Source organism: Pandoraea communis, assembly GCF_902459745.1.
GTDB classification, from domain to species: Bacteria; Pseudomonadota; Gammaproteobacteria; order Burkholderiales; family Burkholderiaceae; genus Pandoraea; species Pandoraea communis.
Genome location: NZ_CABPSJ010000005.1, coordinates 225,184 through 282,854, shown reverse-complemented (window position 1 = coordinate 282,854; position 57,671 = coordinate 225,184). Strand labels below are relative to the sequence as shown.

Genomic DNA, 57,671 nt, shown 5'->3' with positions numbered 1-57,671 from the left:
AACCATGCGCCTTCCCTACCGCAATGCACCCGACACCACCAACGCCTATGCTCGGCTCAACCCCCGCCCTGTCTCCCGTAGCAAGTACCTCCGAGCGCCTCTCGCCCTCCCCCTCCGGGGCGGACCTGGGTCGCCGCGCCTACCGCACGCACCCCCCACCTTTGGACGCGATGTCGCTGCCCCAATTGCTCGACGCCCAGAGTTCCCGCCGCTATCGCCCGCAAGATATCTGGCATGCACTGGTCAATGCGCAGACCTATGCCAGCCGCGAGCTGCGAGCGATCTGCGAGCGCGCCTCGCCAAACGGGCCGCTGTTCGGTGAAATGGTGACGCTGCTCACGACAAGGGAAGAAGATCGTTCGTTGGACCGGTTGGCCGATGCCGGCATCTTTCTGGCCTCAACGCGCGCCCATCCGTTGCCCGCCGAAGACGCCGCGCTATTGCGAAGCAACGAAGGGCTGAAACTCTGGCTAGAGTACGCGGCAGCACCCGCGAGCTATCTGAACGTGTTCGACGGATCGGATGTGTTCAGCGAAACCGTCGCGGAAGACCGTTCACGCATCGACAGAATCCTCCGCGTGCTGGTCGCGTGCGGCCGCGACCGAACGGACGCGCCACCATTGCATCCCAGCGACACGATGCCCCGAAATCCATTGGCGCATCTGTGCAGTCAGATCGCACCGCAATGGCTGCGCCGATTGCTCGAACTCGGCGCCAAACCGGAGCAGATCAATAGCCGCGGCATGCCATTGACGGTCGTCGCCATGAGAGCGCAAGCGCTTCGCCTTTACATAGCCGGTCACGATCCGCTGGCCCCGCACGACTCGCTGCGTCAGCTCGCGCAACTGCTCAAGCGGCGAGGCGCAGACCTGATGCAACCGGACCGAGAAGGCATGCCGTCCATCACCTTGCTCACGCTTCACGGTCTTTGTGGCGCGGCCGAAGCCCTGCTGGCGACAGGGGCCGACCCGAACACGCCCGATCGGGGCGGCAACACACTCATGCACCATCTCGCCTACATCGTGCATTTGCGCAACGACCCGGCAAAGGCCGATTGCGCCCACCTCGCGTACCTCGCCCATTACGTTCTCATCATTGCTTCACGCTATGGCGGCGACGTGACCCGGGTCAACCATGCAGGGCAATCCCCTCGCGCATGGCTGCCAAAGCCCTTCACCCTGGCCCCGCAAATCGGTCAGGCGTTCCTCGACACGGTTCGCAAGACGGCACTTCGGCGAATTCGATCACTCGTGTGACGGCAAGGTTGCATGGCACACGCCACCGGCCGGTGGGGCGCATACCGCTCGCTATCGCTCGATATGACCCGACAGCGATCATACCGTCCGCCTGCGCCATTTCACACGCACACGTGAATTTCCCTTTCTCGCTTCCCCATGCTCCCGTCCCCTATCACTGCACAACCCGCGCGCTCAAGCGCCGCCTCCCCGGTCCACTCCGGGCCGGAGATCCCTCCCCACGCGTCTGCCGCCAGTCTGCCCCCTCTGTCCGACATGACGATCAGCCAGTTGCTCCTGGCAAAACGAGACGGGCAATGCGCTTCGAAAGACGTCTGGGAAATGCTGATAAGCCTGAACACAACGGCAGGCCGCGAGCTACTCGACAGTTGCCGGATGGCGGCCGAAACCCATCACGAAGCCATGGCGTTTACCATGGCCACCCTGTTCTGCTCACCGGCGCAAGAGAGAACCCTCGCCGGACTGGACGAGGCAGGCATCTTCATCGACCCGGCGCGAAGGGAACATCTGCGCCCGTCAGACGCCGCCCTCCTCATGAGCGACGAAGGATTGCTGCTTTGGCTTCGCTTCGCGGCCTCACCGTCGGCCTATCCCAGCGTCTTTGTCGACTCGATTCTGAACGAGACGTCTTCCGCGGAACCGGAAGACTCGCTCGCGTCAGCCCTCAAGGTGCTGGTCATCAGCGGCCGCGACAAGACCAACGATGTGGCCGTATCGGAAATCCCGGGGAATTTTCATCTCCCGCTTTCTCATTTGTGCTGTCGGGTCGCGCCACAATGGCTGCCTTCACTGCTCGAATTCGGCACTGACCCCAACCAACTCACCGCAAACGGTGTTCCGCTGGTGGCAACCGCAATGGCCGCACAAGCCGAACGTCTGCGTTTGACCGGCCACGATTTGCTGACCCCGCACGCGTCGCTCTATCAACTCGCCTCAATGCTCCGATCGCATGGCGCCCGCCTCTCACTACGCAGTCGCACAGGGGCACCGCCGGTCACGTTACTCGCGCTCAATGGCTATTGTGCGGCGGCAGAAGCGCTTCTCTCGGCCGGTGCCGACTGTAATGCCACGGCAGACAACGTGAATGGCAACACACTCATGCACTCTCTCGCCGCAGCGACGCATCTCGGGCATCACTCCTTCTCCGCGTTCTTCCTGCTCACGCTGGCGCTGCGCTACGGCGGCGATTTCGACCAGCCGAACCACGATGGTGTCGCGGCACGCGCACTGGTCTCCGAAAGTCTCGCGCAGTACCTACGGGTCAGCCAAACGATGGTCGCGTCGACGCGCGAACGGGCGCGATGCTGCATATCCACCGCGCCGGCACGCCATTCACGCAACGCCGGCAGCCACGTCCCCTCTTTCATCACCACCTTTGCAGCGGAAGCCAGCCGGCTGTGCGCGCGCGGCCACGACCCGCTGCTTCCCCACGAATCGCTGTTTCGATTGGGGATATCGCTCCAGCGCAACGGTGCGGATCTCGGGCAACGGCATGCAGACGGCACGCCTCCGGTGTTGTGGCTGACCCGACGCGGATATTGCGGGGCCGCTGAGGTCCTGCTGGCGCTATGTCCGAATGCCAATGTCCCCGGACGAGAAGGCCATACGCTGATGCACGCGCTTGCCGCCGCGACGCGCGCGCCGGACGGTGCCACGCTCGCCGACTACATGCTGACAACCGCACTACGTTACGGCGGCGACCCAACTCTGACCAATCGGTCCGGGATAACCGCCCTGTCGTTCTTGTCCGCCGATCAAAGCCGCTTTGTGCGTGCGGGCTTCGCCCTGATCACCGCCACCCGCAAAAGCGCGCACGAAACCGTCTCCCGCCGCCCCCCGCCCATCGTCCAGCCAGCCGACGAACCCATGCGACATTCCGCCGCATCCCTATAATATGTATTTAATTTACATCTTATAATCACCTCGCCGGTTCCCCGAAGTTGTAGTCGTGTTGTGAGCCCCATGGGGAACCGGCGACCGAATGCCACACCGCGAACCTCCGTACACGGAGATCACGCGGTGTCCACGAAATACCCAACAAGTGCGCCCAAAAAGATGCATTTAATTTGCATCTTATAAATTCAGGAGTCTTGCCATGCTTTCCGCCGCTTCCCGCCCCTACATCGACGCGAGCGTTCCTGTTCTGCGCGAACACGGTCTTGCGATCACGCGTCACTTCTACGCGAGCATGTTCGAAGCGCATCCTGAGTTGCGCAATCTCTTCAATATGGGGAACCAGGCCAGCGGTGCCCAGCAACAATCGCTCGCTTCGGCCGTGTTCGCGTATGCCGCGAACATCGACAACGCTGCGGCGCTCGGGCCGGTGCTCGAGCGTATCGTGCACAAGCACGTCTCGGTCGGCATCACGCCGTCGCACTATCCGATCGTCGGCCGCCATCTGTTGCGCGCCATCAAGGACGTGCTGGGCGACGCCGCCACGCCTGAACTGATCGCGGCATGGGATGAAGCGTATTGGTTGCTCGCCGGCGAACTGATTGCCGCAGAAGCGCGTCTGTCCGAACGCACGCACGCGCCGCTGGGGTCGCTGCGTGAACTGATCGTGGCCGACGTCGACCGCGAAACCGAGCACATCGTCTCGTACTACCTGCGCACGCCCGAGGGCGGGTCGCCCGGTGAATTCGCGCCCGGACAATACGTGAGCGTGTCGGTCACGCTGCCCGACGGTCTGGAACAACGCCGTCAATACAGCTTGTCCGACGCGCCCGACGCACCGCACTGGCGCATTACGGTCAAGCGTGAAGACGCGGCCGATGCCAAGCCCGCCGGTCAGATCTCGAACTGGCTGCATGCCAACCTGAAGGCCGGCGATCGCATTCTCGTGAGCCCGCCCTACGGTGAGTTCACGACCACGCTCGATGCAGCACGCCCACTCGTGCTGCTTAGCGCAGGCGTCGGCATCACACCGATGATGTCGATGCTCGCCGCGCTGGCCGCCAAGGGCTCGCGCCGCGAGATCCTGTTCGCGCACGCTGCCCGCGACGGCTCACACGTCGCGCTACGCCGCCATCTGGCTCATGCCACCACGCAGTTGCCGCACCTGCGTGTGGCGACATTCCTCGAAACGCCGAAAGGCACCGAACGCGAAGGCACCGGCGACACGTTTGCCGGCCGGATGGATATTTCGCGTCTGACACTGCCTGCCGACGCCGATTACCTGCTGTGCGGCCCCGTGCCGTTCATGCAGACCCAATGGCGTGCCCTGCGCGACGCCGGTGTGCCCGCCGAGCGCCTGCACCGTGAAGTCTTCGGCCCGGACGCGCTCGATCACCTGCTCTAATCTGCCGCCCGAGCGGTAAACAACACGAGGCCCCCAATTGGGGGCCTCGTCGCTTCTCGATGTCTGGATGTCTTGATGCGGCACCAGCGCCGCAACACGAACGCCTCAGTCGATCAAGGTGCCCGCAGCGTCATAGAACGGGTGAGCGCCACCTGCATCGTCCACGAACGCGAGATGCGAGACGAGGCCTGTCTTCGGCGTGAACCGGTGCAGTTGAAACGACGGCGGATCGAGCACCCATGCCGACGGTCCGCCCTCACGCAAATCCAGGGCCACCTGATGCGCCGGTGACGGACACACGCTCGCGACAGTACCGGCAAAGCGCGTATGAATGGGCCGGTGCACATGCCCGCAAATCACTCGCTCGATGTTCTCGAAACGACGCACGACGGCCGCGAGCTTCGCAGCATCGTTGGCGTCGAGCGCCTGAATGTCCATGTGCTCGATACCGCAGGCAAACGGCGGATGATGCATGGCGATGACGGTCGGCGTCGCAGTATCGCTCGCGAGCGTCGCCTCCAGCCATTCGAGACGTTCGTCGCACAGCTTGCCGCCGCCATTGGGCGGGTCTTGCGTATCGAGCGCCACGAGCCGCAGCGCGCCGAACATTGCCGTGTACTGCACGAATCCGCCCGGTTTGCCGAGATACGTGTGCTCCGGAAACACGTCGCGCAGTGCATCGCGCCCGTCGTGATTGCCGATCACGAGGTAGTACGGCATTTGCAGCGGCGTGAGCAACCGGCGCAGGTGTTCATATTCCTCGCGTGCGCCGAAGTCGACGAGATCGCCCGTCAGGACAACGAAGTCGGGACGCGGCACCAGCGTATTCAGACGCGCCACGCAGCGCTCGAGATAGGCGGCGGTATCCACGCGCCGATAGGCCAGCTTGCCGGGCCGTTTGATGTGAAGGTCGCTGATTTGCGCGAACAGCATGAGCGAATTATCCGTGAAGCGAAAAGATATGGGCGGCGGGCAGCGACAGACCCACCTGATCGCCGACGCGACACTCGCGACGGCTGGAGACTTCGACCAGCACCGGGCCTGCGACGGACACGCCGCTGAGCGTCAGGCGCGTGCGGTCGCCGAGAAACTGCACTTCGTCGACACGGCCGACGAGCGGCGCGTCGCCTGCGGGCACCACGATGGCATCTTCCGGGCGGAAGTACAGCTCTTGCACGTCGGCACGCACCTCCGGGCAGGCAACGCGACCGCCCTCGAGATGGAAATGACCGTCGCGCCACACGCCTGCCAGGCGATTGAGCGTGCCGACGAAATTCGCTACATGGCGCGAAGCCGGTTGGTAGTAGATGTCGCGCGGCGCACCGATCTGCTCGATGCGGCCCGCGCTCATCACCACGATGCGGTCGCCCAGTGCCATCGCTTCGTCCTGATCGTGGGTGACGTACACCGTCGTCACCCCGAGCCCGCGCAGCAGACGATCCATATCTGCGCGCACCGTCTCGCGCAGCTTGGCGTCGAGCGCGGTGAGCGGCTCGTCGAGCAACAACACACGCGGCTCCGGCGCGAGCGCGCGGGCCAATGCCACGCGCTGCTTCTGACCGCCCGAGAGTTGTGCAATGGCACGATCGGCGAAAGGCGTGAGTTGCACGAGATCGAGCAGTTCGTTCACGCGCTTGTCGATCTGCGCCGATGGCAGTCCACGCAGCTTCAGGCCGTACGCGACGTTGCCGCGCACGGTGAAGTTCGGAAACAGGGCGTAGTTCTGGAACACCATGCCCACACGGCGCTTTTCGATGGGCAGGCGCGTGACGTCCTCGTCGCCGAAGTGCACACGCCCCCCCGCGTCGGGGCGTTCGAGGCCTGCGATCATGCGCAGGGTTGTGGTTTTGCCGCAACCGGACGGGCCGAGCAGCACTAGCGTCTCGCCCGCACCGATCGTCAGATCGAGCGGTTGCAGTACGGTGTTGCCGTGAAACGTCTTGGCACAGCGTTCGAGATGAATCGGGATGGAAGTCAGTTTCATCGTCATATCCTTGGCATTCGGTAGGCGTGCAATGCAGCCACTTGATCAGGTACGGCCTTTGGCATTGCGCACCTTCGCCCGCTGGGCCGTCATCTGCATGACGATGAGCAGCGGCACGATCAACACGAAAAACACCGCCGTGTACGCGCTGCCGATCTCCAGACGCAGCGACGCGTAGGCGTCCGCCAGCCCCACGGGCAGCGTCTTGGTATCGGGCGTGTGCAACATCCACGTCAGGTTGAATTCGCCGAGCGAGAGCGTTACCACGATGAGCGCGGCCGCCACGATCTCGCTGCGGATGTTGGGCAGCACCACGGTCGTGAAGCGTCGCAGGAAGCTCGCGCCGAGGCTCGCAGCGCCCTCTTCCATCAGCTTGATACGCGAGTCGGCGCACGCGGCCGCGACGGCACGCACCATGAACGGCAGCGTGAAAATCACATGCCCGACCACGATGAACGCCAGGCTTTCGCGAAAGCCGCGCATGCCCCCGTACACGCTGATCAGCGCGAGCGCACTCGCCAGCCCCGGCAGCGCGATGGGCAACGTCAGCAGCTCTTCGATCCAGCGCGCCATGCGGCTCTGCCAGCGCGCGAGCACGTAACCGGCCGGCACGCCGAGCAGCGTGACCACCACCAGCGTGGCACCGCCGACATACAGCGAATTCAGAATGGCGTCGTGATAGTCCTGCCAGACCTGAATCACCCACTTGAAGGTGAGGCCGGCCGACGGACCACGGAAATAGTTCACCGACAACCCCGCGAGAACCGACATGCCCACGGGGATCAGCAGGAACGCACACATCAGCAGCGTAAGCAGCAGTTGCAGCGTGAATAGGGTTTTCTTGAGCATGCGAATCAACCTCCGGCAGCGACGCCCTGCCCCGTGAAATTGCGGGCGAGCATGAGCACCGCCCACGTCACGATGCCGAGAATCACCGAGAGGGCCGCCGCCGTCGCCACATTGGCGTTGAGCGTGAACTCGGTGTAGATGGTCATCGGCAAAACATCGATGTCGGTAGCCAGCGTGAAGGCCGTGCCGAACGCACCGACCGAGGTCGCGAAACACATCGCGCCCGAAGCGATCAGCGCGGGAGCCAGCGCCGGCAACGTCACGTCACGGGCAATGGCGAACGGCCCCGCGCCGAGCGACGCCGCCGCTTCCGTGAGCGAATGATCGAGCGATTCCGCTGCCGCCATCACGGCGAGGATCACACGCGGAATCGAGAAATACAGGTAGCCGAGGAACAGGCCCGCGAGCGAATACGCGAACACGAGCTTGTGGCCAATGAGCTTGGTCGACAAGTCGCCAATCAGGCCCTGACGTCCCGCGAGCATGATGACCATGAAACCGACCACCACGCCGGGGAACGCCAGCGGCAGGGTAAGCATCGACACGAGGATCGATTTACCCGGAAAGTCGTGACGGGTGAGGAAGAGGCCCGCCACAAGCGACAACGCCAGGGTGGCAAGGGTGACCAGCGCCGAGAGCACGACGGTCTGCCACAGGCTATCGAGATAACGTGCATTGGTGAGAATGGCGCGATAGGTCTCGAACGCGTGACCGTCGCCGCTCACTTGCACAAGGGCGGCCATCGGCAATAGCCAGAACGCCAGAAAAACCGCCAGCGCCGGTAGCAGAAGTGCCACGCGCCAGCCGCGCGGCAGGGTCAGGTCACGCATCGCTTGCTTTGCTCCTCTTCCTCGTTGGACATGACCGTGCTTAGCGCACGTTCTTCAGATACTGCTGACCGAACGCGTCCTGCTGTGCGGCCAGCTTCTGCAGATCGACCGGCTTCACACGGGCATAGTCGGACGCGGGCAGGAATTTGGCTGCCACGTCGGCCGGCATCGTGCTCGCACGCACCGGACGCAGGAAGGCTTGCGCCCAATGCGCCTGGCCCTTGTCGGACAGCGTGTAGTCGATCACCTTCTTGCCGTTGTCGGCGTGCGGCGCGTTCTTCACGAGCGCGATCACGTACGGCAGCGACACCGAGCCTTCCATCGGGATCACGAACTGCACGTTTGCGCGGTCCTTGTAGATGGCGCGGTACGCATTGAAGTCGAAGTCGATCAGGATGGGAATCTCACCCGAGAGCACGCGGGCATACGCCGTTTGCTTGGGCACGATCGGCGCGTTGGCCTTGAGCTTCTGGAAGTAGCCGATGGCCGGGCCGAAGTTGTCCATCGAACCGCCGAGGGCCTGATTGGCGGCAATCGCGGCGGCATAGCCGGCGAACGCGCTGCTCGGGTCCAGATACCCCACCATGCCGCGGTATTCCGGCTTGAGCAGATCGGCCCACGAACGCGGCACCGGCTTGCCTTCCAGGGCGTCGCGGTTCACGAAGAAGCCGACCGTGCCCGAGTGGATCGTCGTCCACATGCCGTTCGGATCCTTCATGGTGGCCGGCACCTGGTCCCAGTTCGCCGGTTTGTACGGGGCGAGCAGGCCCTTCTTGGCGGCTTCGATGGCCGAGGTAATGCCGAGATACACGATGTCGGCCACCGGCGCCTTCTGTTCCGCGATCATCTGCGCGACAGCCTGGCCGGAGTTCTTGTTATCGAGCGGCACGCGAATGCCGGTGTCCTGTGCAATGGCCTTGACCTGACCGGCCCAGTCCGCCCATTCCGGCGGGCAGTTGTAACAGATGGCGGTCTGCTGGGCGTGCGCGGCGCCAGCGCCGAGCAAGGTGAAAAGCGCCAGCGTGCGGGCGGCGCGGGTGATCCAAAGCTTCATTTCTGTGGGCTCCTGAATGTCTGAGCATTGGCGGCACGATGTGCTGCCGGATAAGTGCGGGCCTCGCGCCCGGATGCCTGATTGCCTCGGCCGGCGCTGCACTCTCTTTTTCGGAGCCAGTCGTCAGCCAGTTTCCTTGCTATTGCTATTGCTTTTCCTTCAAATTCGTTTCGATACCGCGTCAATGCCGATCTTTCTTTCGCGGCGGTGCCGCCACCGTGCCACCGCGACGAATCTCGTGCGGCAGGATCAAGGCATGGCCGAGCGATGCGTCGGCCGGCGCGGTCGCCGCACCGGAACGCCCATCGCGACCATCGATCTGTGCAAGCAGACGCTGCGCCGCGTGCCGGCCGATCTCCACGCTAGGCTGTACGACAGTGGCGAGCGTCGGCGAGAGCAACTCGCCCACGGCCAGCCCGTCGAAGCCGAGCACCGACATGTCGTCCGGCACGCGCAAACCGGCTTCGCGCAGCGCGCGCATCACGCCAAGGGCCAGCAGATCGTTGGAGCAGAACAGAGCCGTGGGACGTGCGCCGTCGCGCTCGCGCTGCGCCAGCCATTCACGCACTCGCTCGCCGCGTGCCCCGCTGTTGAAGTCGATTTCGAAAGCCGGCAGTGGCGTCAGGCCGGCAGCCTGCATGGCGTCGCAATAGCCGAGATAGCGGCGCTTGGCGCGGTCGGACGCGTGTAGCGCCCCGGTCACCATGACGATGTCCCGGTGCCCCGCCTCGATCAGCATCGCCACGCCCTGCGCGGCGGCAGCCCGGTTGTCCACCGACACGCAGGGACGCTGCGGCGCATCGTTATAGACAAGCTGGCACGCCACTCCCTCGGCCGCGAGATCGTCGACGAGCGCACTGTGCTCGGCGTCAGCCAGTGTCAGCAGCAGGCCGTCCACACGCTGTTGCAGCAAGGTCTCGATGGCGTTGCGCTCACGCTCCGGGTCGTACTGTGTGGTGACAAGCAGCAGGCGGCGTCCCGTGCCGTCGATGGCGGCTTCGATCCCCTCGAGACAATCGGCAAAGACCGGGTTGCCCAGCGTCGGCAGCATCACGCCGATCAGACCCGTGCGCTCTCCGCGCAACTGACGGCCCAGCGCATTGGGACGGAATTTCAGCTCGGCGGCGGCCGCCTGCACGCGAGCAAGCGTCTCGGGGCGCACCAGTTGCGGCGAATTGAGTGCGCGCGACACCGTCGCAATCGAGCACCCCGCGCGCTGTGCCACGTCCCGTATGTCTGCCACGCCCCTCTCCTTGTTATGAGCCGTCAAAATTCGAAGTTGACGGATTTTACGCAAATGTAAACGTTTACGAAAACGTTTTCACTCCGGGATTCTATGGAGGCATTGTGATGAATTCATGACAGCGCAGAAAGTCCGGCCAATTCGCTATCCGATTCATCGGCAGCGTTAGCGAAAGTCGCCACACCGTGCCCAGGTGTTCGGTGAGCGCCGAAGGCCGGTATGCCGCCTATACTGGAATTCCCCCTCGCGCCGGGGCATGACGGCACCCCTTCCTCGACTACCGACAACCGGGATCGGCCATGAACGAATATCACTTCCTCACCTTGTGGCGGCTCACTGCACCGCTGGACGAAGTCTGGGACACGATTCGCGACGTCGACCATTGGGCACGCTGGTGGCCATGCGTGCGCAACGTGCGCACTCTGGAACCGGGCAACGCCGATGGCGTGGGCACCGTGCGCGAACTGACCTGGCATGGTGCGTTGCCCTACTCGCTCACGTTCGAGACGCGCATCACGCACATCGATCCGATGCGTGAGGTGCGCGGCGTGGCGACGGGCGAGGTGGAGGGCACCGGCGTTTGGTGCTTCGACACGGAAGGCTCGATCACCGTCGTGCGCTACGCCTGGGATGTGCACATGAAGCGCGGCTGGATGAACAAACTCTCCCCCATCGCTGAACCGCTGTTCCGCTGGAATCACAACTACGTCATGCGACGCGGCGGCGAAGGCCTGGCGGCAGTGCTCAACGCCCATCTGGTCGAGTGCCTCGATACCGACCTGCCGCCAGCAGCCATCGGTGAGGAGCGCAATCCGCGCGACCTGCGCGAAGCCCGCTCGCGCATGAGTCACCACTCCCATCACTGACCGCCCCAGCTATTCCATTCGGGAATAGATAACCCAATAAATTTCATTATTTTTTATGAAGCCGGATGCCTAGACTCGAAGGCATCCGGTGGTAGACCCGTGGCTTTCCAACGACCGCCGCCACCCCGCAGAACATACTGCTCCAGGAGACCCTCTTGAGCCTTGCGACTCCGCCGCTGTTGCGGCACTACGTGGACGGTGCATTCGTCGCCACCGATCGCCAGTTCGATAACGTGAGCCCCGTCGACGGACGGCTTGTCGCAAAAGTCTGCGAAGCCGACGCGGCGACGGTCGACCGGGCGGTGAGCGCCGCCCGTCGCGCCCTGCGCGATGGCCCGTGGGGCAAGACCACGCCCGCCGAGCGCGCTGCGGTGTTGCACCGCATTGCCGATGGCATTCAGGCGCGCTTCGACGAGTTCGTCGCCGCCGAAGTCGCCGACACCGGTCGTCCCACCGAGCAGGCCCGCACGCTGGACATTGCGCGCGGCATCGCCAACTTCCGCATGTTCGCCGACCTCATCAAGACGGCGGGCAGCGAAATGTACGAAATGCGCGCGGCCGACGGCGGCGACGTGATGAACTACGTGACGCGCAAACCCCTCGGGGTGATCGGCATCATCTCGCCGTGGAACCTGCCGTTGCTGTTGTTCACGTGGAAGGTGGCGCCCGCGCTGGCCATGGGCAACTGCGTGGTCGCCAAGCCATCGGAAGAAACGCCCTCGTCCGCGACGCTGCTCGCCGACGTGATGGACGCCGCCGGCGTGCCGCCCGGCGTCTTCAACCTGATACACGGCTTCGGCCCCGACTCGGCGGGGGAATTCCTGACGAAGCATCCTGACGTGGCCGCGGTCACCTTTACGGGCGAGTCGCGCACCGGCAGCGCCATCATGAAAGCCGTGGCCGACGGCGTGAAGGAAATCTCGTTCGAACTTGGCGGCAAGAATGCCGCCGTGGTGTTCGCCGACGCCGACTTCGACAAGGCGCTCGACGGCGTGGTGCGCTCGTCGTTCACCAACGCCGGTCAAGTGTGCCTGTGCTCGGAGCGTGTCTACGTCGAGCGGCCGATTTTCGAGCGCTTCGTCGCCGCACTGGCCGAACGCGCCGCCGCGCTGCGCATCGACGCCCCCGACGCTCCCGGCGTACAGATGGGTCCGCTCGTGTCGCGCAAGCATCGCGAGAAGGTGCTCTCGTACTATCGGCTGGCGGTCGAAGAAGGCGCGACGGTTGTCACCGGCGGTGGTGTGCCCGCCTTCGGCGACGCGCGTGACGATGGGGCCTTCGTGCAACCGACGGTCTGGACCGGCCTGCCCGACACGGCACGCTGCGTGCGCGAGGAAATCTTCGGCCCGGTGTGTCACGTCGCCCCGTTCGACGGCGAAGACGAAGTGATCCGCCGCGTGAACGATAGCGACTATGGCCTCGCCGGCTGTGTCTGGACGACGAACCTGTCGCGCGCGCATCGCGTCGCACGTCAGTTCCAGACCGGGCTCGTATGGGTGAACACCTGGTTCCTGAGAGACCTGCGCACACCGTTCGGCGGCGTGAAACTCTCCGGGCTGGGCCGCGAAGGCGGACGCCATTCGCTCGACTTCTATTCCGAAATCACCAACATCTGCATCAAACTGTGAGGCAGCGGTGCGGCGATATCGATGGGGGTCGAGACGGCCGCACCCGTGCGCCATCCCATCAAAATAACAACGGAGACTGACGACACATGAGCGCATCGCAAGACACGCAGGCCCGCGTGGTGGCCGGCAAGGCCAAACCGCGCGGCAAGTTCCCGCACATCAAACGCGCCGGCGACTTCCTGTTCGTCTCGGGCACCAGTTCGCGCCGTCCGGACAACACCTACGCGGGTGCGCAAGCCGATGCGCTGGGCGTGACGCAACTCGACATCCGCGAACAGACGCGCGCCGTCATCGAGAATATCCGCGACATTCTCGCGAGCGAGGGCGCCACGCTGGCCGACTTGGTCGAAGTCGGCACGTTCCTCGTGAACATGAACGACTTCGGCGGCTACAACGAGGTGTACGGCGAGTACTTCGACGAGAACGGTCCGACACGCACGACGGTGGCAGTGCACCAGTTGCCGCATCCGCTGTTGCTTATCGAAATCAAGTGTGTGGCCTACGCGCCGCGTTCGCGCTGAAGACCGAGACCTCACCTGACGCGGCTGACGCTGCATGCCCCGGGAGACAGCATGTTGACATATGGCAAGCCTTTCAATTTCCAGCGCTGGACCGACGATCACGCGCATCTGCTCAAGCCGCCTGTCGGCAACCAGCAGATCTGGCAGGACAGCGATTTCATCGTGACGGTCGTGGGCGGACCGAACCACCGCACCGACTATCACGACGATCCGCTCGAGGAGTTTTTCTATCAGTTCAAGGGCAACGCGTGGATCAATCTCTGGATCGACGGCCGCGCCGAGCGCATCGACCTCAGGGAAGGCGACATCTTTCTGCTGCCGCCCCACGTACGTCACTCGCCGCAGCGGCCCGAAGCCGGGAGCCTGTGTCTCGTCGTCGAACGCCAGCGCCCGCCCGGTCTGCTCGACGGCTTCGAGTGGTATTGCCTCAAATGCGGCTCGCAGGTGCACCGCGTGGAAGTGCAACTCAAGAGCATCGTGACGGACCTGCCGCCGCTGTTCGAGGCGTTTTACGGTGCCGAATCGCTGCGCCGGTGTCCGAGTTGCGGCGAGATCCACCCGGGCCGCGCGGCGCAAGTCAAGACCACCGCATCGGCGTCTGCCTGACCCGCGACACCGCCCCCAGAACATCACACGTCACGCCATGAAGAAAATCGACATGCACGCCCACTTCTTCCCGCGCATCTCGCAGGAGGAAGCGGCCCGTCTCGACCCCGCCACCGCGCCGTGGCTGCGCATCGACGCAGGCGGCGAGACCGGCAACATCATGCTCGACAACCGCGCTTTCCGTCCCGTCTACCGCGCGCTGTGGGACCCCGCGCTGCGCGTCGAAGAACTCGACCGTCATGGCATCGATCTGCAAGTGGTTTGCGCCACGCCGATCATGTTCGGCTACCGCTACGACGGGCATGCGGTCATGGACTGGGTCCGGCGCATGAACGATCTGGCACTGGCGCATTGCGCCTACGCCCCGACCCGGCTCAAGCCCATGGCGCAGGTACCGCTGCAGGACCTCGATCTGGCCTGCGCGGAAGCGTCGCGCGCCAGGGCCAGCGGTCATATCGGCGTGCAGATCGGCAATCACCTCGGCGACAAGGATCTGGACGACGAACAGCTCGTGGCGTTTTTGCGGCACTGCGGCAACGAACATATCCCCGTGCTCGTGCATCCGTGGGACATGATGACCGACGGCCGCATGAAGAAGTGGATGATGCCGTGGCTCGTGGCCATGCCCGCCGAGACGCAGCTCTCGATTCTCTCGCTGATCCTCTCGGGCGCATTCGAGCGTCTGCCCCGCTCGCTCAAGCTGTGCTTCGCGCACGGCGGCGGCGCCTTTCCATATCTGCTGGGCCGCGCCGAGAACGCGTGGCATTGCCGCGACATCGTACGCGCCGATAGCCCGCACCCGCCGTCCCATTATCTGGACCGTTTCTACGTGGACAGCGCCGTGTTCGACCCGCGCGCCTTGCGCCTGCTGGTCGACACCATGGGCGTAGAGCGCGTCATGCTCGGCTCGGACCACCCGTTCCCGCTCGGCGAGCAGGACATCGGCCGTCTGGTGGCCGAACAACCGGAGCTGGACGACGCCGCCCGGCACCGCATTCTGGCCGCGAACGCCCTCACGTTCTTCGGCCTCTGACTGGTGCTTTCCCGAGGTGTTTTTGAAATTGCTTGCCTACGCAAAAGGCGTCGTTTAGGCTGGGCACTGAAATATTTGACGCTTAAACAATTTGACTAGCCTGACGCGTCTGGCCTGCCTTTGCTGCCTGCGGACGACTTGAAAAAAAGGTCAAGTATTCCGGCGCGAGTCCTTCGGCTGACAACGCTTACCAGTACCGCCAACCTAGTTTGGAGACCATGATGACGGGAACGAAGACCATGCAACGTAAAGCCATCGCTGTGCTGGGCGCCGTCGCTGCGGCGGCGGCGATGTTCGCATCGGGCGGTGCGCACGCCCAGGTGAAGATCGGCTTCATCGGCACACTCTCTGGCCCCGGCGGCGCGCTCGGCCAGGACCAGTACGACGCCTTCATGCTCGCCATCGAGCAAAAGGGCGGCAAGCTGGGCGGCGTGCCCGTGCAGGTCATCAAGGAGGACGATCAGCTCAAGCCCGACGTGGGTGTGCAGGCTGCCCAAAAGCTGGTGGAGCGCGACAAGGTGTCGCTCATCACCGGCGTGACGTTCTCGAACGTGATGATGGCCATCCACAAGAACGTGACCAACGCCGGGGTGGTGATGGTCGGCTCGAACGCCGGTCCGACCCCGATTGCCGGGGCGCAGTGCTCGCCGAACTTCTTCTCCACTTCGTGGGATAACGACGAACTGCACGAAGCCGGCGGTCAGCTCTCGACCGATCTGGGCTACAAGAAGATGTATGTCATGGCCCCGAACTATCAGGCTGGGCGCGACGCCGTGAACGGTTTCAAGCGCGACTACAAAGGCCAGATCGTCGACGAGGTCTACACGCAGGTCAACCAGCCCGATTACTCGGCTGAAATCGCCCAGTTGCAGGCCGCCAAACCCGATGCCGTCTACGTCTTCTATCCGGGCGGCATGGGCGTGAACTTCGTCAAGCAATACCGTCAGGCCGGGCTGCTCGGCAAGATTCCGCTGATCTCCGTGTCGACCATCGACGGCTCGACCCTGCCCGCGCTCAAGGAGTTGGCCGTCGGCGCCATCACCAGCGCGCCGTACTCGCCGGATCTCGACAACGCACAGAACAAGCAATTCGTCGCGGCCTTCCAGAAGAAATACAACCGTATGCCGTCGATGTATGCCGCCCAGTCGTACGACGCCGCCAACCTGATCGACTCGGCGCTCACGAAGACCAAGGGCAGCGTGGCGGATCGTGAAGCCCTGCGCGCCGCCCTCAAGGCCGCCGACTTCTCGTCCGTGCGCGGGCCGTTCAAGTTCGCCAGCAACCAGTTCCCCGTGGCGCAGTTCTATCGCGTGGATGTCGTGAAAGACGCCAACGGCGCGGCGTTCGCGACCAAGGGGAAAATTCAGATCAAGACGCGTGCCGATCTGGCCGCGCAGTGCAAGATCAAGTCGTAACCTGACGCGCATTACGCCCATAACGCCCGTAAAGCCCGTAATTCGCGTAATGCATGTCATGCCCCGGCATCGCGGCGCTCCCGCGATGCCGATGGACCGATTTGCTGCACGCCGCACACGCGCGCGAGGTCTCGCGTGTGCGCTGCCCGCTGTTGCTGACGTGCGCCGGTGTCCCGCACCGGCGACACTGCCATTGCACGACCCGAGCCGTACCTGAGCACTATCGAGGGTTTATGAAGCGCTACCGCAATTTCGACGAAGCCGAGCTGGACGTTCAGTACAACGCTCGCGCCACCACACCCAATGTTCTCGACATCCTGACGCAGTACGCCGCCGAGAGCGCGCACGCTCGCGCGACCACGCCCTGTGTGCTCGATGTCGCCTACGGGGACCACCCCGACGAAACACTGGACATCTTCCCCGCCGCCGCGCCCGGCGCGCCCGTTTTCTTCTTCGTGCACGGCGGCTACTGGCGTGCGCTCAGCAAGAACGATTCGAGCAACATGGCGCCCGCCTTCACGCGCGCGGGCGCCACGGTCGTCACTATTAACTATTCGCTCGCGCCCGGCGCCTCGCTCGATACCATCGTCGATCAGACACGCCGCGCGCTGGCCTGGGTGCATCGCCACATCGGCGAGCACCAGGGCGACGCGCGCCGCATTCATGTGTGCGGAAGCTCCGCCGGCGGCCACCTCGTGGGCATGCTGCTGGCGCAGGGCTGGCACGCCCGATACGGTGTGCCGGAAGACGTCGTCGCCGGCGCCGCGCCGCTCTCCGGCCTGTTCGATCTCACGCCGATTCCATTCACACACATCAACGAATGGATGAAACTGTCCGAGGACGACGCGCGCCGCAACAGTCCTCAATTCCATCTGCCCGCGCGCGGCTGCCCGATCGTGGCGTCGTACGGCGAGACCGAGACGGCCGAGTTCAAGCGGCAGACCGACGACTACCTCGCCGCGTGGCGCGCGCGGGGCTTCGCGGGTGAGTACGTGCCGATGCCCGGCACCAATCACTTCGACATCGTGCTCACGCTCAACGACGCCACCAGCCCGCTCACGCAAGCCATCTTCCGCCAGATGGGTCTGGCCCGGGAGGCCGCATGAGCCTGACGCTCTTCATCATGCAGTGCCTGAACGGGCTGCAACTCGGGGTGCTGTTGTTCCTGATGGCGGCCGGCCTCACGCTGGTGTTCGGCATCATGAACTTCGTCAACCTCGCCCACGGCTCGCTCTACATGATGGGGGCGTTCATCGCCGCCACCGTGTACAACCACACGGGATCGTTCGCCCTCGCGGCGATTGCCATCGTTCCCGCGATGCTGCTGCTCGGTCTGATCGTCGAGTTCGTCGCGCTCAAGACGCTCTACGACCGCGACCACCTCGATCAGGTACTGGCGACCTTCGGTTTGATCCTGTTCTTCAACGAACTGGCGCGCATGATCTGGGGGCCCTCGCCGTACTACATGGAAGTCCCCGAGTGGCTTTCCGGCACAGTGGACCTGTTCGGGCTGGCGTACCCCGCCTATCGCTTCCTCATCATCGTGGTGGGGCTCGCGGTGGCGCTAGGCTGCTACCTGCTCATCCACCGCACGCGCATCGGCATGTTGATTCGCGCCGGGGCGACACACCGTCAGATGGTCGGCGCGCTCGGCGTGAATATCGTGCTGCTCAACTCGCTGCTGTTCGGTCTCGGCGCGATTCTCGCGGGGATTGCCGGGCTCATGGCCGGCCCCATCCTCTCGGTGCAGCCGGGCATGGGGGAACCGATCCTGATTCTGACGATGGTCGTGATCGTGATCGGCGGTATCGGCTCGGTGCGCGGCGCATTTCTCGCCGCACTGATCGTCGGTGTGGTCGACACGGTGGGACGCACCGCGTTGCCCACGCTGCTGCGCAGTCTGCTCGAGCGCAGCACCGCCGACACCGCCGGGCCCGCCCTCGCGTCGATGCTTATCTACCTTGTCATGGCCGCAGTGCTTGCTGTGCGCCCGCAAGGCCTCTTCCCGGTCAAACACGGTTGACGATGGAAATGAAACTCAATCTTCGCACCGCCGTGCCGTTGCTGGTGCTGGCCGCGCTGGCTCTGGTGCCCCTTTACGCGACGTTTGCCCAGCAACCGTTCTATCTCACCCTGTTCGGACGCATCGTGGTGTTCTCCATCGCGGCCGTCTCGCTCGATCTGATTCTCGGCTACGGCGGCATGGTCAGCTTCGGCCACGCGCTGTATCTGGGTCTCGGCGCGTATGTCGTCGGCATTCTCAGCTATCACGGCGTGGATAACGGCTTCGTGCATCTGGGCGCGACACTGCTGCTGTGCGCCATCGTCGGCGCCGTCACCGGCCTGCTCTCGCTGCGCACGACAGGTATCGCCTTCATCATGATTACGCTGGCGTTCGCCCAGATGTTCTACTTCCTCGCCGTCAGCCTGAAGCAATACGGCGGCGACGACGGCCTGCCCGTGTCTGCCGGCAGCCGCTTCGGCAGCGTAACGCTCGACGACCCGGCCGTGCTGTACTACGCGGCGTTCGCAGTGCTGTGCCTGTGCGTATGGGCAGGCCGCCGGCTGGTCGACGCCCGCTTCGGCATGGTGATTCGCGGCGCGCGTCAGAACGACCGCCGCATGCGCGCGCTCGGCTACCCGACACTGCGCTACAAGCTCGTGGCCTACATCATCAGCGCCATGACCTGCGGCGTAGCGGGCATGCTCTATGCCAATCTCACGCACTTCGTCTCTCCGGCGTATATGGCGTGGACGGCTTCGGGCGAACTGATCGTGATGGTCGTGCTCGGCGGGCTGGGATCGTTCTTCGGCCCGGTGCTGGGCAGCGCCGCCATGCTGCTGATCGAGGAATGGCTCAAGGGCATGACTGAGCACTGGATGATCATCTTCGGGCCGCTCGTCGTCGTTGCGGTTCTCGTCTCGCGCCGCGGCCTGTACGGCCTGCTCGGCGACCTGCAAGTGCGGCTCTCCCGCCGCGCCCGCACCGCGGAGGGCAAAGCATGAGCCTGCTCCTGGTCGACCAACTGGTCAAACGCTATGGCGGCCTGACCGCCACCGATCACTTCTGTCTCGATGTCGCGCCCGGCGAGCTGCATGCCATCATCGGCCCGAACGGCGCGGGCAAGAGCACGCTCATCGGTCAACTGGCAGGCGAGCTGCGCGCCGACGAGGGCAGCATTCATTTCGACGGCCGCGACATCACGGCCGTACCGATCGAACAGCGCGCCCGCGCAGGGCTCGCACGCTCTTACCAGATCACGTCCGTATTCCGCGAATTCACCGCGCTGGAAAACGTGCTCGTGGCCGTGCAGGCGATGCAGGGGCATAGCTTCGGCTTCTGGCGGCCGGCCATTCGCGAGGCGGCGCTGGTCGAACCGGCACGCGAAATTCTGGCACGCACCGGTCTGGCCGCACGCATGAACGTGCCCGCCAGCGCCCTCGCCCACGGCGAACACCGTCAGCTCGAACTGGCCATGGCGCTCGCGGGCCGTCCGAAGCTGCTGCTGCTCGACGAACCGATGGCCGGCATGTCGCAAGCCGAGTCCGAACAAATGACGCATCTGCTCGCCGACCTCAAGGGCGACTACGCCATCGTGCTCGTGGAACATGACATGGACGCCGTCTTTGCACTCGCCGACCGCATTACCGTGTTGGTCTATGGGCGCGCCATCGCCTGTGGCGACGCCGACACCATCCGAAACGACGCGGGGGTGCGCGAAGCCTATCTCGGGGACGAAACCCGCAACGAAATGCTGGGAGCCACCGCATGAGCCCCTTGTTGTCTTTGTCTGGTGTCGAGTCGTACTACGGCGCGAGCCAGGCGCTGTTCGGGATGCAGCTGGAGATCGAGCGCGGTGCGTTCGTCACGCTGCTCGGCCGCAACGGCATGGGCAAGTCGACCACCGTCAAGTCGATGACCGGTCTCATGCACCCGGCGCGCGGTGAGATCGTGTTCGACGGACAACCGGTGCATGCCAGTCCGTCACATCGCATTGCGCGCGCCGGCATGGGACTTGTTCCCGAGGGACGTCAGATATTTCCCACACTGACGGTGCGCGAGAACCTCGTGGCCACCGCAAGCAACCGTCATGGCGCCCGTTCGCCGTGGACGCTCGAGCGCATCTACGAACTGTTTCCGCGTCTGCGTGAACGGGAGAAAAATCTCGGAAGTCAACTCTCCGGCGGCGAACAACAGATGCTTGCGATCGGCCGCGCACTGATGACGAATCCGAAATTACTCATTCTTGACGAAGCGACCGAGGGGTTGGCGCCACTCATTCGCGGTGAAATCTGGCGGTGCCTGAAGCAACTCAAAGGCAGCAGTTTATCGATCCTCTGCATCGATAAGAACCTGGCCCCGATGCTCGAACTCGGCGACCGTCACTACATCGTCGATAAAGGCCGTGTGGCTTGGCAGGGCGACTCGCCGAGCCTGCGCCGGGCGCTGCCGGAATTGCAGACTTATCTGGGCGTTTAAGGCGTACGGCACACTGCGTACCTCACGTTGCTGCGTACACTCTACGGCACCTCTGACCATGAGGTGCGTAGTACTCGATAGGTGTCAGACGCGAAAATCCGGTGTGTTTTGTGAAAGCGCCCAGTGGAACTATGTGGTGCAATCGATTCCGCTTGATCGACTTCGCAAGCGCCTTCTTCTCACCACTTATCGACACCCGGGTAGGACTATGGCTTACTCCAATACGCCTTCGAATCCCTTCCGCTGGCTGCTATCGCAGGACACCGGTGCGCCGCAGCCCACCGAGCCGGCACACGTCAAGAACGGCCTTCCCGCGGATCTTCCGCTCAACATCAAGGAGCTACCTCGCACGCCGCTCCCCAAACTGGAAATATTTCCTGATGAGTTGCTGGCGTTGCGCAAGCATCTGGGCATGTCGCGCAATGTCTTTGCGCATTACCTTCGTACCAATCCGCGTACGCTCGAGAACTGGGAACAGGGACGCGCGCGTCCCAACGCTCAGGCTGCCTGCCTGATTCGGCTCGTGCAACAGAACCCAGGGCTCGTCTCATCACTCGCCCGCCTCTGAAACCCACAGCAAAGGGCGGCTTGCCAATACATCGGCATGCCGCCCTGATTGCATTCCGGATCGCGTGAAAGCGTGGATAGCGGGTTACGGCTTGAGGCCGCAGACCTCGCGAAGACAGGCAACGAAACGCCCACACGCCGGACTCGGTTGCTTGTCGGTACGCAGTGAATACCCAACGTCGCCAAAGCTGCCCGGCATGGTATCGGCCAACACTCGCAGCAGTCCTGCCTCCACAAACGGCGTAGCAGCGACACGCGGCATCAGCGCGACACGCGGCGTTTCCAGCATCAGCCCGATATTGGTGAGTACGGAGAGCGATTCGACCACGTCTTCGGGCAACGCGAGCCCCGCATCGTGGAACAGACGCTCGGCAGCCAGCCGCGACGGCGACTCGGGCACCGGCAGAATCCATGCCCCCTCACGTAACTCCGCCAGCGGCACGCGCTCGGGGAGCTGCGTCCAGTGACGCTTGCCGCCGACCACGCACAGCGATTCGTTGAAGAGAATTTCGTGAGTCAGCGCAAAGGCCTTGGCGACTGGCAGCGCACGCTCGGGCAAACGGCCCACGACGATATCCAGGTCTCCGCTGGCCAGCGCCGGAAAGAGTTGTGCAGTGGTCGCTTCTCGCACCGTGACAAGCACACCAGGGGCTTGTGTCTTCAGCAAGGCAATCGTGCGAGGCAGCAGATCGGCCGCAGCCGAAATGAGCGTGCCCACAATCACGTGTCCGCTGGCGCCTGCGCTGAACGCATTCACTTCGTCCGTCAGATAACGCAACTCCGCCATCAGCGATTTCACGCGATGGCCAAGCAGTTCGCCCAGCTCCGTGGGCTGCACACCGCGATTGCTGCGCACGAAGAGCGGCCCTTCAAAGCAGGCTTCCATCTCATGCACGATCTTGCTCACGGCCGGCTGCGTGAGGCCGGTCTCGTTGGCGGCGCGCACGAGCGAACCCGTCTCGAGCACGCGATCAAACACCTGAAGCTGATGGAACTTGAGCTTTCGCCCGAGATTGAGGGCTGTCCAGGGAAGTGAGCGCATCGGCGTCCTGTTCAGGCCGCCGCCGCAGAGCCGGACGGTATGGCCGGCTCCGCTCCCTGCGGCATGACTGCCGAGTCCGCCGGTTCCCCCGAGAGGAAGGCCGCAACGAATTCTTCGAGCATGGCGACATCCGGCAGCGACGCCGGATTGACATGGTGATTGACGAGGCACCCGTCGAACGTCAGCACGAGGATGTCCACCAGACGCGCGCGCCGCACGCCGTCACGCGCGAGGCTGGGCGCACAGGCCGCCAGCATGCTCGAGAGGCGTTCGCGAAACCACAGCAGCAGTGACGAATCGTAAGGATCGCCAGGGGCAACGGTGGCCAGCGCCTGCACCAGATTGTGCGAAAAGCCGTTGTCGAGTCTCGGCGTCTGAACCAAAAGACCGCCAAGCAGCGTGCGCATGCGCTCATGCGCACCATGGGCTGCCATCACCTCGGATTCCAGCGCCGTAATGCGCGCCTTGAACCACTTCTCGTAGACGCAAAAGAAGACCTGCAGCTTCGCGGTGAAGTAGCTGTAGATGTTCGCGTGCGAAATACCTGCGCGCTTGGCGATCTGCACCATCGTCGTGTCGACGTAGCCCTTTTCCAGAAACAGGGCGTGCGACGCTTCGAGGATGGCCAGACGAATGTCTTCTTTCTTAACTTGTGGCATGTGTAAGCCTGCGCGGATAGGCCGAGCACCTCAATCGAATTTTCTCAACGTCCGCTGAATCCAATACCGAACATCAGCGGGCACAGTATGCCAGCGCAAACGCAGCTTGCGGCGAAAACTAAGCGCAAACACTCCCCCGGACTTTCCCGATATTTCAACGCATTCAACGTGGATTGCGATGACAGACATCGCGTAATGCGCCGCGTTATCGCGCAATAGGCGCACAAGCCTCCGAACGATGTGACGCCGTGCCTGACGCGCCGGATATTTCAAAAATGAACAATTTCGATGTCATGTTTTCAAGGCGTGAGATGCGACAGGCGTTGCAGATGAAGTCATATATGAAAGCGAATACGAGAACGCATACGAATGCCGTCAGGAGATGACGCATTTTGCGTACACAGTGTCGGCGCATTCCTACATTGTTTTGGACTACGTTATATGCGTATTCATTGATGTGCACCGCTGATGTGCGCAGCAATAGCCACGTGAGATCCCCACCAGCACGCGCTGCCTTGGCGGATTACAAAGTCTTACAAGATCCGGCGATCCAATTCCCGCAATTTGAGTCAAACCTAAGTCGAGCCATGACGACGAGCGGGGTAAACACCGCTCTCACAAGGAGGTCATGTTGAGAACGAATGCTACGAACCGTACATCGGCAAGTCTCGTGAAGGCGCGCACCGCCAGGGCTGCCGCTGCAACCGGTCTGGCCGCCGCGCTGCTGACGCTGGCCGGATGTGCCTATGAGGCGCCGCCGCAACCGCGTCTGCCGTACCGAGGCGACGAAACGACGAATCCAGCCTATCAGCCGAACTGCGGGCCGCCGCCCTATGCGGCCGGTACGCCATGCAGTCCGTACGCGGCGCCGCCGTCTCCGGCACCGGCGACAGATGCCTATGGGCGCCCCTACCCGCCAACTGACGGCTACGGGCGGCCGTACCCGTCCGACGCGCAGGGCCGGCCGTATCCGCCTGCGCCGCTTCCTCCGGCGTATCAGGAGACGTATCCGGCCAATGGAACTGGTGCACCGACACCAGGCTCCGAAACCGCCCATTAGTGCGTATGCATCGCGCCTTGCCCCCGAACCGGCGGCACCGCGCGCCAGTCCCGAAAGCCGCTGCTTTTGTCGAATAGCAGGCTGAGCCTCGATGCCCGGCCTGCGCATCCCTTGGGGCTTAACGCCCCCCGTTGAAGGAGCCATACGTCATGAAAAGCACACAACGATGGATCTCGCCCATCTCACATCTCCCACGTTCGGTCGCCCCGATTCTCGTAGGCGCGGCGCTGATCGGCACGCTGGCGGGCTGCGGCGGCATGACGCCCCGCGAATCGCGTAATACGGCAGTCGGCGCCGGTGTCGGCGCGCTCGGCGGTGCCCTCATCTCCGGTGGCGACCTCGGCGCGACCGTTGGCGGCGCCGTTGTCGGCGGCGTGATCGGTAACGTCATTACCGACGACCGCGGCCGCCGCCGCTGATCGCGGCGAATCGCCCCCGTCGTCCTCAGTATCGTTTTCGGGCGGCATGCGCCTCGCGTGGCATTGCGCACTCGGAACACGTGCCGCCGTCATTGCTCAAGGAATAAGGAGAAGCGCGATATGACACCCCAAGACACACTCCGCAAACGGACGCTTCGAACCCTCACGACACGACGCCTCGGACGCCAGGCTCTCGCCGCCGCCGCACTTTGTGCCGGTGCGGCTGTGTTGTCGCTCGTCGCCGCCACCGGCCATGCGCAGGGCAACCCGGCAAATGACGCCATGCGCTCCACGCCGACAGCCCCAGCATCGTCGGCAGGTCCCGACTACGGCGACGCCGCCGACCAGAACGCAGCGCTGGGCCTCTATCTGCAGCGCTCGTTCGATGCCATCGACACCAATCACGACGGCAAGATCGACCGTGACGAATGGGCGGCCTATCAGCGCAGCCAGTTGCAGGCGCGCCGTGCAACGTTCGAGCGCCATTTCAAGGCGGCCGACAAGGATGACGACGGCTATCTGAGCCGCGACGAAGTGGCCGCCGCCGAGCCGTTCCTCTATCAGCATTTCGACGAGATCGACGTCAATCACGACGGCAAGCTCTCACCGGCCGAAATTCGCGCCTACTTCCGTCGCTACCATCAGGAACGCGCACGGGCCGACACTGCGGCCACCAAGCCCTGATTGACGGATTCGGCCGCACAAACAAATACGCCACGGCATGCCGTGGCGTATTTGTTTCCCGAGCCAGCGCGCCGCGTGTCACCGCCACGCGCACCGGGCACGCATTACACGTGGAAGAACTCGGCGATGATCGCGGCACCGAGGAACGTACCGGCGTTCGCGAGGAACGACACGATCACAATGCGCCAGCCGAGGCGGCGGAAGGCAGGCACGTCCTTGGCGACCGACAGACCCGCGTAGGTCAGCATCGGCGTGACCAGCGCGAGGAAGTTGATCTTGCCCGTGAACTGCTCGACGACCGGTGCGAACGGGAAGGCCGGCGACGTCAGGAACATGGCGATCAGCGATACCCAGCACACCGCCGGCACCTTGCGACGCGTGACGAAGTACAGCGCTTCGCCGACGAGCACGGCGCCGATGATGATGAGCATGCCCGGTACACCGTCGAGGAACGGCGTCTTGAAGGCCAGGCTGTTACCGATAAGCGCCAACGTACCCGAGAACACCCAGGCGAACAGACGCGCGCCGAAATTCATTTCGACCGTGTGCGCTTTGCTGGCTTGCTTCAGTTCCTTGGCAGCTTCGGCATCGGCCACGGCAGCGGCTTCCGCGTTGGCACGGCCGCGGCGGCTCATGCGGCCGAGCACCGGCTCCATCACGCGATAGCCCCACACGGCGAGCGGCAGCGAGATGAACAGCGTGAAGTACGTGCCGATAGTCGTCGTGATCAGGTTCGATGCCGCCGCGAACGTGGCGACTTCCTTGGCGACTTCCGGCGTTTGCTGTGCCGCGATGGCGCCTGCTGCCGCGGCCATCATCGAGCCCGAGCCCACGCCGGCGCCCATGGCGAGCGAATGCGGATGGAACAGGTTAAGGCTGGCGACGAAACCGGCAAACAGCGAAATGAACACCGCACCGAAGATCGTGCCCGTCAGGTACTCGGCAAGCACGCCGCGGCCTTCCGGCGAGTCGAAGCCGTACTTTTCGCCGATGATGGCGAGGCTCGGCTCACGGCCGACCGAGAAGGTCGCGCCGATGGCTTCGCGCTTGATGCCGAGCATCAGCGCTACCGGCAGACCCAGGATGATCGTGCCCACGAAGTGGCCGAATTCCTGGAACACGAGCGCCCAACCCGCAGCGACGAGCTTGGGCAGCGAGCCGCCCACGAGCAGGCCCAGCTTTGCCACGAAGAGCAGCAGCGCCGGTTGCAGAATGGCGGCAGCGCGGTGCTGCATCGGCAGGTCGATCTGCGCGAAACGCGGCAAACGCGACTGCGACAAGCCCAGCGCCGCGCCGAGCAGCAACGCCCAGACCATCGGCAACAACACGATCTTGCCGTGACCGGCCTTGATGCTGATCGCCCCGATCAGCTCCGCGATCACGAGAATCACGATCGCCCAAACATACAGGCGCACGCCATCACTGAAGGCGCCCCCTTGCGGCTTGGCCGCGTTTTGTTCCATGACTGCCATCTGGGTCTCCACTGCACTTGCTATTGAACCGGTCCGGTGCCCTCCGGTGACCCGGAAAAGACGCGAACATTTCGGTGGTTAAGGAAATTCGGCGCGTTGTCCACCCGGTCGCAAAACCCGCGGACTCCTCTCCTCGTGACGCCCGAACGAGCACCACGTTGACACGCCTCGGTGACAGCAACAGCTTTGCGCGCCGAACCACCCGAGGGCGGCATTATACGCGGTCAAAATTGCCGTTCCGGCCCCAGGTCTCGCAGGCTGGAACGGTTGCCTGCCGGACGGGGTCTCACGACCTTCGTCCGGCACACAATTCACACGATTACGTCACGTTCCCGACAACAGAACGCTCGATGGCAGCACATTCGCGCGGATGGCTTCGTCCGCCTCGCCGCGCGATCAGACGTAGCCGAACGGCGTGGCCGGATTCGCTGCGGTCTCGACCCACACACTCTTCGTCTGCGTGTACTCGTAGAGCGCTTCCACGCCGCTGGAGCGGCCGTAACCGCTGTGGTTGTATCCCCCGAACGGCGACGCCACGTTAATCGTCTTGTAACCGTTGATCCAGAACGTTCCGGCGTTGACCTGCGCGGCCACACGGTGAGCGCGCGCGACATCCTGCGTCCACACGGCGCCCGCCAGACCGAATTCGCTGTCGTTGGCGATCGCCAGCGCTTCCTCTTCCGTGTCGAAGGGAATTGCCACGACGACCGGGCCGAAGATTTCGGTGCGAGCCACGCCCATCGTGTTGTTCGCGTCGGCCAGCACGGTCGGACGCACGAAGAAGCCGCCGTCGCTGCGCTGCTGCGTGCCGGCCGCCAGACGCGCGCCGCCTTGCACACCTGCGTCGATCATGTTCATCACGTGCTGATACTGCGTGCGGTTGCAGATCGGGCCGACTTCGGTGGTGTCGTCCAGCGGCGCGCCCACGCGAATCTTCTCCGCGCCGCGTGCCAGCATCTCGATCATCTGATCGTACACGCCGCGCTGAACCAGCAGACGCGAGCCCGCCACGCAGCTTTGGCCTGCGCTCGAGAAGATGGCGGCCTGGGCGCCAAGGCAGGCGCGCTTCAGATCGGCATCATTGAACACGATATTGGCGGACTTGCCGCCCAATTCGAGCACGCTCGGCAGCAGACGCTGTGCGGCGGCCGTGGCGATCTTGCTGCCCGTGGCCGGCGAGCCGACGAACACCACCTTCTTGATGACCGGATGCGAGATCGCTGCCTGACCGGTGGTGTGACCGAAGCCGGCGAGCACGTTGATGAGACCGCGCGGCACGCCCGCCTGCTCGGCAAGCGCGGCCACCACGAGCGAGCTGGCCGGCGTGAGTTCCGACGGCTTGAGCAGCACGCCGTTACCCATCGCGATGGCCGGGGCGAGTTGCCAGCCGCAGGTGAACACCGGGGCGTTCCAGGGCGTGATCTGCAACACCACGCCCATCGCTTCGCGACGCGTGTAATTCAGGTGCGTGCTCGGCACCGGGATCACGTCGCCGAAGAACTTGTCGGTCCAGCCGGCGTAGTACTCGAACATTTCCGCCACCTTGCCGACTTCACCACGGCAATCGCGGATCGGTTTGCCTGCGCCGATCGATTCGAGTTGCGCGAGCGCTTCGGCATTTTCACGGATCTTGCTGCCAACGGCCTGCATCACCCGGCCGCGCGCCGCGTGGGTCAGCGCCCACCAGGTTTTCTGCGCCGCTTGCGCGGCTTCGGCGGCCTGCGCCACGACGGCGGCACCCGCATCGCGGTAAGTCAGCACCGTCTGGCCAGTGGCCGGATTGACGATATCGATGGTCGCCTCACCCGCGCCTTCGACCAGTTCGCCATTCACGAACGAGCCGATCGTGGTGGCGTTGGGGAAGAACTTTGCGAATGCGCCGAGCAAGGCGGCGGCTTGTTGATCTGCCATGAGAAAACTCCGTGCGATGCGCCGTCCGGGGCACATCCTGTCGTCAAACAAAAAAGAAATATCGAACGCGAACGCGTGGGGCCAGCGGCCGCCCGGCAACGATTACGCGCGGCCCGGTTCGATGAACTGCACGATGCGGTTGAAATCCTCGTCGTCGCCCACCGTTGCGGCGCTCGCCGCCCACAGACGGCCAACTTCGGCCGAGAGCGGTCCCGTGGCCAGCGTGCCGGTCTGCTCCGCGAGCGCCATCGCCAGGCGCACGTCCTTGCGCATGAGCTTCATCGTGAAGCCCGAGTCGAACGCGTCGTTCAGAATCCATGTCGGGTAATTGGTCTGCGTCACGCCACTGCGGCCCGAACCGGCATTCAGGCCCTCGAGCACTTGCTCGGGCGCCACACCGGCGGCTTTCGCCAGACGCATCGCTTCGCCCGCCACGACCAGATGGGCCGCGCACATCAGGTTGTTGATGAGCTTGGTCACGTGACCCGCGCCCACGTCGCCGATGTGCACGCGCTTGGCCGACATGGCAGCAAGCACCGGCTCGACACGGGCGATGTCGTCTGCGGAACCGCCCAGCACCATCGTGAGTGCACCGTTCAGTGCACCTTTCGGGCCGCCGGAGACCGGTGCGTCGACCAGTGCGATGCCTTTCTCGCGCAGCGTGGCTGCGAGGGCGCGCGTGCTTTCCGGGTCGGCCGTCGACGTGTCGACGACGATCAACCCCTCGCGGCCGTTCGCGGCAATGCCGTCGGCGCCGTTCACCACGGCCTCGACCACTTGCGACGTCGGCAGCGACAGCACCAGGGCGTCGGCTTCGCGGGCGAGTTCGGCGACCGAAGCCCGCAGGCCGATGCCGGCCTCGGCCAGGGCGCTACCGGCAGCCGGCGACGGATCGAACCCAAGCACTGTGAAACCGCCGCGCTGCAACGACAGCGCCATGCCGCGTCCCATATTGCCCAGTCCGACCACTCCGATGATTTTCATGTTGACTCCAGATTGACTGCGAGGATGACGCCGCCGCCACGAGCGACGCCGCGTTGCTCCGCCGGCCGGATCGTCCGGCCGCCGTTTGGAAAATTCAGGGGCACGTCAGTGCGGGTAGTTGACGAACTCCAGCACGACGTTGCCCGCAAACTCGGGCTCCACCACCAGCCCGTGCTCGTTGTAGCCGTAGGGCACGCCGTGTTCGCGCCACAGCGCCTCGACGTGAGCCAGATCCGGGGCCAGCAGCGTGATCGCCACGGCATGCGTACGCGCGGCATGCGCCATCGGCAAACCGACCGCCGCATAACGCGCTTCGGCACGCTGCGGCGAGAGCGCCCACAAGTGGCCGCAGCCGGTGTCGGCCACGGCTCCGCCGTCATAGTGATCGACGTGACGCTCGCCATATATCTGCTGCCAGCGCGTGGCGAGCGTGCGCAGGGAAAGGGGATCCGGCGTCACGTAAGTCACGCCGATGATGTTGCTCACGCCGTTCGCATGCGTCTGCCACTCGGGCACCCAGATCAGCTCGGGCCGATGTTGCTGGCAGATGAAATTCGACGCATCGCCCAACGAGTCGTCGATGAACAGGCCGAGCGAGACGACGGCCTGGTCGGGCGAGCCGTCCGGTTTGCGCATCGTCCGGCGAAAATCGATGATGCCTTGTGTCTCGAGGCCGGCCTGCACGAGGCGGGCGTGATCGGCGCGTGCGTCCTTGCTGTGAAGGGCAATCAGCGAAACGCCTTCTTCGCGCGCCAGAAAACTGCCGAGATAACGTCCGAAACAAAAGTCTCCGATCGCATGCGTGCCGAACTTGCGGGCGTCGTCCACGCCGATCAATTCGATGAAGTTGTCGCCGAACATCATGAGCGCGGTGACCGTGCCCCACGGGTGATACGACACCGGCGACGGGGAAAAGCCCATGCGCTCGTAGTGCGTCAGGCGCCGCGGGTGGTCATGCACCGTGACCAGCGGATGATCGACGCCAAATCGCGTGTTGCGCGGAGGAATCATCTGGTGTCTCCGATGTGACCCGGCGCCGATCCTGGCGGCCCGAGGACGCTCGCCCCCGTTATCCCTGTGCGGGCCGGCGGCTCTGAAACTGGCGCGGAATCGGACCACCTCCACCAGGCCTCGCCTGGGTTCGTTGCCCAGCAGAGGGGCCGATCCGCATGTTTCGCAGTGTGAATTGAAAAAAAACGACGCTCAATGACAACGCTTGAAGATTTTTGTTCTAAAAATTAGTCTTTAGGGTATGACACCTGCCATCACCGAAAGCCGTCTGGCGTATCTGTTCGAAGCCGTCCAATGCGGCACCGTGCGCGCCGCCGCCGACAGGCTCGACATCGCCCCCTCTGCCGTCAGCCGCCAGATCGCATTACTGGAAGCCGAACTGGCGCTGCCGCTCATCGAACGCCACAAGCGCGGCGTCCACCTGACGCAGGCCGGACGGCTGCTCATGGAGTACTACCGGGAGCAGCGCGCGCACCAGGAGGACTTGCTTGCCAAGTTGCAGGAAGTCCGCGGGCTGCGGCGCGGCCACATCCGGCTGGCTGTCGGCGAGGGATTCGTCAGCGACCTGATGGGTGCACCGTTGCAGTACTTCTGCAAGCGCTATCCCGACATCACACTAACGCTCGATCTGGCGGGCACCAACGAGGTCATGCGACTCGTGGCCGAGGACGATGCGGACATCGGGCTCGTCTACAACCCGCCGGCCGAACCCAAGATCGTGTCGCGCGCACAGATGCGTCAGCCGGTGCACGCCATCGTCGCGCCCGACTCCCCGCTGATCGCGCGAATGGACGAGACGGGAGCGCTTCGGCTCGATGCGCTCTACGACGTGCCACTCGCCCTCATGCACGGGGCTTACGGCACGCGCCAACTGATGGAACTGGCCGAGCAGTCGGAAAAGCATCGGCTCACGCCCGCGGTCACGACCAACTCGATTTCCGTCCTCAAGCATTTCGTGCGTGCGGGACTGGGCGCGACATTTCTCCCCGCGTTTGCCGTGTCGCAGGAGATCGAGGCCGGCGTGTTGCGCGCGCTGCCGGTCGATCACCCGATTCTCAATAAGGCGGAGGCGCACCTCGTCACCCGCGCCGGCCGGCGGCTGTCAGGTGCCGCCAACCGGTTGCTGACGCACCTGGCGAGCAAGATGGAAGCCTTCGGCGCACCGGACTGAAACAGCCGGCTGAAGCGGGTCGACTCGAACTTGTCTCGCCGTGCGCGCCATTTCGGTTGCGGTTAAGCAACAATCGGGCGACTAAGCCTTTCCCCGATGTTGCGTGCCGGGGAAATCGGATATAACAGAAGCCATCCGGGTGATGGGTGCCCGTTGCGTCGCACTACGACCTATGCGACGCTGCGCCGGCCCCTCACCAACCGCTCCCGGCCGCACGGCCGCGCGCAAGACAATCCGAGCTTGCGCCACGCTGTCGCAGGTCCTACGCCAGTGGACTGCCATGACAACGATCTCTGACGACCAGAGCGTGACGGCATCACTCGCAACCGCCCGCACCTCCTCATGCGGCGCCCGTTGCCCAGGCGTTCCCGCTTGCCTATTTCTCGTCACTCGTAACGAAATTTCAGGCTTTCCCGCCGACCTTTCGCATCGCCCTCGCTCGGGCGCCGCGCGACGACGACGGACATAACCACGCAAGGAAGGTGCGGGGCAAAACGCAACCTGGGGAACAGACCATGAAAAAGAAGCTCATTGCAGCAAGCCTGCTTTGCGGTATCGGCACGTTTGCGCACGCGCAATCGAGTGTGCAGCTTTATGGCCGCGTGGATGGCGGCTTTCAATTCATGAACAACCTGCAGGACGGTAAGGGCGGCACCGCATCGCGCTGGAGTGCGCAAGGTGGCGACTACGGCACCAGCCTGTTCGGCCTGCGCGGCTACGAAGACCTCGGACAGGGATTGCATGCCGTATTCAATCTGGAAGGCGGATTCCAGTTGATGAACGGCTTCAACAACAACGGCTCGGGATCGATCTTCGACCGGCGCGCACTGGTCGGTCTGAACTCCCGCTCGTGGGGGCAATTGACGCTCGGCCGCAATCTGTTCATCAGCAACGGCGTCTGGGACTTCGATCCGTTCCAACAGCAGGCGTTTTCCTCGGCGTCGCTCGTGCGAGGACGTAACTGGCCGCAGGCGAGCAATACCGTCAACTATCAAAGCCCGAACTGGTACGGCTTCGATGTCGCGGGTCAGTACGCGTTCTCCAACATCGCCGGGCAGTTCAATAACGGCCGGGGCATGGGGGCACAGTTGACGTACACGCATGACCGGTTCCAGTTGCGGGCGTTGTACGACGAAATTCGCGACACCAACGGACGCTTCACCGATGTCTTCGCCACGTCGCGCGAGTACTTCGCAGGCGCGAACGTGTTCCTGAACCGTTTCACGATTTCGCTGGGCTACACCCATATGTCCGCCCCGGACGCGCCGGCCCCCGATTTCGCGACACGCGCCGATCACTATTGGGCTGGCGTGAAGTATCAGGCGACCCAGGTGTGGGCCGCGAATGCGGCGGTGTATCACGTGAATGTGCCGGGCGGCTTTGGTCACGCCACGATGTTCGAGCTGGGCACGACGTACAACCTGTCGAAACGCACGTTCCTGTACGGCACGGTCGCTTATGTCAAGAACAGCGCAAATCAGAGCTTCTCCGTCGCGGCCATTCCGAGCGACTCGCTCGATAACCCGCCCGCAGGCAAGAGCCAGACCGGTGCTTATATCGGGGTGTCGCACTCGTTCTGATCGCGGGTGAGGTAAGCGCGAATCCGCAAGACGAAAAAAGCCGTCCGGTGTATTGCCGGACGGCTTTTCCTTTACTGCGACTGCTACTGCAACTACCTTGCGAAGTGGGCACCGGCACAAGCCGGCACCTCTCACACCAGGATTACCAGACGTACTTGAGCGAACCGGCCACGCCGGCTTGCGTTTGACCTTGGCGCACGCTGCCGTTCACGCCACCGCGAAGCGAGAGCTTCTTGCCGAGCTTCACGTCGACGCTGGTTTCCGCGCTCACGATATCGCGGCCCAACTTGTTGCCCGTGACGGTCATCTTGCCGGCATTCGCGGCGTTGGCGAGTGCCACGTCCATCGACGGCGCGGCATGCGCCAGTTCGCGCTCGTAAGAAATACGCAGCGACGGCGTGACGCTGTGCGACTCGTCGCCGAACGCCTTCCACAGACGCGCGCCAATGCCCACCCGTGCCGAGTTGAAGTTGCTGCCGTCGACCTTGAGACCGGCATCGCCGTTTTCGGTGAAGCCCTTCACCGAGGTGTTCGACACCTTGAGGGTGATGCTCGGATCGATGTTCACGGCGCGTGTGACGATGTGCTTGCCGAACTGTGCGAAGCCGCCCACGGTCGTAGCGTTCGTCTTGCCGCTCAGGCCATAGACTTCGCCATCCAGTTTCGGCGCACGCTGGCTCTTGATGCTGTGCGCGCTATACGACACACCACCGTTAGCGAACCAGCCATCGACTTCGTGGGCGCCATACAGACCGACGCTGTACGTGCTCACCTTCGACGAGGCGCTCTGACTATTCTCGCCTCTGGCGTCGGCGGTCGCATCGCCGTAGCCCACTGCCACACCGACTCGCGTGTTGTTCTTCTTAACGTCGACGCCCGTCACAATACCGGCACCGCGCATGGAGAAGCCCGCAATATCACCGCGCGCCCGTCCGGTCGTCTGAGCGCCCATGGCTTGCGCCCAGGTGGAGATGCCGCTCGCCGTCGATTCGATGTCCGTCGGCTGCATAAACGCATCGTCGCCCGACAGACGGTCTTGCATACCCCTGCGGAACAGGTCGGCATTCTGTTGCGCGGCGTTGGCCATTTGAGTCAAGACCACGCCCGAGGCCATAGCTTGTGCTACCGGGTCGACCTGCGGTTGCCCAAGGGCATCTTCTTCAGCCGGATTTTCAAGCGAATCGGCAGCGAGATCGTCAGACTCGACCGTGCCACTCTCGGGCGTCGGGGCTTCCGGCTCCCCACTGTCCTCGTTCTTCCCGCTCGTGTTTCTATCGACGATGCCAGATTCCGCTTGCTCATCGAGCTTCGGCACGTCTGTTTCTTTCTGTGCAGACGCATCGTCTCGCAACGCCTTGATTGTCTCGGCTCTGAATTCCCTCATCTCTTCTCGCTTCGCGTCAGCCGCCACCGTGCGCAACGTTGCCTTAGCTACCGCTTCGATACGTTCCTTCTTCCCTGCCTTCTCGGCCGCGAGATTGTCCTGCGCAGATTTCAAGGCGCTTTCCGCTTCACGTTTCGCATTCTCTGCGTCAATGAGCCTTTGCGGTGATCTGACGAGTCTCTCCCACACGTTCAACCCTTCTCGCACCTTATCCAACTGCTTGCTTGCGGCGTCGGAACGCATTTTCACCGTGGCGACGTCCCGATTGGCTTGCGCCACACGCGCAACCTGCTCGTCGAGCAAACGGTTCGCATGCGCACGATCCCTGCGCGATTCGAGGAAGTCCGGCGTCACAAAGCGTCGCGCGATATCAGCAAATCGCGGCCGCTTCTTTTCTTCGACCGTCATTTCACTGAGAACCTCCGCAGCCACGCCGCCGGAAGCAAGCGTACCGCCCGTCAACACCAGAGCCGCCGCGCCCGCCATCGCGGTGCGATGCAGTCGGCGCGCCATTGCGTCCGCCTTATCGTGCTGATACGTCTGTGCTGCTACGTCGATACGGTTTGCATTCATGCGCTACGTCCCTCTTCAATTCGTGATTGGCAGATATCGAACAACAACACGCAAGTTGCGTTGCATTCGATGAGTGACATGAATCGTAGGACGCAATTAACGTATTAACAGTCTTCGGGATGCCGCATTGGGAAATCCCCCATCCAAAAACCCGATCTTGGGACATATCCCATGAAATTCATGGCGCAAATCACCATTCAATACGAGGATATTATTGAATTCCACCAAAGCAAGCCAATTTTCTAGCGCTTCGCCATCAAATTCACGCCCCATGATGGAATGACTCATTGAGCCATAGATTGCACATTGAACGAATGTGGCCCGTTCATCCGATGGTGAATCATCAGTTATCCGATCTAACGTCATTTTCGATTTTTCTATTTCATCCCAAGGCGCTCGCATTCAAATGTAAAAAACCCCCGTTACCGATGAGTAACGGGGGTTTTGACCCAATGGCATTAAACGGTCGACGCATCGATCATGACTACCCGATGCGTCACCCAGATCCCGTTGGGAAAGATCCGCGCCTTCCCCTCACGAGGAAAGCGTCCTGCCGACTACCTTAGAAGCGATACTTCGCCGAGATACCACCGCCCAGCGCGCTCTCGCCCTTGCGCACGCTGACGTTACCGCCCACGCGCACTTCCAGTTGCTTCTTGAGCTGCATGTCCAGGCCCAGGTCCGCCGTGAAGATATCCTTGCCCAGCTTCGGACCCTTCACCGTGAAGCTGCTCGGCGCACCGTAGATCGCATTCGTCAGGCTGCTCTGCGTCTTGCCGAACTCGTGCTCGTACGACAGGCGCAGCGACGGCGCCACCTTGCCCCCTGCAATGCTTGCCACTTCGCTCCACAGACGCACACCCAACACACCGCGCGTCGACGTCTGCGACTGCGAGCCAACCTTCAGACCGTCGTTGCCCGATCCGTCACGGTTCGTCTCATCGAACGCTTTCAAACGCGTCGACGCCACACGCACACCCACCGACGGGTCGATGTTCACACCCGACACCTCAAAGCGCTTACCCACTTCACCGAACATGCCGAACGTCTGTCCGCTCGTCTTGCCCGACAGGCGGGCCGACGCGTTACGCGCGGCCACCGTGCGATCCGTCTTCACGCTGTGATTCGTGTACGACGCACCGCCGTTGACGAACCAGTTCGAACCCGTCAGGTGCGAGCCGTACAGACCCACGCTCACGCTGTTGACCTTCGACTCGCCCGGCAGGCCCTTCGCCTTCGACTCCTGATTGCCAAAGCCAATCGAGCCACCCACCAACGTGTTCTGATTCAGGCGCTTGTCAACACCGATCGCACCGTCCAGACCCTTCACCTCGAACTTCGTGCCGTCGCCGCGCTGGCTCGTCTTGCCTCCGTTGAACGACGCCCAACCCGCGACGCCGTTATCGGCCACCATCGCACCGTTCGCGGTCTTGTCGTCGAACATCGCCCCGCCGGCGATCATCCGCGTTTGCATGCCGCGCTGGAACGACGTCGCTGCCGCTTGCGCTGCCACCGCGTTATTCACCAGCGACTCACCCGAGAGCATACGAGCCGAACGGCGTTGCTCTTCCGTGCCTGCCGTTTGCAGGGCCATGGCCGACAGCACCTTGCCGCCGATCTTGCCCGACGCCAGATCACCCACCATCACGCCGTCAACCGACGCCAGCGCCGCTTGCTCGTTGGCGCTGTAACCACCGTCGGCCGCCAGGAACTTCACGATGTTCTTGTCCGTGATCTTCGTGCCCGTGCCCGGCTCGATAGTTGGTGTTTCCGGTCCAACATTCGGACCATCCGGGTCCTTAATCGTCGGATCCGGTTGCTTACCGCCGGTGATGCTACCCACGGTGAATTCGACGCCGGTCACTTCTGCGTCACCTTCAGCGCTCACCACTTCAAACGTGTCCACGAGATCTTGAATTTCGATGTCGGCGGCAGCGGTAACGTCAAGCGTCGTGTTGCCGAAATCGCTGCTTTCCGAGACGTGAATCTGGCCACCGCTCAGCTTGCCTTCGACTTTCTCGATGCGCGACTTGATCTTCGCGCCCGCCTCGGACGCGTAGGTGCCCACCTCGAGCTTGTTCATTCCGAGATCCAGCGTGCCGTCGTTCTGCAGGTTATTCACGCCGCTCACATCCGTGCTCAGTGCGATCGTGCCCGCCTTGGCGACGTTCACGGCCCCCGAACCCAGCGCGTTGGGATGTGCTGCCGTCAGCTTACCGCCTTGAACACTCAGGTTCGTCACACCGCTCTGATCGCCGGACAACGTCAGGTTGCCCGTGCCGACCTTGACCACGTTCGAGCCGACCGGTTGCGAAGTCAGCACGTTCGCGTGCAAAACGTTCGGATATGACTGCGTACCCGGCTTTGCCGCTTCACGAGAGATATTGCCTTCGAAGTGGTCGTCGTTGCCCAGTTCTCCGAGCATCAGCACCGTATTGCCAGTAACCACGTCGCCCTTGCCGGTCAGCGAACCGATGGTGAGCGAGTTTTCAGGCTTGCCGGCGCCAGCGTCAATGTCGGTAATCGCAATTTCAGAAACGTCCAACGAACCGCCATGCAATGTGATCGACGCGTTGGTGGCAGTGGTTTTGCCGGTCATCTTGACGGCGCCCTCGTTGGCCAGTGCCAAACTTTGGAGCTTCGTGTCGGTGAGAGTCAGTTCGCCGTCTTGAAGGTTGGCGATGAGTGCTTTGCCGCCGTCCGACTCTGTGATAGTCGCCTTGCCGGCATTGACCAGCTTCATGTCTTGAAGTTGCGTTTCGCTGATCGCAAGATCGCCGCCCAGCCAATTTGCGAGCGTTGCCTTGCCGCCCTTCGACTTGGCAATGGTCGTCGTGCCAGCGCTTTGCAAAGCCACCTCATTGAGATTCGTGTTCTCGACAGTCAGTGTCCCTTGGTTAAAGACAAGGGCAGCACCACCGTCCGACAATTTCATCTCCTGCTTTTGTAAATTGTTTTCAGGGTCGATAACCTCGTTGCCCTGATCGTCGAAAACACCGACTTCCTTGCCTTTGATGGTGACCGTCCCGCCTGCCACATTCTTCAGCTCCGCAGTGCTCAGATCGGACGCCGTGAAAGTGAGAGCACCGGCATTGGTAATGTCGGCTTCACCCGCAGACGAGTCTTCGAACTCGAGCTTGGCGCCAAGCTGTTCGGTAAGTTCCGGGAGTGCGCTGAGATCGGCGTGGACGTTGGCCTCCATAGCAGCCTCACGTTCGACCACCCGATCGGCAACATCTTCACTCGTCACCGCACGAGCGACAGTGATCTTGCTGTTCCCGGCATCAGAACCCTTGTTGAATTCCAAGCTGGCACCGCTGTAGAGATCGATCTTAGCGTTGCCGGCGCTCGTCCCATCTCCAAATGCAATCTTGGCGCCCTCATCCGCCTTGTTAATGGCAACCGCAACGTCAGCGCTCCCAGCGACCAGCGTCACGTTATCGCCCTTGATGCCACCTCTGGCATCTTTGGCTTGGTCCTCGAAGTGCAGAACACCCTTTTTACCGAGCGTCACCGAAAGCGCTCCGTTGCCTTCGGTTTCGATGAACTGATGAATGTTCAGAGCGCCTTCCACAACCTGAACATCGTGCTTGGCGCCGTCGAGTGCGCGAAGCGTGGCGATTTCACGAGTCTTGATCCCCTGCGCTGCCGCAACACCATGAATCGCGTCGGATGCTCCGCCCGAAAAACTGCCGATTTCGAGGGTGGCGGCCTGGACAATCTTGTCGTGACCAGCAGCCAGCGCTGTTTCGTTCACGAAAGTCTGCAGATTTTTATCGTTCCAGGTCAGGACACCACTGTTCTTTTCAGCATTAGCCGCGTTCGCGTTAAGCAGGAACGTCTTTTCGGTGAGGTGCTTGTATTCCTCTTCGCTAGCGGCACCGCCCAGCGAAGCAGCCTTGTGCTTCAGGAGTTCAAGATGTTGCTGCGCTTCGACGACGGCTGTCTTTGCAGGATCGACAAGTCCGTCAACGGCGCTTTTCTCCACGTGGGCACTCAGCGCCTTGCTTGAGGCGTGGTCGGACTTGATTTCTGCGGGACTGCTGATGTCGTCCACCTTGCGCATAAACGCGGTGAGGAAACCTTCGTATTCCGCATGCCACGCCTTGTTCGCAGCGTCACTCCCCCTCACCTTAACGAGTCTACTGACTTCGACTTTAATTCTCTCTGCCACCGGCTTAAGATTCGAAAATTTCGTCGCATCGTCAACATTCTCATCAGAGAGAATCCTCTCAACTTGCCGAGCGAATGCTTCGTATCTTTTTACGTTATCAAGCTTCGTTTGCTTTTCCAGTAACGCATTCTCTGCGACAACGGTCAGCCCGCTTTCTGCTTTTGTCAGCTCAGTGACTCTTGCTTCTCTGGTTTCTTCCCACGTCGGGGTTGCCACCGCATACCCCGGCAGCGCTGCTGCCGTCACCACAGCCGCGACGGCCATGCAAATTTTCGTCTGACGCAGAGCGTTCGACTTCGGATGGTTCTTTTGCATTCGATAATCCACAATTTAATTCGTGAAAATGATGAATTGCTTCATCGCACTCCAGACACGGCACTACGACCTGCGTCAAGGCTCACGAAGTCTAAAAGCCGGACTATCGAAATCGATGCAAAAACACTCGGATTTGATACTTAACCCAAGAGATCGTTTTTTTGTTGATTTGCGGCAAATCCCAATAAATCTGAAATTTAACTATTGATTAATCCCAATAAAACGTACTTCATCGTCAGAAATCTCCCAATCACGCAAAAAATGCGGCACGCAAACAACGGATGACGGAGCGAAGCAAGTCGTTTCCCATCGACACATTCCCTCCCCGCGTCACGTGGTCTCCAACACATTTCACTTCCGCGAGAAGGGCAGGCGCCGTTACCGAACGCCGAAAATAAAAAAACCGCCGTGCCCTTTCGGGAACGACGGGTTTCTTGTCTTCAACGCTGACGGGAAGCGTGATGCTCCGGCCGCCTACGTCAACGTTCAGGCTCAGAAGCGATACTTCGCCGAGATACCACCGCCCAGCGCGCTCTCGCCCTTACGCACGCTGACGTTACCGCCTGCGCGCACCTCCAGTTGCTTCTTGATCTGCATGTCTACGCCCAGATCCGCCGTGAAGATATCTTTGCCCAACTTCGGCCCCTTCACCGTGAAGCTGCGCGGCGCGCCATAGATCGCATTCGTCAGGCTACTCTGCGTCTTGCCGAACTCGCGCTCATAAGACAGGCGCAGCGACGGGGCCACCTTGCCACCCGCGATGCTCACCACTTCGCTCCACAGACGCACGCCCACCACACCGCGCGTCGAGGTCTGCGATTGCGAGCCCACCTTCAGGCCGTCGTTGCCTTCGCTGTAACTGTTCGTTTCGTTGAACGCATTCAGACGCGTCGACGCCACGCGCACACCCACCGACGGATCGATGTTCACACCCGACACGTCGAAGCGCTTACCGACTTCACCGAACATGCCGAACGTCCGACCGCTCGTCTTACCCGCCAGACGTGTCGCCGCAAAACGTGCCGACACCGTGCGATCTGTCTTTACACTGTGATTCGTATACGACACCGCGCCGTTGACGAACCAGTTCGCGCCAGTCAGGTGCGAGCCGTACAGACCCACGCTCACGCTGTTGACCTTCGACTCGCCCGGCAGACCCTTCGCCTTCGACTCCTGATTGCCAAAGCCAATCGAGCCACCCACCAACGTGTTCTGATTCAGGCGCTTGTCAACACCGATCGCACCGTCCAGACCCTTCACGTCGAACGACATGCCGTCGCCGCGCTGGCTCGTCTTGCCTCCGTTGAACGACGCCCAACCCGCGACGCCGTTATCGGCCACCATCGCACCGTTCGCGGTCTTGTCGTCGAACATCGCCCCACCGGCGATCATCCGCGTTTGCATGCCGCGCTGGAACGACGTGGTAGCGGCTTGCGCTGCCACAGCGTTGTTCACCAGCGATTCGCCTGAGAGCAAATGTGCCGAACGACGTTGTTCGGCCGTATCCGCCGTTTGCAGCGCCATCTCCGAGAGCACCTTGCCGCCGATCTTGCCGGAGGTCAGATCGCCAACGCTCACGCCATCCACCGACGCCAGTACCGCTCGCTTATTCGCGGTGTAGCGGCCGTTGGCCGCAAGGAAATTGACGGCATTCCTTGAGGTGATTTTCGTCGATTCATTCGTCTGGTCGCGGCCAGGAACGCTAACGCTACCGAACGTCGTCGTTCCGGGGGTCACCTTCGCCCCCTCGGCAGCGGTCACCACCTCGAACGTGTTTTCGACATCGGAAAGTTTGATGCCATCGTCGACGGCAACCGCCAAGGCCGTATTGCTGAAGTCGCTATCCTTCTCGACATAAATCGTGCCCCCCGCGAAGCCATCACCGACCTTGGCAACACGCGATTTGATCTTTGCGCCAGCGCTCGACGTGTAGCTCTCTACGCTGAGCCTATTCGTCCCCAGATCAATTTCGCCGGCATTCTCGATTGCCTTAACGCCCGAGACACTCGGAGCCTGAATGGCAACCGCACCTGCGGCGGCAATCGATACGCTCCCCGAACCGAGGGCGTTTTCATGCTGCGCCGTCAGCTTGCCACTTTGAACATTGATGGCATTGACTTGACTCTGGTCATTCGTGAACGTCAGGTTACCGGTGCCGACTTTCGTGACGGACGTGGTAAGCCCCCTGTTTAACGATTCCAATCTTTCGCGAAGGGCTTTGTCAAGGCCACTCTCCTGCGGACCCGCCGGGGCGGTCTTCATAATCCGGCCGTTGAATACATCGTCCCGATTCAATGAGCCAAGCGTGAGGGCCGTAGTACCGGCGATGACATTGCCAACGCCGGACAGCGAACCAATCGTGACGGCCTTTTCAGTGCCCGTGTCAGTCGCCGAAAAAGTATTTGCGGACGTAGACTTACCCACGCCCGTAACATCCAGCGTGCCGCCGAGCATACTGACGACAGCCTCACTCGCAGTGGTCGTGCCCTGCAAATATGCGGTGCCAGTGTTTTTCAAAGTCATGCGTTCAAGGTCTGTATCGAAGAATTTCACCGTTCCATTCCGCATATTGTCGACCGTCGCCATTCCGCCATGTGCCCCGTCGAATTCGAGCCGCCCCGAGTTGCCGATAATTGAAGACTTGGCATTGGCCCCGACAAAGGTTGCAATACCACCATCTTTAATTGTTATCTTACTGTCACCGGCGTTGGAACCAATATCGAACGTTAGTTCTCCACGATAATTGATCTCAAGAAACGCAGATCCCGCGCTGGTGCCATCTTGGAACTCAATGAAACCCCCATCTCCGATCGCATTGGCCTTAGGATCGGTAAATATTTCCACATTGGCGGCTTTAATACCGTCGCCATTTTTCTCGAATGTCAGATTTCCGTCTCTTCCAACAAGAATCCCCAGGCGTCCCGCACCTTCAATGCCCTTGTGGATATTCAGTTGACCATTCTCGATCTTCATCACGTGATCTGCCGTCTCCAGAACATTCAATGTACCGACATCTCGCTTTGCATCGTTCGCTCCGGTGATTGGATTCGATGAACGCCCGGAACGATGCGTGATCTCAAGAGTGGTTTTCTCGTCGACAGAGCGGCTGCTGACACCGTCACTGTAGGGCAGACCATTCAAGGTGGCGTTTTCCCACTTGACGGTGTTGTCTTCGCCGGCCCTCAACTCGTATCGGTTGACGGGCTTATCCTGGGGCTCGCCGGCGTCTTTCAAGGACTTTCTGACTTCGGCAATCTGCTGCGAAATCTCCCGATGGGCATTCGAGGCTTGGTCTGCCTCACTTGTGGCCCGTCCGGAGCGCTCGGTGTTAGACAGAAAATCTCTAAATTCCTGGATTCTCTCGTTTTTTTCACCAGCCTCCGCGTTCAAGACTTTATCCATGTGTGTTTTGACATTCCTCAAATCAGTCACACTCGCCCGCTGGATATGCGTCGGCTCATCCCCACCTCCTCCATTCCCCGCATTTCCTAGAGCATTAGAAATCGCAGTGGCCACCTCATTGAGCGCCGTATTTCTTTCTTCCTCAACTTCAATATTTAGTATTTTTTTTAGGGATGCTGCATCATGAATCCAGCTTGTTGCATTTAGATACGCCTCGTTATTCTCGTTACGCTGCGTCTCCAGATCTTTGAGTTGCGACTTCCAATCGCTGATTTTCTGGCTACTTCCTTGCTGCGTGGCAACGCGCGCTTTTTTCCTCTCATCCGCCTCGACTATGGTCGGAAATGATGCGGCTGCCGCCATCGTCGCCACTGCCACGTAGATCTTTGTTTGACGAAGCACGCCAACCTTTGAATTCTGTCGCTGCATTTGATACCCCCAACATTTCATTCACAAAAATCGACGACTACGTCCACCGTTACTCTGAGAGCGGCACACTGGTCACCAAAGGAGTATCGATTTTAGGATCAGAAATATCTGAAATTTCAAATTCTGCCTTGTATTGGGCGCATTCCTATAAAGTAAATCCACTAATATTAATTGGGTAAATTCCCAAAAACCAACTTAAATCCTTATAAACACTACTTAAGAGCGATAACTCTTCGTTGAAATTTCTGGGAGCGGATCACCACAAAAGACGCACATAGCGGATGCGACAGAACATATGTGCAGTCCCCCAACACCCCATCTCCACAGCATTGCCTTGAGGCAACCATTCGCGATGAGACATAAAAAAACCCGGCGCGCCCTTTCAGGCACGACGGGTTTCTTGTCTTCAACGCTGACAGCAGACGCGATGTTCCGGCCGCCTGCGTCGACGCTCTGGCTCAGAAGCGATACTTCGCCGAGATACCGCCACCCAGCGCGCTCTCGCCCTTGCGCACGCTGACGTTACCGCCCACGCGCACTTCCAGTTGCTTCTTGAGCTGCATGTCCAGGCCCAGGTCCGCCGTGAAAATGTCCTTGCCCAGCTTCGGACCCTTCACCGTGAAGCTGCCCGGCGCACCGTAGATCGCATTCGTCAGGCTGCTCTGCGTCTTGCCGAACTCGTGCTCGTACGACAGGCGCAGCGACGGCGCTACCTTGCCCCCTGCAATGCTTGCCACTTCGCTCCACAGGCGCACACCCAACACACCGCGCGTCGACGTCTGCGACTGCGAGCCAACCTTCAGACCGTCGTTGCCCGATCCGTCACGGTTCGTCTCATCGAACGCTTTCAAACGCGTCGACGCCACACGCACACCCACCGACGGGTCGATGTTCACACCCGACACCTCAAAGCGCTTACCCACTTCACCGAACATGCCGAACGTCTGTCCGCTCGTCTTGCCCGCCACGCGGGCCGACGCGTTACGGGCGGCCACCGTGCGATCCGTCTTCACGCTGTGATTCGTGTACGACGCACCGCCGTTGACGAACCAGTTCGAACCCGTCAGGTGCGAGCCGTACAGACCCACGCTCACGCTGTTGACCTTCGACTCGCCCGGCAGGCCCTTCGCCTTCGACTCCTGATTGCCAAAGCCAATCGAGCCACCCACCAACGTGTTCTGATTCAGGCGCTTGTCTACACCGATCGCACCGTCCAGACCCTTCACCTCGAACGACATGCCGTCGCCGCGCTGGCTCGTCTTGCCTCCGTTGAACGACGCCCAACCCGCGACGCCGTTATCGGCCACCATCGCACCGTTCGCGGTCTTGTCGTCGAACATCGCCCCGCCGGCGATCATTCGCGTTTGCATGCCGCGCTGGAACGACGTCGCTGCCGCTTGCGCTGCCACCGCGTTATTCACCAGCGACTCGCCCGAGAGCAGACGGGCCGAACGGCGTTGCTCTTCCGTGCCTGCCGTTTGCAGGGCCATGGCCGACAGCACCTTGCCGCCGATCTTGCCAGAGGCCAGATCGCCCACCGTCACGCCGTCAACCGACGCCAGCGCCGCTTGCTCGTTGGCGGTATAACCACCGTCGGCTGCCAGGAACTTCACGATGTTCTTGTCCGTGATCTTCGTGCCCGGCTCGCCAATCGGTTCCTGCCCAACATTCGGGTCCGCTTGCTTGCCGCCGGTGATGCTACCGACTTTCAACTTCCCGCCGGTCACTTCGACTCCATCGGCAGCTTCCACCACCTGGAACTTGCCCACAACATCGGAAAGTTCGATGTCATCGGCAACGGCGACCTTAATTTCCGTATTGCTGAAGTCGCTCTCCTGCTCGACCTGAATCGTGCCTCCGGTGGCCTGACCGTCGACCTTGGCAAAGCGCGAGTTGATCTTCGCGCCCGCTTCAGACTTGTAGCTCCCGACGCTGAGCTTGTTCGTGCCCAGATTGATCGTGCCAGCGTTGCTCATCTCCTTCACACCGCTCACGTCCTTATTCAGCACCACCGCAGCCGATTGCGCGACGCTCAACGCGCCCGAACCGAGGGCCTTTTCATGTGCCGCCGTCAGCGTGCCGCCTTGAACACTGATGACGTCGACTTGGCTCTGGTCGCCCGAGAGGGTCAGGTTGCCCGTGCCGACCTTAGTCAGAAGCATCGGCACTGCGGCCACCTGCGGTGCTGCCGGTGCTGCCGGTGCGCGTAAGGCGAGCGACTCGGATTCCTGATTCACCGCTGTCAACCACTCATCGACGAGCGATCCGATACCCGCCCCGGTTTTCACAAAACTGCCGCCAAATTCGCCATCCAGATTCGCAGCCCCCACCGTCAGTGCCGTTTCCCCTGTGATGACATTGCCAGTCCCCGACAGCGAACCGATCTCGATGGACTTCTTGACGCCGGGGACGAAAATCACCGTGCGCGCCATCGTCGTTTCCTCATTCGGTGAGGTCACCTCGACGGTATCTCCAACGAACGAAACGTCCAGCGTGCCACCGTTCATTCTGACGACTGCTTTATCCGCAGTGGTCTGGCCAACCAGGCCAATCAGGCCTTGATTGGACAGTTGGACGTTCTCAAGTGCCATATCGTGAAACACGACCTTGCCCGATGCACGATTGTCGATGATCGCGTTCCCACCGGAGGCACCGGTAACAATCGCCGCCCCTTCGTTTCGGAGTGTGAGATTTTCGAGAGCGCCGTCGTCGAAAACGATCAATCCCGACGTCGTGTTCTCGATCTTCGCCGCACCGCCGGAGGATGCCCGCAACTCCGCAAACCCACCGTTGGATAAGCGCATTCGCTCGAGTGCCGAAGCATCGACTCTCAGATCACCATCGACCTCATTGAAAACTTCGGCATCCCCGCCCGATGATCGCGCTATGTCCAGGATCCCCGAGCTAACGATCGACGATTGCTTGACGTTTGCCCCTTCGAATCTGACAGTCCCGCCTTTCAAGATGGAGATTTCGCTGACACCGGCATCGGCGCCTTCCGCGAACGATACCTCCCCCTCGTCGAGCGCCCAGATCCATGCCCCTCCTGCGCTGGTACCCGATTCGAACTTAACGATCCCGCCTGCATCCAGCATGCTGGCATTCGCATTACCATCACGACCGACCAACAACGTCACACCGTCGGCGTCGCGATCAATCCCCTGACCGCCTTCCTTAAACGTCAAGGTTCCATTTGAGCCTACGGCAATCCCCAGCGTTCCTTTGCCCTCGATTCCCTGGTGGATGTTCAGTTGGCCCTGACGGACATCGAGGGAGTGATCCGCGCCCGCCGAAACACGTAACGTACCGACATTACGTGTCGAGTCCGTCAATCCAGTGATCGGGTTCGATCCGGTTCCAGAACGCTGCGTGATTTCGAGTAACGTTTGAGCACCGATCTGGACGTTCCCTTCGGCATAGCTCTCATCGAAATGCGAGTTGAACAGGTTGTCGTCGCGCCATGTCAGCGCGGCGTCGGCGCCGTTTTGCGACGGCGCCACCAACTCCCTGGTATTGGCCATGACCTTGAATGTCACGTCGTCGGCCTTGCCAAGCGCGTCGATACGCGCTTTCAGAGCAGCGACTTTTGCGTAAACGCCCATTGCCGCATCACTGCTCTTCGAGTGTTCTGCATTGTTATTAAGGAAGATATCAAGTTGCTTGCGTGCACTAGCAAATTCGTCCGGATCGGCGCCAATAACTTTCTGGATCTGCTGTTTGACATCGGCCAGATCCGTCACCTGCAATTTTCGCTCCCAATCAAAGCTCAGTGCCTTTCCTCCATCCTTTTCCAACTCGACAATCAAACCGTCGATTTGGCCGGTGATTTCCGCAAGCTTATTACCGTAAGCAACTACATCGGCGATATCCTTGGTACTCGAGTGAATGCTTGATCGCACCGTTTTCAACGCGTCCAGACGATCGAAGATATTGTCCTTTTCTTCACGTTCGCCCTGAACTTCTACGAGCCGTTCGTTCATTCTCTTGGCGACGTTTTTCTTTTCTTCGCTCCACGTTGCCGTTTCACTTTCGATGACGTCTTCCGCCTGCGTGGGCATACTCATCGCCGCAAGCATCGTCGCGACCGCCAGACAGATTTTGGATTGACGAAGTGTTTTCGACGTCTGAAATTTGCTTTGCATTCGATAATCCCCAAAGAATTCTCTACGACGACGAATCAACTCATCGTCACCACAACGGCGGCACCCCACCGCGAAGTGGCGGATTCTAGATACAAGTTATCGAAAGCAATGCAATTGCTGATATTTTTGGTAATTAACCCAAACACCTCGCCTATTTTAAATTGCGATTAATCCCATTATTTTTGTTTGATTTTCCTCGGAAATTTCCTAAGTTACTCCCCCAATCGACGTCAACATCCCAAAGCAGTCAGAACAATAGGTACGCATACAACGTTATTTGACCAAGATTCAGTGATTCCCCATCGTCCATGTAATGGGCTCGCGTCGCCGTATTCGCACTGCCGCCCGGTCATGGCAACTCAGCCCCCACGGGCATAAAAAAACCCGTCGCGCCCTTTCAGGCACGACGGGTTTTCCGTCATTCATTTCGTCAGATCAGCCTCATGGCCGCCTTCCGACGCTCACACGCACTGTCGTCGCATCGTCCTCGCGCTCAACCCACCGGCTTACGCTTGGGCTTGATATCGGTACTGTCGATTTCCTCGAGCACATCGCGAAACTCGGCAATGTCCTCGAAGCTCCGGTACACCGATGCGAAGCGGATATAAGCGATCTTGTCCAACCGCTTCAACTCGCGCATGACCAGTTCGCCGATGCGCTGGCTCATCACTTCGCGCTCCGCGCCGGCCAGCAACTTGTACTCGATGCGCGCAATCGCGGCATCCATGGCCTCGGCGCTCACAGGACGCTTGCGAATCGCCAGTTGCATGCTGGCGCGCACTTTCGCGCGGTCGTATTCGGCGCGGCTGCCGTCCTTCTTGACGACAGCCGGCATCGCCAGTTCGACACGCTCGTACGTGGTGAAACGCTTGTCGCACGACGGGCATTTCCGGCGCCGCCGGATGGCGGCGCCGTCTTCCGCTTCACGCGAGTCGATGACCTGCGTGTCGTCGTGCCGGCAGAACGGGCAACGCATGCGTCGGCGCTCGGCTTAGCCGTAGACCGGGAAACGCTTGGTCAACTCGGCCACTTGCTCGCGCACGCGTTCCAGGTTCTTGGCGTCTTCCGGGTTGTCGAGCACGTCGGCGATCAGGTTGCCGACCAGTTCCGCTTCTGCTTCCTTGAAACCGCGCGTGGTCATGGCCGGCGAGCCCAGACGCACGCCGCTCGTCACGAACGGCTTTTCCGGGTCGTTCGGAATCGCGTTCTTGTTGACGGTGATATGCGCTTCGCCCAGCGCGGCTTCTGCCGCCTTGCCGGTAATGTTCTTGGCGCGCAGGTCGACCAGCATCACATGCGATTCGGTACGGCCCGACACGATACGCAGGCCGCGCTTGACCAGCGTCTCGGCCATCACGCGGGCGTTCTTCGCGACTTGTTCCTGGTAGGCCTTGAATTCCGGCGAGGCGGCTTCCTTGAACGCGACGGCCTTACCGGCGATCACGTGCATGAGCGGGCCGCCCTGAATACCCGGGAAGATCGCCGAGTTGATGGCCTTCTCGAATTCCGCCTTCATCAGGATCACGCCACCGCGCGGGCCGCGCAGGCTCTTGTGCGTGGTCGTAGTCACGAAATCGGCGTGCGGCACCGGGTTCGGATACACACCGGCAGCGATCAGACCGGCGTAGTGCGCCATGTCGACCATGAAGTACGCGCCGACCGACTTGGCGATCTGCGACATACGCTCGAAGTCGATCTTCAGGGCGAAGGCCGATGCGCCCGCCACGATCATCTTCGGCTTGTGTTGCTGCGCGAGCTTCTCGGCAGCGTCGTAATCGATGTCTTCCTGTTCATTCAGACCGTAGCTCACCACGTTGAACCACTTGCCCGACATGTTGACCGGCGAGCCGTGCGTGAGGTGACCACCGTGCGCGAGGCTCATGCCCATGATCGTGTCGCCCGGCTTGAGCATGGCGAAGTACACGCCCTGATTCGCCTGCGAGCCCGAGTTCGGCTGCACGTTCGCGGCGTCTGCACCGAACAGCGCCTTCACGCGGTCGATGGCCAGTTGCTCGACGATGTCGACGTATTCGCAACCACCGTAATAGCGCTTGCCCGGATAACCTTCCGCATACTTGTTGGTCAGTTGCGAGCCCTGCGCTTCCATCACGGCCGGGCTGGTGTAGTTTTCCGAAGCAATCAGCTCGATGTGGTCTTCCTGACGCTGATTTTCTTTCTGAATCGCGGCCCAGACGTCGGGATCGACGGAGGCAACGGTAGATTTCGATTTGTCGAACATGGCGTTTCCGTTGAATTGAACAGGTTTTCCGGGAGGGGATGGTGCAGCGCGCCTTCCTTTGTGCTTCGGAAGACGAGAGACAGGGCAGCACCAACCATCACGGCTGCCCAGGCGAACGGCAAATAAGACCCCGGCGCTTCCCGGTGGGTTGCTCCACCTCGGGCACACAAGGCTGTGGCCCTAATCGCCAGTCACGCGGGGTTTGTGGCGTCGATAGTTTATGCGAGCTTGCGGCGTTAGGCAACCGGCCCGGCCAACCGCACGACCACCTCGCCGAACGCCCCCTCGGCGGCCGTGGCGCCCGAGCATTGCCAACGCCTTCTCCCGATATGAAATGCACGATATGCCGGGTGGACACGCTTAACTCACCGGTGAATATATCGCATATATTATTGAAATAATTTCATCAATCGGCAACCTATGGGAATCTGAGTGACACACATCCCCAACCGGCTTTCCAGCATGGGCGACGCCAAACGCGGGCGGCGTGCCAGCCCGCGCGGGTCATGACGCCAGCGCCCCTACATGCCTCGCTCAGATGTCAGAAATGGCGACTGTTGTGCCTGGATGGCTGCGGCGCGCGTCGGATATAGCCGCTCCCAAGCTTGCGCTGCCCACGTACCGCCCAACAACGTCACAAGGCAGTCGCGGCGCGACAGAATGCGATGCGCCTGCGAATCCGGGTCGTCGGCACTTCCATCGTTGGCGGTGCCAGCCGGGAATGCCCGCGCAATGTCATGAGCATTCGCCGCCCACGGCAAGATGTCCGATGCGCCAATCCGGCCTAACCGGTAAGCCATCTCGGCCGCCAGTGCGCGCACGCCGGTCGGGTCCTTCAACTCATCCAACACGGTCTTGCCATCGGCGGCGGGCGTCAAAGCGTCAAGCCGCCGCGCAAACGGTGCGCAATGCCCGCCGTGCCGAAACTGCGTCAGATCCGTCAGCGCACCTTCCGGAATCACCGCACCGTAATGTGACGCAGGCGACCTGTACGACATATCCGGACGCCCGGAGAGTCCGGGCCAACGTGACGACTCAGACGATGCGAACGCCCGCCCACGCGGCAACGTCACGCCATCGCCATCACGCTCGCCCTGAACCTCCGAGCCGAGACACGCACTGAAGTCGACGGTCATGATGTAAGGCAAATCGTTCTTATCGCGCCAGACGCCGATGTTCCCCATGGCGGCGTCACAGAGATTCCAGTTGCCGAGCCATAGTGCGGCGATGTAATGCCGCTCCAGCGCACATTGGTAGACGTCGGGAAGTGCGCGGCAAAGCATCGCGCGTCTGTCGTTGCGCGCTTTGACGATGGCGGCGTACGCCTGAGCGTCGGTCCGGGCTTGCGCGGCATTCGCGCCGCGTTGCTCCATCCGCCGACCGATCTCGTGCACTTCGGCCCGGGCTTGCTTGCAAGCCTCGTCGGCACCGCCGCGCACACCGTCGATCACGCGCCATGCCGTATCGGTTTCGAGCCACTGACCCAGCGCCCGGTAGGCCGGCAGATACGTCGTCGCCAGATAAAGGCGCTCGGGCGCATGCGTCCCATCGAACGCGGACGAGCAGCCGCGCACCAGAAACGCCGCTGGCGTCGCCAGTCCCAGCGCGCCGCATAACCGCGAGGCAAACCACGACTGCGCAGCACGCCATGCGCTCGGACAAGCGCGGACAACGAACTGCGCTGCCTCCGCGTGCGGCGCCAGCCACAGGCGCGCCGTCTCCCGGCTCACCCCCGACGGCACGGCATCGTGCACGGGCTGCGCCTCCGAGAAGTCATGCGGGCCGACAGGGGGCAATGGCGAACCACTACCATCGTGTCCGGTGACGGGCCCAAATGCCGCAAGCGGCGCGGTGCCCGGCGGTGCCCCCTCCCGTTGTGCCCCGACTGCGGAGAAGCGGCCGGAAGCGATGCCCGTCGGCGAACAAGCGTTGATGTCCATCACGACACTCCTTGGTCGTATGGCAGGGCGTTCACGCGATAACCGCATGTCGGCCGCCCCGGTTGAGATCGGCAGATCTTGCTGCGCTAGCGGGCGGCGAGCTTTGGAAAATGTGGCAAGTTCGGATAATTCCGCCGCGCATGATAGGCTCGCGCCATGCCTACGTCGCCCCGCATTCTTGTCAGCAGTTGTCTTCTGGGCCATCCGGTCCGCTATCACGGGCGCCCCGCACCCTGCGAATCCGATGCCGCCGCTATTCTCGAGCGCTGGTGCGCCGACGGTCTCGTCATGCCGATCTGCCCCGAAGTGGCAGGCGGATTACCCACGCCGCGCGCGCCCGCAGAGATTGCCGGCGCAGCAGACGGCCACGCGGTGTGGCGCAAGCGCGCGCGCGTGGTGGACGACACCGGGGCCGACGTCACCGATGCCTTTCTCGACGGCGCGCAACGCGCGCTCGCGTTGGCGCAGCGTTACGGCATCCGCATTGCGGTACTGAAGGAAGGAAGCCCATCGTGCGGCAGCACATCGATCTACGACGGTTCGTTCAGCGGCAGGAAGATCGCGGGCGATGGCGTGACGGCCGCATGGTTGCGACAGCACGGCATTGAAGTGTTCAGCGAGCACACGCTGGCAGAGGCCGACGAGAAACTGCGCGCCATCGGCGACAACCGATAGCGCGCCCTCCCGTCACACGCGAGGCAGTCGTCTGCCAGGCATCAAAGCTCGATCTTCGTTCCCAGCACGGCAAGGAACTGCGCGATCCATGCGGGATGCGCCGGCCACGCGGGGGCAGTCACGAGATTGCCGTCGGTATGCGCCTCGTCGATCGCGATCTCCATATACTTCCCGCCCGCCAGACGCACCTCCGGCGCGCACGCCGGATACGCCGAACACTCGCGCCCTTCGATGACACCGGCGGCCGCCAGCAACTGCGCGCCATGACAGATCGCGGCAATCGGCTTGTCGCTCCCGGCGAAGTGTTTCACTGTCGCGATCACCTCGTCGTTCAGACGCAGATACTCAGGCGCGCGGCCGCCGGGGATTACCAGCGCGTCGAAGTCCGCCGGCGAAAGTCCGTCGAACGTGGCATTCAGCGTGAAGTCGTGGCCACGCTTCTCGCTGTACGTCTGATCGCCCTCGAAATCGTGAATCGCGGTGCGCACCTTGTCGCCCGCCTTCTTGCCCGGGCAGACGACTTCCACCCGATGCCCCACGGCAGTGAGTGCCTGCACGGGCACCATCAACTCGTAGTCTTCGACGTAGTCGCCCGCTAGTACCAGAATCCGCTTCTTGCCCATGTGACTCTCCGTTCAGAGAAATGGAAGGGAAACAGCCCTTCCATGTTACTCAATTCCGGTGACACCGCCGGGACGGCGTCGAACCTCTCGGTTTCCCGCGCCGGACGAAAAAAAACCGCGTGCCGAAGCACGCGGTGTCAAGCCGGCGCAGAACGCCGTCGGTCAACCTGAAGCCCGCGCCACCCGGTCGTGTCCGGCAGGCGCGAGCCGATATCGTCAGAAGTCGTCAGTAGGTCTCAAGATGCAGACGCCCTTCCGTCTTCATCCGCTGCCAGAGAGACTGCCAGTCGAGTCCGGCTTCGCCCGCGATGGTTTGCAGCACTTGCAGCACGCCGTCCTCCATGCCTTTCAATCCGCACACGTAGATGTAGGTGTGCTCGTGACGCAGCAGCGCCGCCACATCGGCCGCGCGCTCGCGCATCGCGTCCTGAACGTAGCGCTTGGCTTGCCCCGGCGTGCGCGAGAACGCGAGATTCGTGTCGATGAAATCCTTCGGCAAATTGAGCAACGGGCCGAAGTACGGGAGTTCGCCCTGCGTGCGTGCACCGAAGAACAACATCAACTTGCCGGTCGCGCCCTTCAGACGGCGACGGCGGCGATACTCCGTCATGGCTCGCATGGGCGCCGCGCCCGTGCCGGTGCAGATCATCAGCAGATGCGAATCGGCGTGGTTCGGCATCAGGAACGTGCTGCCGAACGGGCCCATCACGTTCACCACGTCGCCCTTCTTCAGATCGCACAGGTAGTTCGAGCACACCCCGCCGACCGCTTGTTCCTGATGGTCCTTGGTCACGCGTTTGACCGTGAGCGCGAGGTTGTTGTAACCGGGACGCTCGCCATCGCGCGGCGAGGCAATCGAGTACTGACGTGCGTGATGCGCCCGCCCGTCGGCCGTTGTACCCGGCGGGATGATGCCGATCGACTGCCCTTCGAGCACCGGGAACGGCTGCTTGCCGAAATCGAGCACGATGTGATGGATATCGCTCTCGGTACTCGTGTCGGTCAAGCGATAGTTGCCCACCACGGTGGCCTGAACAGGCGTCTTGTGGTTGTACAGATTGACGTAGGGCTTTGCGGCAGACCACGGCGGCACGACCGAGCCGCGCACGAGATCCGAGCCGCCGATGACCGGCTCGGGCGCGTCGGCCAAGGCATTGCCGGCGACGCCCTCTGCCGCGTCGCCGATCGTCCCCTGACCGGCGATGGCGTCGTCCTGAACGGGCAGCTCATCCCACGTGAGTTGCTCGTCAACGGAGTAGGCCTCGGCCGTGAGCACGTCGCGCCAGTTGTCGATGGCCCCCGTCGGGCAGGGCGAGATACACGCCATGCACCCATTGCACGTGTCTGCGCGCACAACGTAGTTGTTCTCGTCGTGCGTGATCGCATCGATCGGACACGTTTCCTCGCAGGTATTGCAGCGAATGCAGATCTCCGGATCGATCAGATGCTGCTTCAGAACTTCGACCGGAACGGGGCCGTTCATGATGCTGTCTCCTTGTGGGGAATGCGCTGCTGCTCTTTTAGTTGAAGCGCACGTACTCGAAGTCGATGGGCTGACGGTTGATGCCCAGCGGGGGCGGCGCAATCCAGTTGGCGAACTTGCCCGGCTCGACCACCCGGCCCATGAGAGACGCCACATACGCACGATCTTCCGACGACGGCAGCCACTCGCGCTCGTGGGCGGCCCATTCGGTCTCGTTCACCACGCGGCCGTCCGGCGACACACGTACCCCCGCGAACGTGCCGATCTGGCGGTTGAACGCCTTGTGCGGCACCGTCAGGCGGAAGTCGATACCGGCCTTCTCCAGCACTTTGTTCCAGCGATTCACGCCCGCGACCGAATCCTTGATGTAGTCGTCGCGCAGCACTTCGTTCATGGCGTTGAGCATCGGCACTTCGCGCTCCACGAGCTTGCCGTTGTCCACGTCGAGCAGGCGGTACATCTGGCCGTTCAGTCGATGGTCGTCGTCGCGCTTGCTTTCTTCATAGCGCCCCTTCAGGCCCGAACTGTAGAAGATCGCGGCGTTCGACGACTGGTCGGCGCCGAACAGATCGATCGTCACCGAATAGTGGAAGTTGACGTAACGCTGGATCGTCGGCAGATCGATCACTCCCGCCGCACGCAGTTGCGAGACGTCGTCCGTCTTGAGTTCGTTCATCACCTGAGCGGTGCGCGCGATCACGCGCGAAACACCCGACTCGCCCACGAACATGTGGTGCGCCTCTTCGGTCAGCATGAACTTCGTGGTGCGCGCAAGCGGATCGAAACCGGACTCGGCCAGTGCCGAGAGCTGGAACTTGCCGTCGCGATCGGTGAAGTACGTGAACATGTAAAACGCCAGCCAGTCCGGCGTCTTTTCGTTGAACGCACCGAGAATGCGCGGATTGTCGTCGTCGCCCGAGCGGCGGCCGAGCAGCGCTTCGGCTTCTTCGCGGCCATCGCGGCCGAAGTAGCGATGCAACAGGTAGACCATCGCCCACAGGTGGCGGCCCTCTTCCACGTTGACCTGGAACAGGTTGCGCAGGTCGTACATCGACGGCGCGGTCAGCCCGAGGTGACGCTGTTGCTCCACCGAGGCCGGCTCCGTGTCGCCCTGCGTGACGATGATGCGGCGCAGGTTCGCACGGTGCTCGCCCGGCACGTCCTGCCACGCCGCTTCGCCCTTGTGCTCGCCGAAGTGGATCTTGCGGTCGGCTTCGCCCGGCGTGAGGAAGATGCCCCAGCGATAGTCCGGCATCTTCACGTGATCGAAGTGCGCCCAGCCGCTCGGGTCCACACTCACGGCCGTGCGCAGGTAGACGTCGAAACCGTGCGAGCCTTCCGGCCCCATGTCGCCCCACCAGGACAGGAAGTTCGGCTGCCACTGTTCGAGCGCGCGTTGCAAGGTGCGGTCGTCCGACAGATTGACGTTATTGGGGATCTTCTCGCTGTAGTTGATCGAAGCCATCGTGGGAATCCTCGTGTCTCTTGCGTATTTTGTGAAAAACGTCTCGTCTGATGTTGCCGCCGCCCGGTGCGATTCCCCCGCGGCGGCACAGCGCATTCGTCAGACGCGGTTCAGATCGAACTGCGCCTTGTTGCCCTTGCCGTAGACCTTCAGTGCGCCCTTCTCGCCCACGGCGTTCGGACGGATGAAGATCCAGTTCTGCCACGCCGACAGACGGCCGAAGATACGCGTGTTCATCGTCTCTTTGCCGTTGAAGCGCAGGTTCGCTTCCATGCCGGTGAGCGCGTCGGGCGACATGGCCGCACGCTCTTCGATTGCGATACGAATTTCATCCGGCCAGTCCAGGTCGTCGACGGCGGCCGTTACCAGCCCCAGACGCTCGGCTTCATCCGGACGCACCGCGCGGCCAATGGTGGCGCGCACGGCGTCCAGCTCGGCCGAGTCTTCATAGAAGCGGCGCGCCAGACGCGACTGATCGGTGACCATCGGCAGCAGGCCGAAGTTGACCTCGGTCAGCGTGATCGCCGGCTCGTCTTCCTCGCTCGCAGGCAGCGCAGCCATATACGTGCGGTCGGCCGCGAAAGCGAATTCGGCGAGCGTGCCGGTGAAGCACGAGTCCGGCTCGATCAGTGCGAAGAGCGAGCGCGACGACACGTCGATGCGCGCGAACGTGCGGCGCAGCATGCCGATGGTCTCGCGCACGAACCAGTGATCCTGATGAGCCAGCAGCGAGGCGTCGGCGGCCAGCACGTGCTTGGCTTCGCCTTCGGTGCGCAACAGCCAGGTGCCGATGTCGAGTTCGTTCGTGCGCAGATTAAGGATGGCGTCGTCGAGTTCGCGCGCCATCTTCAGCGGCCACCAGTTCACGCCTGCGGCTTCAATGCCGGCGATGTCCGATGGCGGCACAGACGTCGGTGCCTTGACGGTCAGGCTGGCGGTGCGGTTGGTGCGATCGATTTCCACTTCGACGAATTCGTAGCGGATGGCATCCGGCGCATCGGTGCGCTCGATGCGCGTAAGCGTCACGCCCTTGCCCCCCGGACGATGGCTGTCCTGGGCCAGTTCCAAGGCGCGGGCCGAGATCGTCTGCGCGAATTGCGCGGGCTTGACCACTTCATCGACCAGACGCCATTGTTTGGCGCGCTCGCCGCGAATGCCCTCGACGATGGTGCAGAAGATGTCGGCGCGGTCGTTGCGCACATGA

Annotated in this window: 44 protein-coding genes, 1 pseudogene and 1 riboswitch (1 of these 46 running past the window's edge); of the genes and pseudogenes, 22 read left to right on the top strand and 23 right to left on the bottom strand. The window is 62.2% G+C overall.

What is annotated here, in order from left to right:
- The first annotated feature begins 170 nt into the window (after positions 1 to 170).
- The 3 genes from PCO31110_RS19270 to hmpA all read left to right on the top strand — a co-directional run bounded on the left by PCO31110_RS19270 (position 171) and on the right by hmpA (position 4,554).
- The gene (locus tag PCO31110_RS19270) at positions 171 to 1,256 is read left to right on the top strand and encodes an ankyrin repeat domain-containing protein (RefSeq protein WP_150691170.1); all 1,086 of its coding nucleotides are present in this window, start codon (positions 171 to 173) and stop codon (positions 1,254 to 1,256) included.
- A gap of 255 nt (positions 1,257 to 1,511) precedes the next feature.
- Complete coding sequence (locus PCO31110_RS19265) at positions 1,512 to 3,149, top strand: ankyrin repeat domain-containing protein (protein WP_150691169.1); 1,638 nt, start codon at positions 1,512 to 1,514, stop codon at positions 3,147 to 3,149.
- A gap of 202 nt (positions 3,150 to 3,351) precedes the next feature.
- Positions 3,352 to 4,554, top strand: coding sequence for an NO-inducible flavohemoprotein (gene hmpA / locus PCO31110_RS19260; protein WP_010805851.1), 1,203 nt, complete (start codon positions 3,352 to 3,354; stop codon positions 4,552 to 4,554).
- Between the two features lie 105 nt (positions 4,555 to 4,659).
- On the opposite strand, the gene PCO31110_RS19255 is transcribed toward hmpA, so the two are convergent.
- The 6 genes from PCO31110_RS19255 to PCO31110_RS19230 form a co-directional block, all read right to left on the bottom strand.
- Positions 4,660 to 5,487, bottom strand: a complete 828-nt coding sequence (locus PCO31110_RS19255) for a phosphodiesterase (protein WP_010805850.1) — start codon at positions 5,485 to 5,487, stop codon at positions 4,660 to 4,662.
- Positions 5,488 to 5,494: 7 nt separating this feature from the next.
- Positions 5,495 to 6,538, bottom strand: a complete 1,044-nt coding sequence (locus PCO31110_RS19250; protein ID WP_010805849.1) for an ABC transporter ATP-binding protein — start codon at positions 6,536 to 6,538, stop codon at positions 5,495 to 5,497.
- 45 nt (positions 6,539 to 6,583) lie between these two features.
- On the bottom strand, positions 6,584 to 7,387 hold the full coding sequence (locus PCO31110_RS19245; RefSeq protein WP_150691168.1) for an ABC transporter permease: 804 nt from the start codon (positions 7,385 to 7,387) through the stop codon (positions 6,584 to 6,586).
- 5 nt (positions 7,388 to 7,392) lie between these two features.
- Entirely contained in the window at positions 7,393 to 8,217 is an 825-nt protein-coding gene (locus tag PCO31110_RS19240) for an ABC transporter permease (protein WP_010805847.1), read from the bottom strand.
- A 40-nt stretch (positions 8,218 to 8,257) separates the two neighbouring features.
- Entirely contained in the window at positions 8,258 to 9,271 is a 1,014-nt protein-coding gene (locus PCO31110_RS19235) for an extracellular solute-binding protein (RefSeq protein ID WP_010805846.1), read from the bottom strand.
- Positions 9,272 to 9,452: 181 nt separating this feature from the next.
- Positions 9,453 to 10,514: a LacI family DNA-binding transcriptional regulator gene (locus PCO31110_RS19230; RefSeq protein WP_150691167.1), complete on the bottom strand. Its 1,062-nt coding sequence runs from the start codon at positions 10,512 to 10,514 to the stop codon at positions 9,453 to 9,455.
- 299 nt (positions 10,515 to 10,813) lie between these two features.
- On the opposite strand from PCO31110_RS19230, the gene PCO31110_RS19225 reads away from it, so the two are divergent.
- The 12 genes from PCO31110_RS19225 to PCO31110_RS19170 all read left to right on the top strand — a co-directional run bounded on the left by PCO31110_RS19225 (position 10,814) and on the right by PCO31110_RS19170 (position 21,631).
- Entirely contained in the window at positions 10,814 to 11,380 is a 567-nt protein-coding gene (locus tag PCO31110_RS19225) for an SRPBCC family protein (RefSeq protein WP_010805844.1), read from the top strand.
- 155 nt (positions 11,381 to 11,535) lie between these two features.
- Positions 11,536 to 13,008, top strand: coding sequence for a 2-hydroxymuconic semialdehyde dehydrogenase (locus PCO31110_RS19220; protein ID WP_150691166.1), 1,473 nt, complete (start codon positions 11,536 to 11,538; stop codon positions 13,006 to 13,008).
- An 86-nt stretch (positions 13,009 to 13,094) separates the two neighbouring features.
- Positions 13,095 to 13,529 carry a RidA family protein gene (locus tag PCO31110_RS19215; protein WP_010805842.1) on the top strand — a complete coding sequence of 145 codons (435 nt, stop codon included), beginning with the start codon at positions 13,095 to 13,097 and terminating at the stop codon, positions 13,527 to 13,529.
- Positions 13,530 to 13,580: 51 nt separating this feature from the next.
- Positions 13,581 to 14,135, top strand: coding sequence for a 3-hydroxyanthranilate 3,4-dioxygenase (locus tag PCO31110_RS19210; RefSeq protein WP_010805841.1), 555 nt, complete (start codon positions 13,581 to 13,583; stop codon positions 14,133 to 14,135).
- A 37-nt stretch (positions 14,136 to 14,172) separates the two neighbouring features.
- The gene (locus tag PCO31110_RS19205; RefSeq protein ID WP_150691165.1) at positions 14,173 to 15,168 is read left to right on the top strand and encodes an amidohydrolase family protein; all 996 of its coding nucleotides are present in this window, start codon (positions 14,173 to 14,175) and stop codon (positions 15,166 to 15,168) included.
- Positions 15,169 to 15,389: 221 nt separating this feature from the next.
- Entirely contained in the window at positions 15,390 to 16,583 is a 1,194-nt protein-coding gene (locus tag PCO31110_RS19200; RefSeq protein ID WP_010805839.1) for an ABC transporter substrate-binding protein, read from the top strand.
- Between the two features lie 233 nt (positions 16,584 to 16,816).
- Positions 16,817 to 17,689 (top strand): alpha/beta hydrolase, encoded by an 873-nt coding sequence (locus PCO31110_RS19195; protein WP_010805838.1) that lies wholly within the window; start codon positions 16,817 to 16,819, stop codon positions 17,687 to 17,689.
- Entirely contained in the window at positions 17,686 to 18,606 is a 921-nt protein-coding gene (locus tag PCO31110_RS19190) for a branched-chain amino acid ABC transporter permease (protein ID WP_010805837.1), read from the top strand. The genes PCO31110_RS19195 and PCO31110_RS19190 overlap by 4 nt, the downstream gene beginning before the upstream one ends.
- Before the next feature lie 8 nt (positions 18,607 to 18,614).
- A complete protein-coding gene (locus tag PCO31110_RS19185) occupies positions 18,615 to 19,589 on the top strand; it encodes a branched-chain amino acid ABC transporter permease (protein WP_150691164.1) in 975 nt (324 codons plus the stop codon).
- Entirely contained in the window at positions 19,586 to 20,356 is a 771-nt protein-coding gene (locus PCO31110_RS19180; protein WP_010805835.1) for an ABC transporter ATP-binding protein, read from the top strand. The genes PCO31110_RS19185 and PCO31110_RS19180 overlap by 4 nt, the downstream gene beginning before the upstream one ends.
- A complete protein-coding gene (locus tag PCO31110_RS19175; RefSeq protein ID WP_150691163.1) occupies positions 20,353 to 21,063 on the top strand; it encodes an ABC transporter ATP-binding protein in 711 nt (236 codons plus the stop codon). Before PCO31110_RS19180 ends, PCO31110_RS19175 begins: the two co-directional genes overlap by 4 nt.
- Before the next feature lie 208 nt (positions 21,064 to 21,271).
- Positions 21,272 to 21,631, top strand: coding sequence for a helix-turn-helix domain-containing protein (locus PCO31110_RS19170; protein ID WP_010805833.1), 360 nt, complete (start codon positions 21,272 to 21,274; stop codon positions 21,629 to 21,631).
- Between the two features lie 84 nt (positions 21,632 to 21,715).
- Here PCO31110_RS19170 and PCO31110_RS19165 read toward each other — a convergent pair whose 3' ends face one another.
- Together PCO31110_RS19165 and PCO31110_RS19160 are read right to left on the bottom strand one after the other, a co-directional pair.
- Positions 21,716 to 22,672, bottom strand: coding sequence for a LysR family transcriptional regulator (locus PCO31110_RS19165; RefSeq protein ID WP_150691162.1), 957 nt, complete (start codon positions 22,670 to 22,672; stop codon positions 21,716 to 21,718).
- A gap of 11 nt (positions 22,673 to 22,683) precedes the next feature.
- Complete coding sequence (locus tag PCO31110_RS19160) at positions 22,684 to 23,331, bottom strand: TetR/AcrR family transcriptional regulator (RefSeq protein ID WP_150691161.1); 648 nt, start codon at positions 23,329 to 23,331, stop codon at positions 22,684 to 22,686.
- 628 nt (positions 23,332 to 23,959) lie between these two features.
- Between PCO31110_RS19160 and PCO31110_RS19155 the strand changes: the two genes are divergently transcribed.
- The 3 genes from PCO31110_RS19155 (at position 23,960) to PCO31110_RS19145 (ending at position 25,494) form a co-directional block, all read left to right on the top strand.
- A complete protein-coding gene (locus tag PCO31110_RS19155) occupies positions 23,960 to 24,391 on the top strand; it encodes a hypothetical protein (RefSeq protein WP_150691160.1) in 432 nt (143 codons plus the stop codon).
- Between the two features lie 149 nt (positions 24,392 to 24,540).
- Entirely contained in the window at positions 24,541 to 24,810 is a 270-nt protein-coding gene (locus PCO31110_RS19150) for a YMGG-like glycine zipper-containing protein (protein WP_010805829.1), read from the top strand.
- A 120-nt stretch (positions 24,811 to 24,930) separates the two neighbouring features.
- A complete protein-coding gene (locus PCO31110_RS19145) occupies positions 24,931 to 25,494 on the top strand; it encodes an EF-hand domain-containing protein (protein ID WP_150691159.1) in 564 nt (187 codons plus the stop codon).
- A 104-nt stretch (positions 25,495 to 25,598) separates the two neighbouring features.
- Here the strand turns inward: PCO31110_RS19145 and PCO31110_RS19140 are convergent, their stop codons facing one another.
- The 4 genes and pseudogenes from PCO31110_RS19140 to PCO31110_RS19125 form a co-directional block, all read right to left on the bottom strand.
- Complete coding sequence (locus PCO31110_RS19140; protein ID WP_150691158.1) at positions 25,599 to 26,966, bottom strand: DUF3100 domain-containing protein; 1,368 nt, start codon at positions 26,964 to 26,966, stop codon at positions 25,599 to 25,601.
- A 396-nt stretch (positions 26,967 to 27,362) separates the two neighbouring features.
- Positions 27,363 to 28,877 (bottom strand): aldehyde dehydrogenase family protein, encoded by a 1,515-nt coding sequence (locus PCO31110_RS19135; protein ID WP_010805826.1) that lies wholly within the window; start codon positions 28,875 to 28,877, stop codon positions 27,363 to 27,365.
- Positions 28,878 to 28,979: 102 nt separating this feature from the next.
- A pseudogene (locus tag PCO31110_RS19130) lies at positions 28,980 to 29,903 on the bottom strand (NAD(P)-dependent oxidoreductase); the annotation flags it as partial.
- Between the two features lie 63 nt (positions 29,904 to 29,966).
- Positions 29,967 to 30,872: a VOC family protein gene (locus tag PCO31110_RS19125; RefSeq protein WP_010805824.1), complete on the bottom strand. Its 906-nt coding sequence runs from the start codon at positions 30,870 to 30,872 to the stop codon at positions 29,967 to 29,969.
- 241 nt (positions 30,873 to 31,113) lie between these two features.
- Here PCO31110_RS19125 and PCO31110_RS19120 point away from each other — a divergent pair, with 241 nt between their 5' ends.
- Both PCO31110_RS19120 and PCO31110_RS19115 read left to right on the top strand, forming a co-directional pair.
- Complete coding sequence (locus tag PCO31110_RS19120) at positions 31,114 to 32,043, top strand: LysR family transcriptional regulator (RefSeq protein ID WP_010805823.1); 930 nt, start codon at positions 31,114 to 31,116, stop codon at positions 32,041 to 32,043.
- Positions 32,044 to 32,558: 515 nt separating this feature from the next.
- Entirely contained in the window at positions 32,559 to 33,623 is a 1,065-nt protein-coding gene (locus PCO31110_RS19115; RefSeq protein WP_010805822.1) for a porin, read from the top strand.
- A 142-nt stretch (positions 33,624 to 33,765) separates the two neighbouring features.
- On the opposite strand, the gene PCO31110_RS19110 is transcribed toward PCO31110_RS19115, so the two are convergent.
- Both PCO31110_RS19110 and PCO31110_RS19105 read right to left on the bottom strand, forming a co-directional pair.
- Positions 33,766 to 35,580 (bottom strand): autotransporter outer membrane beta-barrel domain-containing protein, encoded by a 1,815-nt coding sequence (locus tag PCO31110_RS19110; RefSeq protein ID WP_010805821.1) that lies wholly within the window; start codon positions 35,578 to 35,580, stop codon positions 33,766 to 33,768.
- Between the two features lie 562 nt (positions 35,581 to 36,142).
- Entirely contained in the window at positions 36,143 to 38,782 is a 2,640-nt protein-coding gene (locus PCO31110_RS19105; RefSeq protein WP_174979650.1) for an autotransporter family protein, read from the bottom strand.
- Between PCO31110_RS19105 and PCO31110_RS25740 the strand changes: the two genes are divergently transcribed.
- Positions 38,765 to 39,592, top strand: coding sequence for a hypothetical protein (locus tag PCO31110_RS25740; protein ID WP_168162919.1), 828 nt, complete (start codon positions 38,765 to 38,767; stop codon positions 39,590 to 39,592). The two genes, PCO31110_RS19105 and PCO31110_RS25740, sit on opposite strands and share 18 nt — an antisense overlap.
- A gap of 969 nt (positions 39,593 to 40,561) precedes the next feature.
- On the opposite strand, the gene PCO31110_RS19100 is transcribed toward PCO31110_RS25740, so the two are convergent.
- The 5 genes from PCO31110_RS19100 to PCO31110_RS19080 all read right to left on the bottom strand — a co-directional run bounded on the left by PCO31110_RS19100 (position 40,562) and on the right by PCO31110_RS19080 (position 52,221).
- Positions 40,562 to 43,900, bottom strand: coding sequence for an autotransporter family protein (locus PCO31110_RS19100; RefSeq protein WP_174979648.1), 3,339 nt, complete (start codon positions 43,898 to 43,900; stop codon positions 40,562 to 40,564).
- Between the two features lie 458 nt (positions 43,901 to 44,358).
- Complete coding sequence (locus tag PCO31110_RS19095; protein WP_150691155.1) at positions 44,359 to 48,042, bottom strand: autotransporter family protein; 3,684 nt, start codon at positions 48,040 to 48,042, stop codon at positions 44,359 to 44,361.
- 493 nt (positions 48,043 to 48,535) lie between these two features.
- On the bottom strand, positions 48,536 to 49,018 hold the full coding sequence (gene nrdR, locus PCO31110_RS19090) for a transcriptional regulator NrdR (protein ID WP_010808637.1): 483 nt from the start codon (positions 49,016 to 49,018) through the stop codon (positions 48,536 to 48,538).
- Positions 49,019 to 49,033: 15 nt separating this feature from the next.
- Positions 49,034 to 50,281 carry a serine hydroxymethyltransferase gene (gene glyA / locus PCO31110_RS19085; protein WP_010808636.1) on the bottom strand — a complete coding sequence of 416 codons (1,248 nt, stop codon included), beginning with the start codon at positions 50,279 to 50,281 and terminating at the stop codon, positions 49,034 to 49,036.
- Between the two features lie 98 nt (positions 50,282 to 50,379).
- A riboswitch (ZMP/ZTP riboswitch) is annotated at positions 50,380 to 50,486 on the bottom strand.
- A gap of 316 nt (positions 50,487 to 50,802) precedes the next feature.
- A complete protein-coding gene (locus tag PCO31110_RS19080; protein ID WP_150691154.1) occupies positions 50,803 to 52,221 on the bottom strand; it encodes a hypothetical protein in 1,419 nt (472 codons plus the stop codon).
- 156 nt (positions 52,222 to 52,377) lie between these two features.
- On the opposite strand from PCO31110_RS19080, the gene PCO31110_RS19075 reads away from it, so the two are divergent.
- Positions 52,378 to 52,896: a 2-thiouracil desulfurase family protein gene (locus PCO31110_RS19075; RefSeq protein ID WP_010808634.1), complete on the top strand. Its 519-nt coding sequence runs from the start codon at positions 52,378 to 52,380 to the stop codon at positions 52,894 to 52,896.
- A gap of 41 nt (positions 52,897 to 52,937) precedes the next feature.
- On the opposite strand, the gene PCO31110_RS19070 is transcribed toward PCO31110_RS19075, so the two are convergent.
- The 4 genes from PCO31110_RS19070 to boxC all read right to left on the bottom strand — a co-directional run.
- A complete protein-coding gene (locus PCO31110_RS19070) occupies positions 52,938 to 53,519 on the bottom strand; it encodes a DJ-1/PfpI family protein (RefSeq protein ID WP_150691153.1) in 582 nt (193 codons plus the stop codon).
- Between the two features lie 226 nt (positions 53,520 to 53,745).
- Entirely contained in the window at positions 53,746 to 55,002 is a 1,257-nt protein-coding gene (gene boxA / locus PCO31110_RS19065) for a benzoyl-CoA 2,3-epoxidase subunit BoxA (RefSeq protein ID WP_150691152.1), read from the bottom strand.
- A 37-nt stretch (positions 55,003 to 55,039) separates the two neighbouring features.
- A complete protein-coding gene (gene boxB, locus PCO31110_RS19060) occupies positions 55,040 to 56,467 on the bottom strand; it encodes a benzoyl-CoA 2,3-epoxidase subunit BoxB (protein ID WP_010808631.1) in 1,428 nt (475 codons plus the stop codon).
- 99 nt (positions 56,468 to 56,566) lie between these two features.
- Positions 56,567 to 57,671: the 3' portion of a 2,3-epoxybenzoyl-CoA dihydrolase gene (gene boxC / locus PCO31110_RS19055; protein WP_150691151.1), read on the bottom strand. It continues 551 nt past the right edge of the window; 1,105 of the gene's 1,656 nt are visible here — the last part of the coding sequence; its start codon lies off the right edge, out of view; the stop codon is at positions 56,567 to 56,569.

Coding starts and splice junctions, on each gene's coding strand:
- PCO31110_RS19270 (WP_150691170.1), top strand. CDS start 171: ATGTCGCTGCCCCAATTGCTCGACGCCCAGAGTTCCCGCCGCTATCGC.
- PCO31110_RS19265 (WP_150691169.1), top strand. CDS start 1,512: ATGACGATCAGCCAGTTGCTCCTGGCAAAACGAGACGGGCAATGCGCT.
- hmpA (WP_010805851.1), top strand. CDS start 3,352: ATGCTTTCCGCCGCTTCCCGCCCCTACATCGACGCGAGCGTTCCTGTT.
- PCO31110_RS19255 (WP_010805850.1), bottom strand. CDS start 5,487: ATGCTGTTCGCGCAAATCAGCGACCTTCACATCAAACGGCCCGGCAAG.
- PCO31110_RS19250 (WP_010805849.1), bottom strand. CDS start 6,538: ATGAAACTGACTTCCATCCCGATTCATCTCGAACGCTGTGCCAAGACG.
- PCO31110_RS19245 (WP_150691168.1), bottom strand. CDS start 7,387: ATGCTCAAGAAAACCCTATTCACGCTGCAACTGCTGCTTACGCTGCTG.
- PCO31110_RS19240 (WP_010805847.1), bottom strand. CDS start 8,217: ATGCGTGACCTGACCCTGCCGCGCGGCTGGCGCGTGGCACTTCTGCTA.
- PCO31110_RS19235 (WP_010805846.1), bottom strand. CDS start 9,271: ATGAAGCTTTGGATCACCCGCGCCGCCCGCACGCTGGCGCTTTTCACC.
- PCO31110_RS19225 (WP_010805844.1), top strand. CDS start 10,814: ATGAACGAATATCACTTCCTCACCTTGTGGCGGCTCACTGCACCGCTG.
- PCO31110_RS19215 (WP_010805842.1), top strand. CDS start 13,095: ATGAGCGCATCGCAAGACACGCAGGCCCGCGTGGTGGCCGGCAAGGCC.
- PCO31110_RS19210 (WP_010805841.1), top strand. CDS start 13,581: ATGTTGACATATGGCAAGCCTTTCAATTTCCAGCGCTGGACCGACGAT.
- PCO31110_RS19205 (WP_150691165.1), top strand. CDS start 14,173: ATGAAGAAAATCGACATGCACGCCCACTTCTTCCCGCGCATCTCGCAG.
- PCO31110_RS19200 (WP_010805839.1), top strand. CDS start 15,390: ATGACGGGAACGAAGACCATGCAACGTAAAGCCATCGCTGTGCTGGGC.
- PCO31110_RS19195 (WP_010805838.1), top strand. CDS start 16,817: ATGAAGCGCTACCGCAATTTCGACGAAGCCGAGCTGGACGTTCAGTAC.
- PCO31110_RS19190 (WP_010805837.1), top strand. CDS start 17,686: ATGAGCCTGACGCTCTTCATCATGCAGTGCCTGAACGGGCTGCAACTC.
- PCO31110_RS19185 (WP_150691164.1), top strand. CDS start 18,615: ATGAAACTCAATCTTCGCACCGCCGTGCCGTTGCTGGTGCTGGCCGCG.
- PCO31110_RS19180 (WP_010805835.1), top strand. CDS start 19,586: ATGAGCCTGCTCCTGGTCGACCAACTGGTCAAACGCTATGGCGGCCTG.
- PCO31110_RS19175 (WP_150691163.1), top strand. CDS start 20,353: ATGAGCCCCTTGTTGTCTTTGTCTGGTGTCGAGTCGTACTACGGCGCG.
- PCO31110_RS19170 (WP_010805833.1), top strand. CDS start 21,272: ATGGCTTACTCCAATACGCCTTCGAATCCCTTCCGCTGGCTGCTATCG.
- PCO31110_RS19165 (WP_150691162.1), bottom strand. CDS start 22,672: ATGCGCTCACTTCCCTGGACAGCCCTCAATCTCGGGCGAAAGCTCAAG.
- PCO31110_RS19160 (WP_150691161.1), bottom strand. CDS start 23,331: ATGCCACAAGTTAAGAAAGAAGACATTCGTCTGGCCATCCTCGAAGCG.
- PCO31110_RS19155 (WP_150691160.1), top strand. CDS start 23,960: ATGTTGAGAACGAATGCTACGAACCGTACATCGGCAAGTCTCGTGAAG.
- PCO31110_RS19150 (WP_010805829.1), top strand. CDS start 24,541: ATGAAAAGCACACAACGATGGATCTCGCCCATCTCACATCTCCCACGT.
- PCO31110_RS19145 (WP_150691159.1), top strand. CDS start 24,931: ATGACACCCCAAGACACACTCCGCAAACGGACGCTTCGAACCCTCACG.
- PCO31110_RS19140 (WP_150691158.1), bottom strand. CDS start 26,966: ATGGCAGTCATGGAACAAAACGCGGCCAAGCCGCAAGGGGGCGCCTTC.
- PCO31110_RS19135 (WP_010805826.1), bottom strand. CDS start 28,877: ATGGCAGATCAACAAGCCGCCGCCTTGCTCGGCGCATTCGCAAAGTTC.
- PCO31110_RS19125 (WP_010805824.1), bottom strand. CDS start 30,872: ATGATTCCTCCGCGCAACACGCGATTTGGCGTCGATCATCCGCTGGTC.
- PCO31110_RS19120 (WP_010805823.1), top strand. CDS start 31,114: ATGACACCTGCCATCACCGAAAGCCGTCTGGCGTATCTGTTCGAAGCC.
- PCO31110_RS19115 (WP_010805822.1), top strand. CDS start 32,559: ATGAAAAAGAAGCTCATTGCAGCAAGCCTGCTTTGCGGTATCGGCACG.
- PCO31110_RS19110 (WP_010805821.1), bottom strand. CDS start 35,580: ATGAATGCAAACCGTATCGACGTAGCAGCACAGACGTATCAGCACGAT.
- PCO31110_RS19105 (WP_174979650.1), bottom strand. CDS start 38,782: ATGGAGGCCAACGTCCACGCCGATCTCAGCGCACTCCCGGAACTTACC.
- PCO31110_RS19100 (WP_174979648.1), bottom strand. CDS start 43,900: ATGCAGCGACAGAATTCAAAGGTTGGCGTGCTTCGTCAAACAAAGATC.
- PCO31110_RS19095 (WP_150691155.1), bottom strand. CDS start 48,042: ATGCAAAGCAAATTTCAGACGTCGAAAACACTTCGTCAATCCAAAATC.
- nrdR (WP_010808637.1), bottom strand. CDS start 49,018: ATGCGTTGCCCGTTCTGCCGGCACGACGACACGCAGGTCATCGACTCG.
- glyA (WP_010808636.1), bottom strand. CDS start 50,281: ATGTTCGACAAATCGAAATCTACCGTTGCCTCCGTCGATCCCGACGTC.
- PCO31110_RS19080 (WP_150691154.1), bottom strand. CDS start 52,221: ATGGACATCAACGCTTGTTCGCCGACGGGCATCGCTTCCGGCCGCTTC.
- PCO31110_RS19075 (WP_010808634.1), top strand. CDS start 52,378: ATGCCTACGTCGCCCCGCATTCTTGTCAGCAGTTGTCTTCTGGGCCAT.
- PCO31110_RS19070 (WP_150691153.1), bottom strand. CDS start 53,519: ATGGGCAAGAAGCGGATTCTGGTACTAGCGGGCGACTACGTCGAAGAC.
- boxA (WP_150691152.1), bottom strand. CDS start 55,002: ATGAACGGCCCCGTTCCGGTCGAAGTTCTGAAGCAGCATCTGATCGAT.
- boxB (WP_010808631.1), bottom strand. CDS start 56,467: ATGGCTTCGATCAACTACAGCGAGAAGATCCCCAATAACGTCAATCTG.